The sequence below is a fragment of the Virgibacillus indicus genome (assembly GCF_002266285.1).
GTDB classification, from domain to species: domain Bacteria; phylum Bacillota; class Bacilli; order Bacillales; family Amphibacillaceae; genus Virgibacillus_K; species Virgibacillus_K indicus.
The window spans coordinates 1-57,671 of record NZ_NPMS01000006.1 but is presented as its reverse complement, the minus strand read 5'-3'; the positions used below and the strand labels follow the sequence as shown (position 1 = coordinate 57,671).

The window sequence follows — 57,671 nt, the reverse complement described above, 5'->3', positions numbered from 1 at the left end:
TCCTTCCTGCACCCATCAGCCCGGAAAAACCTAAGATTTCTCCTTTTCGCAAATCAAAGCTGACATCTTTCACGTGAGGGCTTCGCAGGTTTTTAACGGAAAGAACTACTTCAGCGTTTTCATCTACTTCTGCTTCCTGCTTCGGATCCTCATAAACGACACGTCCGACCATCATGTTAATCAATTCATCTTTTGTAGTTTCGTTTGTATTTACCTGGCCGATATACTCACCGTCACGCATGATTGTGATTTTGTCCGTTATTTTAAAAATCTCATCCATTCGGTGTGATATGTAGACAATGGCAATCCCCTTGCTTCTCAGGTCTTCAATAATTTTAAACAGCTCATCAATCTCTTTTTCAGTTAAGGAAGCTGTCGGTTCATCAAAAATTACAACCTTCGCATCCATGGAAACAGCTTTTATGATTTCCACCATCTGCTGTTTTCCTACAGTCAAATTCCCTACCTTTTCTCTGGGATTCACATCCATATTGAACATTTTAAATAGCTCAATGGTTTTAGCATTGATTGCACGATCATCCGTGAAAACTTTTGCTTTAACACTTTCTCTTCCAATAAATATATTTTGCGCTACTGTTAAGTGGTTCATCATGTTCAGTTCCTGATGGACCACGGAAATTCCAGCGTCCTGAGATTCCTTTGGTGTTTTATACTCCACTTCTTTGCCGTCATAAATGACCTGACCGGAGTCTTTTCTATGGATACCGGTAAGCACTTTCACCAGTGTCGACTTACCTGCACCATTTTCCCCCATCAGGGCATGCACTTCGCCTTTTGCTAATTCCAGTTTTACTTCTTTCAATGCTTTTACAACACCAAAGGACTTCGAAATATCCTTCATTTCCAGGATGGTTTCTCTCTCCACTTTTTTTCACCCCTCTTTTTATGAAATAACTCCTTTTTTCAAAATGATATTGGCATATAATGACTTTTCACTCGTTGTCACAATTGCATAGGCTTTTTTACTTCTTTCATAAAAAGCAAAACGTTCCAGCTGCTCAATTTTTGTATTTTCTTCCCCGGAATTAATTAAAATTTCTTTATATGTATCCCATATCTCCGGCTTATAGCTGTCCCCTTTGACAACTTCCATCAAAGTAACGGGACACTCCGTATATGTGTCAAGCGGAAGCAGCTCTAGTATCGATTCCAGCAATTCAGGAATCATCAGGCCGTCACAGCGGACAAGGTTGTCAGCGTGGGAGGCACCGGGGAAATTCCCGTCACCAATTACGATTTCATCACTGTGCCCCATTTCCATCAATACTTTTACTAGTTCCGGTGATAAAGACTGCGGTATTTTTTTCAGCATCTTATAATCTCCCTTTTGAATCGCCCAGCAGTATGTTTTTAAAGTCATCGTAATGGGCATTCCATTTCTCATGCTGCTGCGGTTGATACGATTTCATATCAAAAGATCGTTTTATAACATCTCTTGCTTCCGATACACTGCCAATAGCATTCTGTGAAATCAGCTGAACTGCACTATTGCCAATGACAGTTGCTTCAACAGGCCCTGCCAGTACTTCTATATTGCTGGCATTCGCAACCATTTGGCATAAAATTTCTGCCTGAGACCCACCGCCAACAATGTGGACCTGTTTATACTGCTTGCTGGTGCATTCCATGATTTCTTCAAATACATATCGGTATTTCAGCGCCAGGCTTTCATAAATCGTCCGAAAGATTTCCCCATCTGTTTCCGGGATTTGCTGATTTGTCTTCTCGGCATATTCTTTTATCTTTGAGGGCATGTCCCCCGGCAATTGAAAATCAGGATGGTCCGTATCGATAAAACAGCCGAAAGCATTAGCATTCTCCGCAAGATTGGTAATCTCATCATACGAATAGTTTCTGCCTTCCTTTTCAAATTGCTTTTTGGTCTCCTGAAGCACCCATAGTCCGGTAACATTTTTCAGAAATCGCGTTGTACCATTGATTCCGCTTTCATTTGTAATATTATAAGCAGCAGATTTCTTTGAAATAATAGGTTGTTCCAATTCCGTTCCAATCAGCGACCATGTCCCGCATGAAACAAACAGGAAATCTTCATCTGCTGCAGGAACACTGACTACAGCACTAGCTGTATCATGGGATGTTGTTGCAACAACCGGGATTTGCGGAATCCCCAGCTCTTCAGCCAATTCCCTGGAAATGGTGCCGATTTCCTCACCTGGTTTCACTAATTGCTGAAAAATGCTCTTCGGTAAGTCAAGCTTGCTGATAATTTCTTCATTCCATGTTTTTTTGTAAGGGTCAAAAAGCTGTGTCGTCGAGGCAATTGTCTCTTCCGCCCGTTTTACACCTGTTAACAGATAATTGAATAAATCAGGCATCAATAGAAGTGACTCAGCCTTGTTTAATTCTTCTTCTTTGTATTTTTTCAAATATGCCAGCTGGAAGATCGTATTGAAAAAGATAATCTGGTTCCCAGTCAATTCGTATAATTTTTCCTGCGAGAACGATTCCTCTACTTCCTCCAGCAGCCCCTCTGTCCTTGGATCACGATAATGCACCGGGTTATGTGTCAGCTTGCCATCCTTATCAAGCAGGCCGAAGTCGACTCCCCATGTATCGATGCCAATACTGTCAATTGCTGTTGTTTTACCGATTTCCTTTAGCACTTTTTTCACTTCACCAAAAAGTTTATCAATATCCCAGCAAAGCGTATCATTAAGAGTTATTGGCTCATTTTTGAATCGATGAACTTCTTTTAATTGGAGAGCATTTCCATCATATATTCCCAATATCGCTCGCCCGCTCGATGCTCCAAAATCAAAAGACAAAACATTTTTCACCAATGAATTTCACCTCAGTTTGTAGGCATTTTTCTATTAATCTATTGTTGTTTTTTCAGAAGACTGGAACGATAGGTTTCAGCCGATAGATTCCGCAGATCGTCACACTCTTCTTCTGTCAGAGTTCTAGGAGTACCTACTGCAGAAGAGATTGCGTATACTTTTGCAGCTTCTTCTGTCAATTGCATATAGAAATACGCTTCTTTTACTGTCGATCCAACTGTTAAAACACCATGGTTCCGCATCACAACGGACTGGCTGTCAGCAATAACTTCGCCTACTGCTTCTGCAATAAGGTTTGTTGTCGGAATTACATAATCAATATAGGAAACTCGTTTCACCATCGCCGGGTAATCCGGAAACATTGGAGGAATTTCTTTTCCAGCTGATGATACTGCAACTGAATATGTCGGGTGCGCATGCAGCACTGCCTTAATATTTGAATCTTTTCTGAAACATTCCAAATGCATTTCCAGCTCAGATGAAGGCTTTAAGTCACTTAGTATTTTTCCAGATTCAATTTCAACTTTAACCCATCTTTCTCCAGTAACTTCTTTCAAATCAAAGCCGCTTGGTGAAATATACATATATTCCCCGTCACGGGCACTTAAATTACCGCCTGCACCCACAACTAATCCGCTGTCAACTAGTTTTTCTGCGTATTTTGATAGTTCCTGTAAAACTTGTGCCATATGTAACTCTCTCCTTACCTTGATTGTATATGTTGCAATTTGTCGAACGATTCGTTTAAACGCTTTCAAATCTTTTGTCTAATACACTTGAATAATCCTCAAGTTCAACTATCGATCAAAAAGCTGCTGTATTAGAGAGTCTGATTAAAAAGACTTTCCTTTTTGTTTTGCTTTTTTTATCTTTGTTTTATTCTGATATTTCACAGTATATCAAATGAAAACAAGAAATGGAAGAGTAACATCAAAAATTTTTCATAAACATTATTGAATAATAGGATAATAAAGCAAAAAAGCAGAGAGACAACACGAGGAAGTCTCTCTACTTCATAAGGTTATCTCTCAAGATCGCACTCTGGTAAACCGGGACAAGGAAACTTCCCCCTCGGCCCATTACTTCACAATATTCAACAATTTATCCCCCAAAACAACATGCCTTGACTCTGCAGGTATAACATCCAAATACTCGTCTGTATTTGTAATAATAACCGGTGTTGTTACACGGTAGCCTTCATCTTTGATTCCCTGCACATCAAATGTAATTAGTTTATCGCCTTTTTTCACTGCAGCATCTGCTTCTATATGCACGTTAAAGTATTTCCCTTCTAATTGGACTGTATCAATTCCAATATGGATCAGTACTTCCACACCATCATCACTGACTAATCCAATCGCATGTTTAGTCGGGAACATTGTCGCCACTTTCCCATCAAATGGAGCAACTATTTCACCAATGGTTGGCTCCACGCATATTCCTTTGCCCATTGCACCGCTTGAAAACACAGGATCATCGATAGCTTCCAAAGGAATCATTTCCCCTTCCAGTGGAGTTGTCATTTCAAACACTTCTTTTAACTTAGTTTCATCATTCTTTGCAATAGCTTCTGTTGCCGCTTCTCCTGCCTCAAACACTGCATCCTTTTTCAATCCAAAGAAATGCATAAGAATTACTGCAACTACAAAACTTACGAGACATGCAATGATTGTTGCATAAACTGAAAAGTCTGCGCCAGTATCTGGATTAATAACGTTAAGGAATCCAAAAATTCCATTTGCACCGAAGGCATATTGCTTAGCACCAGCAAAGCCCATAATCGCCCCGCCAATACCTGTAGCAATACAACCGATAATAAATGGACGCTTCAGCTTTAGCGTGACCCCGTATATTGCAGGTTCTGTTATTCCAAATAAAGATGAAATAAATGCCGGGTAACCTATAGCTTTTATTTTATCACTGTTAAGCTGCTTGATAGCCATCAGAACTGCACCAGCCTGGCCAAAGCCAGCTGTCAATCCGGTAATTGTGACGGGGTCAAATCCAAGTGTAGAAATATTATTGATTGAAATTGCCACAAATCCCCAATGCAGCCCGAACATTACAAAAACTTGAATCAATGCTCCATAAAGGAATCCAAATATAGTAGCGTTCAGATTATATATTTCTGAAGCTGCCAAACCAAGAAGCTGGCTCAGCCATGTAGAGATTGGCCCGATTACAAGGAACGTCAATGGTATTATAACCAGCAGAACGAGCATCGGAAGACCAAACGCCTTGATAAGACTGGAAATTCTTTTATCCAGGAATTTCTCCAATTTTGCTGCAAAATAAGATGAAATAATGATTGGTATAACGGATGATACATAACTTACGAGAATAACAGGTATTCCAAAGAATTCTATAAATACTTCTGATTCAAATACGGTTCCGGAAAACAACGTATACAACGGTTCTCCTGAAGTCAAACCAAGTAAATTCGGATGGATTATTGCCGCTCCTATTGCCATTCCAATGAAAGGGGTACCGCCGAATTTCTTCATTGCAGTATATCCTAAGAAAACAGGGAAGAAATAAAAGAAACAGTCTCCGACAATGGTCAGGATTTGAACAGTGCCAGATTCCGGTGGCAGCCAGCCAAACGTGTTGATCAATGCGAGTAATCCTTTAATGACACCCGTTGCTGTCAATATACCCAGTAAAGGGGTGAATACACCCGAAATTACGTCGATAAAATTATTCAGCATTCCGTTCTTTTCATTACTATCCTCAGGTCCATCTGGTATCTTTTTATTTTGCAGACTTGTTGTGGCCATTATATCCTTATAGACATCCCCAACATGCTGGCCAATTACCACCTGCACCTGACCACCGCTTTTTACTGTTGTCACTACCCCTTCCATATCATTCATCTTATCCATATTAACTTTATCTTCATCTTTCAACTTGAACCGTAAGCGGGTTGCACAATGGTACAGGCTGTCGACATTATTTTCCCCGCCAATATTTTTAATAATTTCATTTGATAATTTCTCATATTTCATCATGATCACTCCATTCTATCTATTAAAACTCCAGTGTATGATAGTCATTTTCATGTATAGCAATCTTTTTATTTATGTCTTCCTTATCCAAAGTAACGCTTGATGGGATATGGATATTTAAATTTCCTTTTCTCGTTCCTTGAATATTGATCTTTGTAAGCTTCAAATTTTCCCAAAAAATATCAATAACTGCTCCTTCTTTCGTATGCAGTCCTTTCACACTTCCCGTTGCCAGCTGCTGTGGCAAAGCAGGCAAAATATAAATGGTCTCATCGTAATTTTGCATTAAAAAGTTGAAAATGGACGCTGCGCCACCAAAATTACCATCAATTTGAAATGGCGGATGGTTGTCAAGCAGGTTGTCCAATGTCGAATCAGTCAACAGCTCGTTCATGTTTTTCCAGGCTTCCTCGGTTTCCTCCAATTTTGCCCAAAAGTTAATGATCCAGGCTTTGCTCCAGCCTGTATGTCCTCCCCCATTTTGCAGCCTGCGCTTCAGCGTCGCTTTTGCGGCCTCTGCCAATTCAGGGGTCTTGTTCAAGCTGATCTGATTTCCGGGATACAGGGCAAATAGCTGGGATATGTGACGATGACCGATCTCCAGTTCATCGTAATCCTCGGCCCATTCCCGGATTTGACCATGTTTTCCTATTTTGATTTCCGGTAATCCCGATAATCTTTCCCTGACTTCGCTTTCAATTTCATCATCCACATGAAGTTCTTCCAAAATGTTTAAATAATCCTGGAACAGCTCTCTCAATATTTGAGAATCCATGGATGGCCCCATACAAAGACTTCCTTTTTGTCCAGATTCGTTCATATAAATATTCTCTGGAGAAACAGATGGTCCTGTTACCCACTCACCGCTGGGATTCTTTACAAGGTAATCAATGAAAAACAATACCGAATCACGGATAACCGGGTAGTATTCATTCAGAAAATCCCGATCCTTTGTATATTGATAGTGCTGCCAGATATGCAGACACAGCCAGGCTCCACCCATCGGCCAGATGGTTCCAGGCATATGACTGTCCTGTGGTGCACAATCTCCCCAAATATCTGTATTGTGGTGACAAACAAAGCCTCTCGCGTCATACATTTCCCTGGCCACCCTTTTTCCTTTCTCCTGCATCTTTTTCAGATGCTCGAATAATGGAAGGTGACAATCAGATAATCCAGCCAGTTCTGCCAGCCAGTAATTCATTTGAATATTGATGTTGATGGTGTACTTCGATCCCCATGCTGGAGCGAAATCCTGATTCCAGATCCCCTGCAGATTTGCCGGAAGACTTCCCTTTCGGCTGGAAGAAATAAGCAGGTATCTGCCAAAATCAGCATATAATCCAATCAGCCCGATGTCCTGGCCACCCTTTTTCAAACGATCCAGTCTCTTGTTGATAGGTAGATTATCCAGACTGGCATCGCCTTCAAAATCTAATTGCATTTTCCTGAAGTAGTTCTGATAGTCCTCTAAATGATCATCCAGCAATTTGTCAAATCCTTTTGAGGATGCGTTTTCCAAAGTTTCCAGACACCATTTGAAAGGATCTCTGCTTCTGAAACTTGTCCTTCCCGTAATGAAAATACATGCCTCCGTTGCATCTTCAACAATGATATGGCTTCCCATCTGCCTGACACTTCCATCCACGGTTTCCACTTTCAAAACCGTGCTGAAATCTAATCCGTTATGAACAGCACCTTGATGCCCCTGCATTTTGATAAATCGATTATCAAACGCATCCAGTTCGTCCAGGTAGGAAGCGCCTCTTCCGGATCGTAAATCCTTCCTTGTCAGGCTTACTTCAAAATTCAATTTCCGGCCCTGTTCAGATTTCAATTTGTAGACGATTAACTGATCAAGGTGAGAAGCAAAAACTTTTCTCTCATAATGATTTCCGCCAAGGTCATAGGATACATCGATAGTGGCCGTTTCCAGGTCCAGCTCTCTCCGGTAGTTACCGGTTTCTTGATCATTCTTTACAACCCGCAGAAGACCAGCTTCATCTTTTACAATCTCTTCCGTGCCACCATCCTCAAAAAAATCAATCCAGACGTCGCCCATTGTCTGATAATGCTGCATATGCGGGTGCTTCGCGAACATGGACTGGGCAGCCAGTTTTTCGGCTTTCTCTATCTGGCCTTCAAATAACAAATCACGAACCTGAGCGAGATATGCTGAACTATCCGGATTGGTCCGATTGATAAATCCGCCAGACCAAAGGGAATCCTCATTCAGCTGGATCCGCTCTTTATTCAGCTGGCCGAATACCATCGCACCGAGAAAGCCATTTCCGATTGGCAATGCCTCATTCCAATCGGAAGCAGGCTTGTCAAAAAACATTTTTTTCATTTCCTCCACCTCTTTCAATAGAATCAGTCAAGTCATTTTAGAAAATAAAAAAACCTGAAAAGAACACAAATAGATAAATATCTATCTCGTATTCTCCCAGGTTTTGCCTGCCTAACAGTAACAATCCTTGAAAAATGATATTAATTTGTTTCCCTGTTTGAAACCCGATGAACATGAATCATGAAATAGGTCATTTCATCCTTGGTCATTTCCATTTGATATTGCCTGCTCAAATACTCCTGAACTTTCCTTGTGCATTCGTAAGCTTCCGGATATTGTATCCTGACTTGCTTGAATAAGGATTCATTGTCATCGTCGTTTCTTTCTCTGCGCAGCATACGGTAAGCAAAATACCTAAGATGTGTAATAAAACGACTATAATTCATGGAATCTTCATCAAATTCAATGCCGAAATGATACTTCACTATAGTTGTGACTTCATTGACAATGTTCGTCATTCTCATGGTCTCTTCCATTTTGGAACCATCTTGTCTGGCATTGAATAAATGGAGCGCAATAGATGCTGCTTCATCACTGGGTAATCTGTCCCCAGTTCTTTTCTCAATCAGATTCAGCGCTTTACAGGCAGCCTGATATTCCTCTTTATAGAATTTTTTCACTTCCCATGTGAGCGCATTCGTAACGGGCAATCCATCCTTTGATCTCCTGATTGTAAAATAGATATGGTCTGCCAATGACAAATATAAGGAATCATTAAATTCTGTATGTAAATCGGAAGCTGCCATATCAATGATATCTTTGGAAATAACCATGATTTCATAGGGAATCTCATTCATTAGCTCAGACAGCTTGTTAGCAAAATGGACAGAAGGCGCCATAAATGTTTTTTCAATTTTGTTCGCATCAATCTGGTCGCCCTTCTTTTTCTGAAAAGCAATACCTTTACCCATCACTACCATTTCTGTATGCTGGAGATCTTCTGTCAAAGCAACATTATTGTTGAATATTTTTTTGATTTCCATGTTTATCACATTTCCTTTATAATATAAAAAACCTGAATCAATAAAATTATAGATAGGTTTCCCCACTACAAATTTATTGATCCAGGTTTTGCCTGCTGACCAGTAACAATCCTGTGATAATTTATATCATATATGATTACGCTTACTTTTGCAATCTTTTCTTTTAAAAATTTTTTTATCACAGAGAGATGTGTCATATGCAATGTTATTTCGACTGTATCCAAGATTCCATCATAGATGTCATCATTAAGAACCGTTATAGAAAGCCAATCTGGCAGCCCATAGGACCTAAATCTATTACTCTATCATGATGAATCGAATTAATTTGCTCAAGTGAATGAAGTGCAGGCATTTCCATATGGAAGGCCATCCCAATATCATATTATTCACTATCCCTTACTTCCTCTTTTAACCGAAACAATTCTTTCTTCAAATTCTCAATAGTCTTTTCATAAGCTGAATCATGATAAACATTCGTCATCTCATGCGGGTCTTTTTCCAAGTCATACAGTTCCCATTCTGGCTCTCTGTATTCGTCCACCGCATCAGCTGCTCCAAGAGCTTTGCCATAGTAGTAGATAAGTTTATATTTATGTGTTCGGATACCGTAATGGGCACCCACTTTATGCTCTTTGCTTAGATGCTCCCAGTAACGATAATACATGGATGTCTGCCAATCCTCTGGTGTATTCTCCTCCAATACGGGACGGAGGCTTCTTCCCTGCATGGAATCCGGAATATCAATTCCCGCATAGTCGAGGAAAGTCTCCGCGAAATCTACATTCAGAGCAAAATCCTTCGTGACAGACCCCGCACGTATTCCTTTTGGATAACGGATGATAAACGGCATTCTAAGTGACTCTTCATACATAAAACGCTTGTCATACCAGCCGTGGTCTCCAAGGAAGAAACCCTGATCCGAAGTATAGATCACGATAGTATTATCAGCAAGTCCTTCTTCTTCCAAATAATCCAGCATTCTGCCAACATTATCATCAATAGATGCGACACAGCGTAAATAATCTTTGATATATCTCTGGTAATACCAGCTCTTCAACTCTTTATCAGAAAGACCTTCCGGCGGATCTGCTTTGACATCCCGCTTGATCAGGTCACGGTCAATACGCATTGTTGCTTCTTTTGCAGCCTCAGATTTCCCTTCATAATCATCGTGAAAGCTGTATGGCTCGGGAATATCTACATCTTCATACATATGTGCATGCTTTTCATCCGGATCCCATGGACGATGTGATGCCTTATGATGGTACATCAGCATAAATGGTTTCTCTTTATCTCTATTTTTCAGCCAGTCCAGTGAATAGTCAGTGATGATATCAGTAACATAGCCTTTTGCCTGCTTTTCCTCTCCCATTTCAATCATTTGAGGATCATGGTAATCACCCTGTCCCGGAAGTACGTTCCAGTAATCGAAATCAGCCGGATCATGATGCCCCCCATGTCCAAGATGCCATTTTCCAATTAATGCGGTCTGATACCCATTTTTCCGCAGCAGACGCTGTACTGTTGTTTGCCGGCTGTCAAATTTATCACCAAGTGTCTTTACGCCATTCACATGGTTATACTGTCCTGTCAAAATGGCAGCACGACTAGGTGCACAGATGGAATTCGTACAGAAACAATTGTCAAAACGCATGCCTTCATTTGCAATTCTATCCAGGTTCGGTGTCTCATTGATCTTACTTCCATAACAGCTCATAGCATGGGATGCATGATCATCACTCATCATAAAAATGATGTTCGGCTGTTCATTACTCATTTTCCATTCCCCTTTTCTCTATTAAAATAAATGCGTCAGATTCAGGTTTCTGATCGTTTTTGTTATTTCTTTTGTTCTTGAAGATCCCAGCTTTTTCAGCAGCGTGTTAATCTGGGATTTGATTGTTACAACTTCGACTCCTCTAACTTCTGCAATCTTTTTCACTTTATTATTTTCCAGTAGCAGCCGAATCAGTTCTCTTTCTGTTTTCGTTAAATTTGATAAATTATTAACAAAGAAGAGCAGACTTTTCTCTGACTCCTGAAGACGCTTGTACTCCTGCATTACCAGATCCTTTACTCTGCCCTCGAGAGTGGTTCTCCCTTCATAGGCGTCCCTTATACTGTGAATTAATTTTTCTTCAGCAGCTCCTTTTACAATATAGTCGACTGCGCCGGTTCCCATAGCTGTGAGGATCATTTCCTCCGTTTCATGAGCGGTTAAATAAATGATTTTTTCATCTTTGTTCTTATCACGAATGGATTCAGCAGCTCTTATACCTGCATAAACACTTTCCATTTCAATGTCCATTAGAATGATGTCATGTTCCACACTGCCAGCAAGTTCTATTATTTCTGTCCCATTAGCGGCTGTTCCGATAACCTTCATATCATCTTGCTGAGAGATGATTTCCGCAAGGTCCTCTCTCAAAAGATTGAAATCCTCGGCAATGATAACTTTTATCATCTGTTTCAATTGCAACACTTCCAATTACTTAAATTTCGGCAGAAACAAAAAGAATGTTGTACCTTTCCCCTCTTTACTTTCAAAACGGAGGAGCCCAAAATGATCTTTGACGATGGTATGTACATAATGCAATCCCATCCCCCAATTAAAGTTTGAGTTTTTTGTTGAATAAAATGGTTCCATTATTTTCTTCAGATTCTTTTTTTCAATCCCCGTGCCTATATCCCGTACTTCAATAACGGCATATTGCCTAGTCTTATAACTTCTGATAAATACCCCAATATCCTCATCCAGACCTTTGTTGTCAACTGCTTCCTGCGCATTTGTCAGGATATTATAAATTGCCTCACTCAGGCGCGGAGCATCTGCAAGAATTTCTGCTTGGTCTGCTATATCTGCCTGCACTTTTTTATTAGGATATTTATTGTGAAATTTCTCAATGGAGTTGGAAATGATTTCCTCCATTGAAACTGGGACAAGATGCACAGTCTTTGCCTTTACAGCCTGATACAAGTCTTCTATTCTTTCAAGTATTAATTCATTCCGTTCAGTCAGCTGATCTGTGTATGCTTTCACCTTCACCAGATCTGGCTCATTCCCCATCTCACTGTTCAACCTTTTAAAAATCACTCTATTGGCAAGGAGCTGATTCTTTATGCTGTGGACGAATACCGAGGTCCCTGTGCTGACCATTTTATAATTTCGCTGGATTGTTATTTCTTCTTTATCCGTATCAAACATATCTTTTGTATATTTCAAAAGACCTGTAAACCCGACGATTGCCAGCACAATATTCACAATAACAAGTTTTAGGTATGCAGGAACGGATAATACAGCATCCATGTAGTAAATTCCATTTCCCCAATAATAAAACTGATAGATTTGAATTGGGTTCTGTCCGAAATAAAGCAGATAGAGGAACGTGATGGAAAAGATAAAAAAGATAATAATCATAAATCTGCTCTGAAAAATTCTTATCTGTATGGAGAATGCTTCTACAATGAGCAAAATAAAAGAGACTATGACATATAACAGCACCCAGATTAAAGAAAAATTACTCACAATCAGGTTATAATTCCCAGCTGGGTCCGAAAAATAATGAAAAACTTCTGGATGATACAATACCAGTGAAATGACTGGTGGAATAAAAACAAGTTTTGATATGAATTTATTTCTTTTTAACCATGCTATCTCGGAATAATGGATTGCCAGTACCAGCAAAAAAAGCGGGAATATGTAGCGGCCGATAGCAACCATATAACCAAGTGCATCAAGTGTAATGTAAAAATATTGAGCATAGGATTTGATTACCGGATTAAAAAAGTAGAAATCCTGCAATTTCTCGGAAATCCCACCCTTTTTAGCAATGTAAAGCATGATGCCTGTAATCAATACAGCAAGGCTTGAGCACATGCCAAAAATATAAAATGTTTCTTTGTTTCTTTTCACAAGCAAAACAAGAATAGATGAAACTATCAGAAACAGCATCAGTATAATGAGCATTCAAATCACCTGTAATCAATGTATGCAGACCCATTTTCTAAAATTGAGTCTGCATAACTGGAATATATCAATTTTAACTCATTATTTAAGAATTTTGTGTATTATTCAGCAGCTTTTTCCATATTTTCTAACATGAGATACTCGCTTACATCGACTTTATCATCTTCTGTCAGACGTTCTGATTCAATGAAGTTTTCCTGCTGCTTCTCATAATATTGCTCTATTGTTCCATCGTTAAGCATCTCAAGGATTTCTTCAGATTTTTTCCAGTCTCCATCGCCAGTTTGTGCAAGAACTGCATCCTCTTCAACTGCACTCTGCTTTGCTACCCATTTTGCAACTTCTTCTGGATTTTCCACGTGATAATCCATTCCTTCATATAATCCACGAGTGAACTTTTCTATTGTTTCAGCGTTTTCTTCCGCATAAGATGGAGACACTACCCATGATGCAATCGATGGGAACACATCCGCATATCTTGCATTATTGGTCAGCATTACAGCCTTATCTCCCATTTCTTCTTTAATTGTATTCGTATTTGGAGACCATGTAGCAACCGCATCTACACCACCGGAAATCATAGCTGTTACAATTGCAGAAGCATCCATATCCACAAGTGTGACATCATCTTCGGAGATTCCTGCTTCCTGAAGCGTCAAATCAAGGATTGTTTCACTTGATGTTCCCGTAGCGACGCCAATTTTTTTGCCTTTAAGATCTTCAATGCTTTCAATACCCATTTCTGTGTTTCCAATCACTTCATCCGCGTTTCCAAGGTGAGAAAATGCGAATATTTTGGCCTGCCCCTGGATTGGAAGAACATGAGCCCCTGGTCCAATATAGCCTGCATCGATACTTCCAGATTCCAGCGCAGCTATTATTGTCGGACCATCTGCAAATTCAACGAGTTCCACTTCCAGGCCCTGCTCTTCAAAACTGCCTGTTTCTATTCCTGCAACTACCGAATTCATACTGGCATAGTTCGGCATATACCCTACCTTGAATGTTTCTGTTTCCTTATCTCCTGATTCCCCTTGTGCTGAATCGGCATCTGAATCACTGCTGCATCCAATTAATACAACTGCTAGAAATGCAACCACTAAAAAACTGTAAAATTTCTTCATTTTGTTCTCCCCTTTTTATATAATTTATTTCCTTACTGCCAAATACTCCTGGTATACCTGTCCCCAAATATAATTCTTTTTTTCAAGAAATTCTTGTGTCATTCTTGTTTCCTGATTTCTCGGATATGGTATATCTATATCCACTGTTTCTTTAATTCTGCCTGGCCTTGCACTCATAATTACGACTTTTTGTCCAAGCAGAATGGCTTCTTCCACATCATGCGTAATAAAAAAGCATGTTTTCTGTTCACTATCCCATGTATGGAGCAATTCTTCCTGAAGCTGTGTCCTTGTTTGTGCGTCCAAGGCGCCAAACGGTTCATCCATCAATAATACACTTGGATTTGCAGCGTAGGCTCTTGCAATAGCCACCCGCTGTTTCATTCCACCTGAAAGCTCTTTCGGATAGTGATTGATAAAATCCTGAAGGTCAACCAGTTTTATATACTTTCTTGCTATTTCCTCTGCTTCTTTTCCTTTAATCCCTTGCAATTTCAAACCAAATTCCACATTCCCTTTTACAGTAAGCCAGGGAAAAAGCGCATATTGCTGAAAAACGACTCCTCTTTCTGTACCTGTACCAGTAATTTCTTTCCCATCACAGGAAACAGTTCCGCTTGTCGGCTTTTCTAATCCAGCGATAATATTTAACAAAGTAGACTTTCCACAGCCTGAAGGACCAACAACTGTCACAAATTCATTCTCATGGATATCAAGGTCTATTCCGTTTAACGCCACTACTTCCCCATTGCGGGAATCAAATATTTTCTTTACTTGATTAATTTTTACTTTTACACGTCCCGTTTTTCCTGCCATCCTGTCAACCTCCTTTCCAGTAATTTGACTAGCCTTTCAAAAATAAGACCAATAATACCAATGATGATGATATATAACAGCATTGGTGATGACTCAAACGTGTTGCTCAATGCCCGGATTCTCATCCCCAGCCCCGCTTGAGCCCCTGTTGACTCTGCAGCAATCAGGGAAGTTAAACCCACCGCAGTACCGAGACGAATAGCAGTTATAATAAATGGCAATGAAGCTGGTGCAATTACTCTCATGAATATATCCCTATCTTTCGCACCCAGTACTCGTGCTGCTTTGATCAGTGTCGGATCTATATTTTTAATCCCCTGGTAAATTGTAATGGACATAACTAAAAAAGTAGCAATCGTGATAACAATAATCTGAGGAGTACGTCCTACACCTGCCGAAATTACTACTAGCGGCACATATGCCAACGGTGGAATATTCCTGATAAATTGAATCCACGGTTCAATTATAAAGCGAATCGGTTTATACCAGGCCATAACGATAGCAACTGGCAGAGACAGGATGAAACCAATCGAGAAACCGGATGTAACCGAGATCAGACTGCTCCCAATATCCTTCCAGAATACCCCTCGCTGCATCATAGTCCCTATTGATTCCACAACAAGGAAAACATTTGGGAAACTTCGTGAGGTCGAAGGGATCAATGAAAGAATTGTCCAAAAGAGTAATGCTGCAATTAAGGATATTGCCAGCCAGCCTCCATTCGGTATCCTTTCTGCTAAATTTCGCTTCACCTTTTTCTTTTTGGCAGTTCCATCCACTAATGTATGCGCTTCCATACGTGACCCCCATTTGCTGATTTATTGTATCGATAATATCATGGGGGTTAATTTCTGATAAGTATGATTTTTTTTACAACCTTTTTTTAATGGCTCTTTTCGTAAACTTTGCTTCTTTTTAAACTTCTTAGTTTCTATAGACTGCGACGTAACTGCTCTGTTGATTTCAACTTCGGACGGATGTTTCGCGGGTTGAACGGATTATCAGGATTTGGGGTACTTCTCTAAGCCCCAACAGCCAGAAACAAGTAGCTACCGGTCACATAGCGCGCCTCTCTGAGCCCATACAGCCAGAAAGAAGTAAGCCACCAGTCACATAGAGGATATTTCGTTGGATGGCTGATATGATGGTTGAAGTGTGGTTATATTTCCTGAGCGGCCGATGGAATTATCATCGCTGATTTTACGTCACAGTTTATATCGACTGCAGGGCAGATAACCAAAATCACTTCGGTGGGACGACAGTGCGCAGTCCCAATTTATGCAAAATCAGCACAACAAATAGAAAAAAACCAGAAAGGCCAAATTGACCTTCCTGGTTTTATTATGCATCCCGCACACAGCGAAAACTCAAATTCCCCGTGGAACTATCCATCGTATTGGAGCTCCTCGCCGCCACCCGGTAACGATTGCAATACGTATAGTGGCACAAATAGGAGCCGCCGCGCATGGTTTTAGGAGTCTGAGAATCTACGTTAGCTAATAGATTCACAGATTTATCAAACCAATCGGAACACCATTCCCATACATTCCCGGCCATATTATACAACCCATATCCATTTGGCGGGAATGATTCTGCAGGGGCTGTTCCAAGATAGCCGTCCTCTTCCGAATTGGTCCTCGGGAAATCACCTTGCCAGATATTGCAATAGTGTTCACCGTTCGGATGAAGTTCATCACCCCAAGCATATTTTTTCTGTTCCAGTCCCCCTCTTGCTGCAAACTCCCATTCCTTCTCTGTTGGAAGTCTTTTCCCAGCCCATTTACAGTAAGCTTTAGCATCATTCCAGGATACATGAATGACTGGATGGTCCATTCGTTCTTCTATCCCCGATCCTTTACCTTCAGGCTGATACCAATACGCTTCCTTTACAGCAAACCACCAAGGAGTTCCCTGAGGCTGCTGGGCGTTTTTCATCTGCTCTTCAGATAAAAATTTATAAAACACAAACGACCAGCCATATTTTTCTGAGTCTGTTACGTAATTAGTCTCATCGGCAAATTGTTTAAACTCTCTATTGCTTACAGCTGTTCGGTCTATATAAAAGGGTTTGACATGAACCTTCCTGACTGGACCTTCCTTATCCGCAGGAAAACCATCCCTGTCTTCTGTCCCCATTAAAAATTCCCCGCCAGACAAATAAACCATTTTCTCCTTAAATTTAACTTCTTCTTTTTCAGCAGTCTGGATCTTATAGCTTTCAGGAATGTCTCTTGAAATACTGTCTCTGCTGACTGAACAGCAGGAAGGTTTCGATGTATGATGTTCGTACATATAATAACAGCTCCTTTATTTTAATATTTCAGTTTTTTCAATTTGCATTAATTATAGGGGGGTTAACAGAATTTGTAAATGATCCTTAAAGCTGTTATCTTCTATCAAAAGTGATTTCCGCTACCCCATCAAAAATGCCTCAAAAGACGTTTCTGCTTCTTTCCTAAATCGCCGCTCTTTTTGCACCATCCAAAAATCTCTCATCAAATGGAAATCTTTCATTGGAATCTCACGCAATATATTATATTTCAACTCTTTTTGGACGGTTAATCTTGGCAGGATACCTGCTCCAAGATCTGCTTCCACTGCACTTTTTATTGCTTGCATGCTACCAAGCTCCATAGCATTTTCAATGTTGTCGAGAACGTCATGTTCCTTCAGAGCTTCCTCCACAATCAGTCTCGTTCCAGATTCTTTCTCTCTCCAAATCATCTTTTCATCGGAGAGCTCCGTCACATTTATTTCTTTTCTTTTGCCCCACGGGTGGTCATAGGAAGTGACCAAAATTAACTCATCATCTGCAAATTTTTGTTTTTTGAACTGGTCATCATGGGAGATTCCCTCAATGAGCGCAATATCTATTTCATTTTCCTCCAACCTTTTAAGCATAAGAGGAGTGTTGCCAATCGATAAACTGAATTTTATATCTGGATGCTGTTTTTTAAACCGGCCAATTAAACCCGGCAATAAATATTCTCCAATAGTAAGACTTGCACCGACATGTAATATTTTCTCCCTTTCCCCCAGATGTTCCTGAATACCTTCATATGAAGCTTTGTTTAAAGCAAGTATCTCCTTGGCGTATGGATAAAGTAATTTCCCCGTCTCGCTTAGTTTCAGCTTTCCTTCATCCCTGTCAAAAAGAGAAGTTCCATAGCTGTTTTCCAGCTGGCGTATCTGTTTCGTGACAGCTGGCTGTGACACAAAACCCAGCCTGGCAGCTTTTGATATACTTCCTTCTTCAACTACCCGGCAAAACATTTGTAGGTTCCCAATATTCAATGCTGCTCACCCCTGTCTCTCTCTATTCTACCTTTTATTTTATCATAATGAGGAACAATACCTATTCGTTTCTGTTATAGCTTATGAAATATATTGATTTTCTTTATTTCGATTCTCATGAGAAAATGATATATGGAAAAGGAGATGGAAACAGATGGATTTATGGTCAGGACTCCTGCTTTTAGTTATCGGAATTATTGCCGGCGGCTATGGCACGATTGTTGGTGCAGGCGGCGGTTTCATTTTTGTTCCGGCATTGTTGATACTTTTGGATATGGACCCGGTCATCGCTGCCGCTTCCGGATTGGTAATTGTTTTGATTAATTCATTCACTGGTGTGCTTGGCTATGCCAGACAAAAAAAGATCAATTATAAAATAGCACTGACCATTGGAATAAGTGCACTCCCAGGTGCATTGCTTGGTGTATGGCTGCTTGAAGTATATTCTTCTCAATACTTCTATGTTATCTTTGCAACCATATTAGTTGCACTTGGAATCTTTTTATTCAGCAAGAATTCACCGCTTGAATTAAAAAAGAAAAAGCCAATGCCAGAGAAGAACACACCTATGGAAAGCAAAGAATTAAGTGATAAATGGTTCATACCGCTTGGGCTTCTTATGGGAGTCCTGTCAAGCTATCTCGGGATCGGAGGCGGCTGGCTTTTAGTTCCAATCTTAATTTATCTTTTTAAAGTACCTACGCACCGAGCAGCTGCTACATCAATTCTTTCATTATGCCTGTACTCCACAGTAGGCGTCGTTGCCCAGCTCTACTACGGAAACATTGACTGGACAACCGTTGTTTTTGGCGGAGCTGGTGTCATTATTGGTGCAAATATCGGTGTGATTTTATCACAAAAATTGCCAGGTAAAGTTATACTGCAGATGCTGTCTGTTATATTGGTTATTATTGGGGTGAGGATGTATTTTCAGTAAACGTAAAAATTTCGTGTTTAAAACAAAAACCGCAAACTGCTAATGCAATTTATGCATTAGCAGTTTAAAGTCCTTAATCTCTATCCAGCTATTACACCTGCCACAACTCTTTAGTCGAGGTTGACACTGCAGCTGCTCCTGCTTTAAGAGCCAACTCTATATCTTCATCAGTGGTTATTAAACCACTGGCAATAATCGGAATTTCTGTCTGCTCTCTAATCGTTTCAATAACTTCTGGAATTTTCCCTGGCAATAGCTCAATACTATCCGGCTGATACCGGTTCCCGATTCTAATATTATTTTCCAAAGATAAGCTATCCAAAAGAAATACCCTTTGAATAGCAAGTATATTGCGCTTTTTCACAAGCTCTACAACACTTGCCCTTGTAGTAACAATACCATCTGGTTTTATCTCATGTGCTAAATATTCCACTCCATATTCATCTGCTTTCAAACCCTTTATCAAATCAATATGCAGAAGTACTTTCTTCTTCGCCTTTTTAACATATTTTACAAGCCCATTTAATTGACCTAGTCTTGATTCCAATATAACAATCCATTCATGTCGTGATTCTAATGCCTTTTCTAAGTCTTTCATCCTTCGAACAGCAGGAATTATTCCTGTTGGTGTATTCATGATTTTCTCCTTTTTAATTAATTACAAACTGTAAAATTCATCTAAATACTCGTGTGGCCTCTACTGCTTTTTTCCAGCCTTCATATAATTCCTGTTGCTTACCAGCATTTAATTTAGTTTTAAAGGTTTTATCATGCTGCCAATAGCTGCCTATCTCTTCTTTACTTTTCCAAAAACCAACCGCCAGTCCCGCAAGATATGCCGCTCCTAATGCGGTTGTTTCCTGAACAACTGGGCGTTCAACAGGCACTTCCAGCATATCGCTTTGAAACTGCATAAGGAAGTTATTTTTTACCGCTCCTCCATCTACCCGCAGCGATTTTAATTCAATCCCGCTATCATGGATCATTGCCTCCAGCACATCTTTCGTTTGATAAGCGAGTGATTCCAGTACTGCACGGATAAAATGTTCCTTCGATGTGCCGCGAGTTAATCCGAATACTGCTCCCCTTGCATCACTGTCCCAATATGGAGTTCCTAAACCGACAAATGCAGGTACAAAATAGACTCCTCCTGTTGATTCAACATTGCCCGCAAAGACTTCACTTTCCGGCGTTGTTCTAATAAGCTCCAAACCATCTCTGAGCCATTGAATGGCAGATCCCGCCACAAAAATACTTCCCTCGAGCGCATACTCTACCTTACCATCCACACTCCAAGCAAGCGTCGTCAACAAACCGTTTTCAGAGGCTACAGGTTTTTCACCAGTATTCATCAGCATAAAACAGCCAGTACCATACGTATTTTTTGCCATACCCTCTTCAAAACATGCCTGGCCAAACAGTGCTGCCTGCTGGTCTCCAGCAATTCCTGCAATTGGTACCTCATGCCCGAAGAAATGATAATCAACAGTATGTGCATATATTTCCGAAGACTGACGTACTTCTGGCAGCATACTCTTTGGAACGGATAAAATTTCTAATAATTCTTCATCCCATTTCAAGTCGTAAATATTAAACATTAATGTACGGGATGCATTTGAAAAATCTGTCACATGAACTTTCTGTCCCGATAACTTATATACCAGCCATGTATCAATTGTTCCGAATAAAAGATCTCCACGCTCGGCTTTTTCTCGGGCTCCTTTCACGTTGTCCAAAATCCATTTTACTTTTGTTCCTGAAAAGTAAGGGTCCAATAACAAGCCAGTTTTTTCTCTAAATAATTTTTCATGCCCTTGTTCCTTTAGTTCTTTACAAATATCATCTGTCTGTCTTGACTGCCAAACGATAGCTTTATAGATTGGCTTTCCTGTAGTTTTATCCCATACAACGGTGGTTTCCCGCTGGTTTGTGATGCCGATTCCAGCTATTTGTGCAGGAGTGACATTCGCTTTCCGAAGTACACCAGCAATACATGCCAGAACTGAAGTCCAAATTTCATTGGCGTCATGTTCCACCCAGCCAGGCTGAGGGAAAAACTGCTCAAACTCTTGTTGTGCAGTCTCAACGATTCTCCCTCTTTGATTGAATAAAATTGCCCGTGAGCTTGTCGTGCCCTGGTCCAGTGATAAAATATAATCTTCAGCCATAAACTATTTCACCTTCAAACCATTATAATAAAATTTTTTCATATAAGAAGTCTTCTAGAATCCAAAGAGTCTTGGAACCCACATATATATAGGCGGGAATAAAGTCATCATTAACAATACAATAAACATTGCTATCAAATAAGGAATAGAAACCACAAAAACCCTTTGAACAGGTACTTTGGCTATTGTACTTGCCACAAACAGACATAACCCGACTGGTGGTGTAACGAGTCCAAAACCAAGCGCCATAACAGTAAATAGTCCAAAATGAATTGGATCGATACCATAGCTGACAGCCATAGGTGCAAATATTGGCACCAGCATAATCATTGCAGCAGCCTGTTCTATAAATAAACCTACGAACAAATATAAAGCAAGCATTAACAATAAGAATACGACAGCACTGCTTGTCATTGACTGGAATAACGAACTGACCATGGTTGGGATACCTTCAATAGAAATCCACCATGTCATTACATTTCCAATAGAAATCAGAATCATTACAATTGATGTGACAATTACGGTTCTTAATAATGCGTCATACAGTGACTTCATCGTTAGCTCTTTCGTGACAAAAAAGCCAATTACCAGTGCGTAAATAATTCCTAAACAACCAGCTTCAGTTGGGGTTACAATTCCGGCTGTAATACCTACTACAATAATAACAGGCAAAATTACCGCTATGGAAAACCTTCTTAAAATTATAAGCACATCTTTAAATGTATATTTTGTTTTATCTTGAGGATAGTCTTTTTTTCTAAGCAATATATAGGTTACGACTATCAGGGAAAGACCTAAAATAATCCCCGGCACAATCCCAGCCAAAAACAAACCAGCTACAGAAACATTCGCTGCTGCAAATGCATAAATCAGCATAGGCAAACTAGGCGGAATTATCGGCCCGACCACAGAACTTGTTGCAGTTACAGCAGCTACTATCTCTCCATCTTTATATTCCTTTTTTGTTCCCGGAATAAGCATCGAACCAACAGCACTTGTATCTGCGATTGCCGAACCGTTGATACCACCAAACAACATACTGACGAATATATTGATATATAATAATGAGCCTTTAATACGACCTAATAATAGTTTTGCAAAGTCGAGTAATCTCTGTAAAATACCGGATCCGCCCATTAATTCACCTGCCAGTATAAAAAAAGGAATAGCAATTAATGAAAATGAATCTAATCCTGTCCAAAGACGTTGAGCGAATAAATCAAGCGGGCCATCTGTTGCAACAAAGCCTACAAGCGTTGCAATTCCTAAAGCAAATCCAATAGGGACACTTACAGCAATAAGAATTAAAAACAATATAGTAAATGAAATCAATACCGCCAAAATAACAACCTCCTTTTCAACCATTGCTAAAACTGAATACTAGTTGAATTTACTCTTTCGAGAGCAATGATAATGCAGTAGTAATGTTTAATTGTATCAACATGTATATGAATCCAATTGGTACTGATAAATAGGGGATTATCATACTAATGCCAAATACAAATGGATCATGGGAACCCAGTCCGCTGAATGCAAATATAAACCCATTATAAATAACAATTATCAGAAAAACAGATACAACTATATCGATAAATACAATTAATTTCTTTCTTCCTTTTTCAGTTAAACTATCTCTGAACATCTCCACAACAATATGTTCACCAGCCCTTATTGCCAACCCGGATCCCAAAAAACACATCCAGATCATTAAATATTTTGCCAATGCATCTGCAAAATTCAGAGGGTTAAAAAATACAAACCTGGTAGTGATAGAAATGGAGATTGTAAGAACAATGATTGCCAGTAAAGCGACACATAAGATTTGGACAGTTTTTCCCAGCACGTTATCTACTTTTTTCAAATACAAGCCAAAACCACTTTGTGGAACCATATCAAGAAGCACCTCCAATTACTGGGAAACATAATACTGATACTCATCATGTCTCCCAGTAATATTAGTTTTATAATCTCTTAATCTATTTCGTAACCCCAGCCGCCATCACCGACAGGGCCCATTTCTTCAATAATAAGATCCAGTTTTTCCTGGGACATTCCTTCCTGGCCTACAAACTCTTCCCAGACTTTCTCTTTTGTCACTTCTTTAACCTTTTCATATTCATCCTCAGGCAAGGAGTAAATTTCCACACCTTCCGCTTTCATTTCCTGAATATTTTCTGTTATATACTCACTCATAAAATCAACATGCCATTCTTTCGCTTCTTTTTCAGCTTCAATCAGGGTATTCCGAATATCTTCAGGCAAACCCTCCCAAAGCTCTTTATCCACTACGACTACAGAAGTATAATTTTGAAAATTAAGATCCAGCATATATTTGATTAATCCGCCTTCATGGAATTTGGCAGAGTAGAAACTCCCATACGGCACTGTCAATCCGTCTACCATGCCAAGCCTTACTGCTTCAGGAGTTTCCGGCCAATCTACCGTAACACCTTTTGCTCCCCATGCTTCCTGACTCGCAATTTCCAGTGGGGATCTTGAAGCACGGAATTTCATACCTTGAAAATCATCCATTGATTCAATTTTCTTCTTGGAAGTCCCTACTTGCCTTGGTCCGCCCATTTCGATTGTTGAAATCCATTCCAAATTAATATCGGCTATTTCTTCATTGACCAATTCTCTAATTTTTTCACTTTGAGTAGCATTCAACAGCTGTTGTCTGGACTCAAATAAAAATGGCAAATGGAATATTTCAAAAGCTGGAGTTATGGAGGCCAGGTTAGCAAATGAATCTGCCGCCATATCTAAATTCCCATTTTTCACAGCCTCAAATGTTTCTACGCCAGAACCAAGCTGCCCGCCATGCAGCACATCGATTTGAATTCTGCCATCCGATTTCTCGTTAGCTAATTCAGCAAATTTGTTTAGCAAATAACTGGAAATGTCTTCCTCAGCAAGCACATTCGCCATTTTAAAAGCATATTCCGCTTCGCCTGTATTCGATTCTGTTTCGCTTTCAGCTTCACCAGTGTCAGTATCAGTATTTGTGTCATTATTATTACCATCATCTTCCGTTATACCACAAGCAGCCAAAAAGCTGATTAAGGCTATTATAAATAAGCAGCCTAATGTTTTTTTCAACATTTTAATTTCTCCCCTTTAATTTAAATTTCTGCCCTCAGATTAGTTAACTTCTAACCCATCTGTGCATTTAATACTCTCAGGTGGGTCAGAGCTTCATACCTCAGCATGATTGCTGTCACAATTTACCATTATGCAGACCATTAAAAGTCCCTTCGTGCTGTACGTAGCGAGATATCTAGAGGCCGTAGTTTGTTTCTTCCATCCGATTTGTAATTTCATCTAAGTTTCATTCCGATTTGCGCTGCAGCTAGTGATTCGTTGTGTAATAAAAATCACCACCTTTTTAATTATGAATAAGCTTTATTCATCTTCCCAAAAAGCCTTGTTCGAACCTTCCATCAATTCAAGGATTTTCTTTCTTGGTACAACGCCGCATCTTTCTGCCCATTCCTCATACATCGCAGCCATTTCTTTCACTTTTTCAGGGTACTTTTCTTTTAAGTCATTCATTTCTGTACGATCGTTTTTCATATCAAACAGTTCCCAGTCTTCCGGGTATTTTCTTACCAGCTTCCATTTGCCGATCCGGACTGCTGCATTCCCTTCATGCTCAAAGTAAAGTGGCGTTTGATCATCATAATCATTTTCAAAACTGTCACTTAAACTTTTACCTTCTAAAGGCAAAATCTGTTTTTCATTGTAAGACTCTGGATATTTTGCTCCGGTGATATCTACTATCGTTGCCATGATATCCGGCAGCTGGCCGGGGATATGTCGTAATTCACCTTTATTTTTAATTCCTTCCGGCCAGTGAATGATTAATGGTGTAGAGATTCCACCTTCATGCACCCAATGCTTATACAGTCTAAATGGAGTATTGGACAAATTAGCCCAGGCTGTTCCATAGCTCTGGTACGTATTTTCAGGTCCTGGCATGATTGAAGGATTATTGCCGAACTGTACTTCTTCACCATCTCGAGTATGTGATTTAGCAATCATTAAATTATTAACCAGTTCATCAACCTCAACACCTTCAGGGATATCCTCTGCACAAGCACCGTTGTCTGACAGGAAGATGATAATTGTATTATCAAGCTGGTCTGTTTCTTCCAGCGAATCCAAAATCCGGCCAATTCCCTGATCCATGCTATCAATTTGTGCCGCGTAAACCTCCATACATCTTAAAAGCCATTCTTTATACTCCGCATCATTCCATTCTGGCTGTGTCGGGTCTCGATCTGTCAATTTCCAGGAAGGATCGATTATTCCCTTTTCAACCAATCTTTCTAACCTTTCTTCTCTCAATTTATCCCAGCCTGCATCAAATCTTCCGCGATATTTTTCTATATCTTTTTCCTTTGCATGCAATGGCCAATGTGGGGCGGTATAAGCGACATACTGAAAAAATGGCTCGTCTGGGTTTTCTTTTTTATGTTTTTTAATGTAATCAACTGCCTGATCACTAATCGCATCCGTATAATAAAAGTCTTCATTCTCTTTTGGTTCGTGCTCAATATTTTCATTTCCGCGAGTCAAAGTATTCGGATCATAAAAGCCTCCTGCTCCAATTATTGTCCCGTAAAATTCGTCAAAGCCGCGCTGCAGCGGCCAATTTCCAGAAGGCTCGCGCAAGCTTTTTGCTATATGCCATTTTCCTGACATATATGTTTTGTAACCGCTGTCTTTTAAAACCTCAGGAATTGTGACACATTTATTATTCAAATCTCCTGGATAGCCTTCAGGGCCGCTGTCATAAGTTAAAATGCCAATCCCAGTCTGGTGCGGATGCAGCCCGGTTAATAAAGATGCTCTTGAAGGGCTGCAGCGGGCTGTATTATAAAATTGTGTATAGCTCAGTCCATCATTGGCGATTTTATCTAAATTAGGTGTTTCTATTTCCCCGCCAAAACATCCTATATCGGAATACCCCATATCATCATTAAGAATTAATAATACATTTGGTTTTTTCTGCATTGCTGATCCTCCTAGTTTTGTATGTAGCCTGCTTAAATGTTTATTTTAGTTTCTTCTGGATAATTTAATTAAATATTGAAAATATTCCGGCTGGTAAACTGCCTTTAAAAATTCCACAGGCTTGTTATTTTCTGTATAAGTTGTTCTTTCTAAATATAAAAGCGCATCATTTTCTTTTATTTTCAGCATTCCAGCTTCTTCTTTATCTGCATTAATGGCACTGATTAACTGCCTTGCATCCTGCAGATAGATGCCCTTATTCTCTTCTAAATATTTGTAGACAGCCAGCGATGCCAGGTTTTCTGTCTCAAAATAATTTTGATATTCCGTTGGAAAAAATGCATGCTCGATTGCAATAGGTATGTTGCCGCTTGTACGCAATCGCTTTAGCTGCCAGGCTTCAGTAACGTTTAACTTATCCCTTATGTGTACATCCAGCCCTTTTGTATTGCCTTTCAATAAAACCTCCGCACCAGGTTCCATTCCCGATTCTTTTTGTGTTTCACTAAATCCCATTAATCTGCCAACCCAATTTTCAGGGTGATTTGTCCTTAGAAAGGTTCCACTTCCTCTTCTTCTTACAATCACTCCTTCATCAACTAACATTTGCAAGGCACTGCGCACTGTCACCCTGCTCACATTGAACTGTTCCATCAATTCATGTTCAGTTGCGAGTTTTCCGTGTTCATCTACCAGCTCATTAGCAGTTACTTTATTGCGAATAATGTCCCGCAGTTGAATTTTAAGAGGAATGCCACTATCGAAATCGATAGGGTTCATTATGACTTCTTTAACTTTTTCATTCATTTAGCCACCTTTCCTTTCTCTTTCTGAATCATTCAAAGGTTTGTATGAAAAGTTGTATTATGAATTGTCCTATAATTATAACAACTATTATCAATAATTCAATAATTATTATTAACTTTTAATCGTTATAGGGTATGACAAATAGTTATGCGTGGCAATTTGGATAGCAGTTTCTTCGGAGGGAGTTCAGGTGGGATTCCAATAAGCTGAGAATCATAAGTAACCTTAATGAAGCAGCTGGAATTTAAAAAAAGAGCCAACCAGTTATCTCTCAATCTCCTGGGCGGCTCTCTCAAGTAGTATTCAAGTTGTATTGTACCGATACAAATTCTTCATATATTTTTCATAACAAATCGTTTAATTCTTCTTGCAGCTTCCTCCAATAAATCCAGCGAAGTTGCATACGATAAACGTACATTGTCCGGTGATCCGAAAGCTGAACCTGGGACAAGTGCAACTTTTTCTTCTTCCAGCAAAGCAGTGACCCAGTCATCAACAGACTCTAATCCATTCATATTGGCTGCCTCTTTTACGTTCAGAAATAAATAAAAAGCTCCTTTTGGTTTCACACAAGTAATACCAGGTATATCAACTAATAGGTCATACATTGTATTTAATCGTTCTTTAAAAACTTCATTCATTTTAGAAATGATATCCTTTTGTCCATCCTCGTATGCCCTTATCGCTGCATATTGAGAAATGGATGCTGGATTTGAAGTTGCATGTGACGCAAGGTTTGTCATCGCTTTAATGATTTTTTGAGGTCCTGCAGCATATCCAATACGCCAACCTGTCATCGCATGTGATTTACTTACTCCATTAATTATTACAGTTTGATTTTTTAATTGATCTGACAACTGAGCAACAGATATATGTAAATCATCAGTATAAATAAGCTTTTCATATATTTCATCCGAAATGATTAATACATTATGCTCTAGGCAGACCTGCCCCAGTTGTGCTAATTCATGTTTGGTATACATCATTCCTGTTGGATTGCTGGGAGAGTTGATAATTAACGCTTTTGTTTTAGAGGTGATTACTTTTTCCAGCTGTTCCTTTGTTATTTTAAAGTCGTTCTTTTCTAGACCAGTTATATAAACAGGGATTCCACTAGCAAGGGTCACCTGATCCGGATAGCTTACCCAATATGGGGTTGGTATAATAACTTCATCACCTTCATTTAAAAGAACTTGAAATAAGGCATAAAGTGCATATTTTGCACCGGTAGTAACAATTACTTCATCAAAATCGTACTCCAGATTTTGGTCATTTTTGAATTTATTCATAATTGCCTTTTTTAGTTCGATTACTCCCCCAGCCGGAGTGTATTTAGTCAATCCAGCCTCCATCGCTTCCTTCGCAGCCTCAATAATATGCTCTGGAGTATTAAAGTCAGGTTCCCCAAAACCCAAACCAATGACATCGTGTCCTGCATCTTTTAACTTTTTAGCTTTAGAAGATATCGCTATAGTTGATGATTGAGTTAAAGCCTGTACTCTGTTCGCTAATTCCATAAAAATCCGCCTTTCCATTTTTTAGGTAAATTTTATATAACGATTAAGTGGCCAAAGAGTGATACCAGAGTTAAACTAACCAAACCAACAGATACCGCCGCAATCAATCCAATATAAAATGGCTTCATCCCAAGGCCTTTGAAAATTTTGAAGTCTGTTGACAATCCTACACCTGCCATAGCTAAACCCAACATATAGGTAGAGCCAAATGAACTCCAAAAACTATAAAAGCCTTCCCAGGTTGAGGAATTAAGAAATCCATAAGCTGCACCTGTATTTGTTAATGTCATATCTCCAACAGTTCTTATAAGAGAAAGAAATAAAAACCCTATCACAAATAATGGCACTAATTTATACCATTTAGGAATTACATTTTCACTTTCTTTACTTCTCGTGCCTTTATAGAAAAGGTAAGAGACAAATGGTATGACGGCAATAATAAACAGATTTCGGGTCAGCTTCGTAACAGTAGCTACATCAACCACCTTTTCCAGATCATACATTTGGCTGTAAATAAGTGCCGCACCAGTTACCTGTGCAGTGTCATGAATAGCTGTACCTAAAAATAAACCAGCCTTAATTGGCTCTTCGCTAAAGAAAGCATTTGCTAAATATGGATAGAACAGCATACCGATTAAGCCAAATATCGTAATATTTGCCACTGCATATGAAATTTCATTATCCTTTGCTTTAATAACTGGGGATATGGCCATAATTGCAGTCACCCCGCAAATTCCTGTCCCTCCAGCAATTAATGTTCCGAGCCGCTTCGACTGATTCATTTTATTAGTAAAAAATAACGTCACAAATAGTCCACATGATATACATGCAACAATAAGCGGCAGTCCCCAGGCTCCCAGCTTCAAGGCTTCAGCAAGACTCAGCCTTAATCCTAATAAAATAATTCCTGCCCGCAAAGCATATTTTAAGGAGAATTTAACCCCTTTCAGAAATATATCGTGCAGGCCAATTGAATTTCGAATGATAATACCTATTAAAATAGCAACGAATATCCCTGACACTGGGCTGGCACTTCCAGCTGGCAGTAGATTAACTTTTACTAATAAAACTCCAATTAAATCTGCCAGATAGACACCCAGCATCGTAACGACAAAACAAATTAAAAGTCCTGGTATGATATTATTTAAAGTTCCTGATTTTCCCCAGATACCCTTTTTCTTCATATATTTTCCCCTCAATAAATATAATGATTTAACCATAATTTCAACCAAATAAAAATGCCATACCTTAAAAGGAAATTTAGTTATAAATACCTTCTAAGGAAATGGCGTTTTTTCCATTGATCACATTCCGCAAACCCAGTTACTAATACCACGCAGAAATGTGTAAATAAATTAATTATTTTATCGCTGCTGGTTTTAGCCTTTCATTTGGTTCGAGTGTTGGAACATCAACGCTTACCGTGTTCGGATATTTAATACCTGCACCTGTGTTAAGTACAACTACTTTTTCATCCTCCTTGATCCATCCATCATTGCGCAATTGACGTGCCGCATTGAATGCCGCTGCTCCCTCAGGGCATACAAAAAGGCCCTCTTTTTGAGATATTAATTTCTGTTCTTCCAGCAGAGCCTCATCACTTACTGATACTGCACAGCCTTCTGTTTCATAAATAGCATTTAATACTAAAAAGTCTCCCAGTGCCTTAGGTACATTTATGCCAAACGCTAGTGTTTCCGAATCATTCCAAAACTCTGATTCTGTTTTTCCTTCTTCCCATGCCTTAACAATCGGTGCGCAGCCTTCTGATTGAACCGCTACCAGCCGCGGTATTTTATCTTTCTTAATCCACCCTAATTCCTGTAATTCTTTTAATGCCTTATAAATTCCAATTAATCCGACACCGCCGCCAGTAGGATAGAGGATAACATCTGGAACCTCCCAATTGAATTGCTCGGCTATTTCAAGTCCCATTGTTTTCTTTCCTTCAATGCGATATGGCTCTTTTAAAGTAGAAACATCGTATAAATTATGTTCTTTCACAGCTTCTCCAACTATTTTTCCAGCATCACTAATCAGGCCATTCACTAAGTATAAATTGGAACCAGAAATTGCACATTCATTTCTGGTAATCTTAGGAGCGTCGACAGGCATAACGATTGTAGAGGAAATTCCGGCTCTTGCTGCATACAGCGACCATGCTGCACCAGCGTTTCCATTTGTCGGCATTGCCAATTCTTTAACACCTAACTCTTTTGCTTTAGATACACCAACAGCTGCACCACGGGCTTTAAAAGTTCCTGTAGGGATAATCCCTTCATCTTTCATATATAAATTGTTTATCCCCATGTGGGTATTGAGTGAATCCATCTCAATCAAAGGTGTCATTCCTTCGCCCATAGACACAATATTCGAATCATCCGTTAACGGCAATAATTCATGATACCGCCAAAGATTGTTGCTCCGTCCTTCCAAATCTTTTGGCTTCCAATTATCAGCTAATGTATTTAAATCATATTTAACGAGTAATGGTGCACCACATTCACATAAATTCTGAACCGTATCAGATTCGTATTCATTTGAACACTTCGGACAATACAGATGAGATATATAACTAAACTTCATTTTTCTCCTCCTAGTAAATTATATCTTAACTTTTGTTGATCCATCTATATTTCATATCGTTAGCAGTTAATAAATGAATTGCTGGATTACTCAATATCTATAGATAAGAACTTCTCCTCTAAAAATCCTTCTATCCCTTGATGTCCGCCTTCCCGTCCCGATCCGCTCTCTTTCATACCCCCAAACGGAGCCTGCACCGTGGTAGGGACAGCATCATTAACACCAATAATTCCATATTCAAGTTTTTCACCTACACGCATTGCTTTTCCAAGATCCTTGGTATAGTAATACGCCGCAAGTCCGTATATCGTATCATTGGCTTTTTGAATGGCTTCTTCTTCCGTATCGAATTCATAGATTGGACAAACTGGACCAAAGGTTTCTTCTTCCGTTATAGCCATTTCTTCTGTTACATTTGAAAGCAGGGTCGGCTTATAAAATAATGTTCCTTCTTTTGCAGATTCCCCGCCAGTAATTAAAGTTGCTCCTTTATCCAGAGCATCTTTAACATGACTTTCTACTTTTTTATATGCCTTTTGATCCACTAGCGGCCCAACCTCTGAAGTTTCATCCATTCCATTTCCAACTTTTAATTGTTTTACCTTTTCTTTTAAAATTTTCTCGAATCTTTCTTTCACAGAACTGTGTACGTATAAACGGTTTAAGCAAATACAGGTCTGGCCAGAGTTACGATATTTACTGATCATCACTCCATTTGCAGCTTTTTCTAAATCAGCATCTTCAAATACAATAAACGGTGCATGTCCACCCAGTTCCATTGAAACCCGCTTCACCTGTTTGCTGGCCGCTTCCATTAACTTTTTCCCTACAGCTGTTGAACCAGTGAAAGTAATTTTTCTGATTAACTTATTATTTGTAAACTCATCACCAATTCTACCTGATTTTCCTATCACCAGATTTACTACACCTTTCGGGAATCCAGCCTTTTCTATGCATTCAAACAGCTTTATGGCACTGTTTGGCGTATAGCTAGCCGGCTTCAATACTGCAGTACAGCCAGCAGCCAATGCAGGCGCTAATTTCCTGGTTAACATCGAAATTGGAAAGTTCCATGGTGTGATTGCCGCAACAGGACCGACAGGCTGTTTGATTACATGAAGACGTTTATTGGTTGTAGATGCGGGAACGATTTCTCCGTATACTCGTTTGGCTTCTTCCGCATACCATAAAACATATTCAGCAGCTATATTTACTTCACCGCGTGATTCGTTAATCGGTTTTCCCATTTCAAGCGTGATCGCCTTAGCCAAACTCTCTTTTTCTTCCATCAAGATATTGTAAAGTTTATACAAATAAAGAGAGCGTTCTTTCACACTGCTTGTGGACCAGAATCCAAAAGCTAAGTTTGCAGCCTCGATCGCTTTCTTTGCATCCCTTTCATCCCCATATGCTACCTCAGAAACTACTTCCCCCGTTGCGGGGTTGGTAACTTCATAGGTTTCACCTGAGACTGCGTCTATCCATTCTCCATTTATATACAACTGCTTAATCCCCATGTTGCAAACCTCTCCTTTTTAATCAATTTTGATTCGTTTTATATGCAGTTACTGGAATCCTGCGACAGATACTTAAACCCACCACATATCCGCAGGCTGTTCTTTAATCAAAACAGACTTTAAGTTAGTCACAGCTCGCATAAATCCTTCTTCTACAGACATTAGCGGATCTTCATGTTCTATGCTTACTACATGATCATACCCATATGTTCTTAAGGCACTCATAATATCTGACCACTCTTGAACACTATGTCCACAGCCGACAGATCGAAATGTCCATGCCCTGGTTTTTATTTCACCATAAGACTGCATATCAGTTAAACCATACATATTTACATTATCCTGATTGATATATGTATCCTTCGCATGGAAATGATGGATCGCATTTTCTTCGCCTAAAATTCTGATTGCTGCTACTGGATCTATTCCCTGCCACCATAAATGACTTGGATCCAGATTAGCACCAATAACCTGATTCGTAGCATCTCTTAATTTGAGCATCGTGTAAGGCGTATGGACTGAAAAACCGCCATGAAGTTCCAGACCAATTTTCACACCATGACTCTCCGCAAAATCACCTTGTTCTTTCCAATAAGGAATAATCTTTTTCTCCCATTGCCAGTTATAAATATCTGTATACTCCGTTGGCCATGGTGTTACAGGCCAATTAGAATACGTTGACCCATCATGAGCTCCTGGCGTACCAGAAAATGTATTAACGACAGGCACATCAAGCAGCTGCGCCAGTTTTACAGTTTTAATAAACGTATCATGGACATGTTCCGCAACTTTCTTATTGGGCGCTAGCGGGTTCCCGTGACAACTGAGTGCACTGATGGTCAACCCTCTGGCGTTGATTTCCTCCATATATTCTTTACGCTTGTCTTCATTCTCAAGCAGTTCATCTAAATTACAGTGGGGATTATCGATATCTCTGCGTGTCCTGATTTCGACTGATTCCAGGCCTGAGTCTTTTACGATATCCAACATATCCTCAAAAGTTTTTTTGGCGAATAAAACTGTGAATACGCCGAGTTTCATCTATCTTACCTCCAGTATGAACATACTTTTTTGAGAGACTACCTATGCAAATCCACATTATATTGATAAAGATCTGAACGGAATTTCGTCTGAGTGAACTCAATAGGCTTATCTTCTACTCCATAGCTTAACCGGTTCATTTCAAGCAAGGCGGTACCGGGACTTACTCCCAGCAAGTCTGCTTCATATGGAGTCGCGTTTACAGCCGAGATTGTTTCACCAGCACGTTTAAGAAAAATATTATTGTCCTCTAGAATCTGATAAAACTTCGCACTGTCCAGGTCATGTTTCATTAAAACTTCTCCAATGTGCTTCGGCCAGCTTGTTTTCTCCAATGCAATCGGTTCATCATTTGCGAATCTGATGCGCCGGATGCACAAAATCTCTTCATCATCCGGGATCTGCAGTTTCTTTTTTTGAACGAAAAGGTCGTCTCTAAATTCTGCTTTGATCAATTTTGATTTTGGAACAAAACCTCTTTCCATGATTTCTTCAGCAAACCCTGTAAGTCTTCCCAGTGAACCGGTAAGTTTCAATGATTTTATTGTTGTGCCTTTTCCCTGCTGTTTTTCCAGCAGCCCTTCCTGGACCAGGACAGTAATTGCCTGCCTGATGGTGGTCCGGCTGACATCGAACTCTTTCATCAGTTCTGTCTCTGTTGGTATCAGGTCGCCAGGTTTCCAAATCCCTTCCGATATTCTTGCAATCAGTATGTCTTTTACCTGATGGTAAAGTGGTGCAGGACTCCCATGTTTTAATTTTGTATGATTCATAGTTACGTTCGTTCCTTCCCAAAATAAGTAAGTAGGTGCAGCACAAGATTGCATTGCTATAGTATTATTCCATTATTGACTAAATGCTCTTCTATATTTATCACTTTTCCTTCTCTTAATGACGCTTCCGCAGCTGAGCCCACAACGATAGACCAGAAACCTTCGTCAGCTGTAACCGTTTGAACTTCTGTTCCTTCAATACTATTTATGAAGTGAACCTGTTCATAATAGCTGGAGCCACCATGTCCACTCGCCTCTATTTCTGCAGAATAGGCAGGGGTCATCGTCTTGGAAGGTGCTCCATCCACCCGTATTAATTCAAGGTGATTCCTGTTGGCTGGGAGGGAAGAAAAATTCTCACTTTCAGAAGCCTTCAGCCGTCCCTCATCTCCGCACAGGATTAATTCCTCATAAAACATTGGTGAAAACATACAAAGATTGAAATTAGCCCGTACCCCATTTTCGTAGGTTATATTTACAAATGCATTATCAATGATATCGCTTGGATTGCCCTCATATTCAAATTCTGTGAAATTTACAGCCGCTCCTCCTGTGGCATATACTTCAACAGGTTTTGACTGGGCAAACAGGTTGAATAAATCAAAATAATGACAGCATTTTTCAATAAACGTGCCACCTGAATACTTCGAAAATTTATTCCATTGTCCAACTTTATCCAAAAAAGGTATTCTATGCTCTAAGATACTTATCGTTTTCAAATCCCCAACTGATTTTCTTTCCAAAGCTTCATGAACAGCTTCTACATAGATGGGTTTATATCTGTATTGCAAACCTATTTGCAGTACACTGCCGTAGGATTCAGCCATCTCTTTGATCGCGTATGCATCCGCTACCGTTGTTGCCATCGGCTTTTCAAGTAAAATATGTTTTCCTGTCTTTAGCGCTTCCTTTAAGATGTCAATATGAGTAAAGTTCGGGGTGCAGATGATCAGTCCATCCACCTCTGTGTCGCTGCATGCTTCTTCCAGCGTTTTATATACGACAAGACCATGTCCCGGATAGTATTCTTGGAACATCTCCTTTGTGACTGAAGCACTTTTTTCACTCGTATCGTATATCCCGTGGACGGTACCTCTCCCTTCCATCATAGTCACATTTATATGTTCTTTTCCAATATTACCTGCTCCGATGATATTGAATTTATATTTCGGCTTTTCATTCTTCGACAAATATCTGTCTTTCTCAGATAAATAATCACCTAAGTTTTTCGCCCCTGCATAAAAACCTTTTACATTATTTTTGGACTTCAGCATTATTCTATCTCTCCCTTTTCAAGGTAATTTACATGTACGTTTTCTCCTGTCAATCCTGGATATGCCCCATTTTCCACTAACTGCTTTCTATCAGGATGACAGATCAGCCACTTATTTCTCATAAACAGCAGATCATCTTCTTCATCAATTCGATTGACTCGATAAGTTAACGGTTCATTCGTGCCAGCTGGTAAAATGACGATACATTTAAAACCAGCTTCATTCACTTTACATGGAGAGAAATGAAGTGTAGTCTGATACATTTCCACTGCTGTTCCAGCTGGAAGATAGAATACCTCAACCTTGCTCGTATCGTAGGTGTTGTTTTCTATGTCGGTTACACTTCCAAGAATTAGTATCAGATCTGTAATTGCAATGTTTATTTCGCTGCCTTTATGGTACTCAAGACCATTAAGGTGACTGTTTTTTCCATTACAATAACCTATTTGGATATTCATTCCCCCATAAACATGTTTTTCAAGGATCTCTTTTACCGGATAGCTTTCCATGTTTTCTTCTGAAGCTATATAAACATTCCCATTTTGAGGTATATCAATTTTATTCATGTAATCCGTCAATTCGTGAACGTCAAAACCTTTCAGCACTTTACCATATTTACTAAATTCTTTATCCGCAACTTCCAATAAAGAAATATGCTCATTAACACTTCTCATCGCTTCCAGCATATTTACCAAGGTTAGTAACCCCCTTCAACTGCCTTAACTTTTAGCAACCTCTGAAGTAAAAGGATTAAAGCCTAATTCCTTCTTGTAAAAATCATCCATTACAATTGTCTCTCCTGTTTCATTAGAAGCGTTTGCTGCCAGAGTCACTGCCAATGTTTTCATTGCTTCTTCAATTGGAGATTTAATTAAATCCGCATTATTTTCACGGCAAGCTTTTATAAATTCATCATTTATTTCACCAGTATAATCTTCAAAAATATCCATCTTACCATCTGTATACATTGTTAATTTACTGGGAGTAAATCTCCCAAATAAATCCTTTGCAAAAACATCCAATACGACATTATCAAGCATCGACTGTTCTCCCAGCGCTTCAAATAATGATAATGTCCCAGAAAGCGAGGCAACCGCACCACTCTCGAACTCTAGGTTCAATACATATCCATCCCAGTTATTGAAAGACTCATTTTTTCTTGTATTTAAGGTATAGCGTGCATTTACTGATTTAACTTCTCCAGCAAACAGCCTGCATAAATCAATAATATGTGTTAATTGGTCTACAACAGGGCCACCACCGATATCCTTGTCTTTTATATGACTAACAGGCGGGACTGTCCAATACCAATAGCCGTTTAAAAGTGAAATTGGTTTGTTATTGAACATTTTTTCCATTTTATTAACAATATTTCTATATCTGTACATATACCCTATTGTACAGATGATGTCCGTTTGCTTGACTCTTGTCACAAGATCCCAGGCATCTATTAAATTCATTGTTAAAGGTTTTTCCAAAAATAAATTTAACCTTTTATCGATTATCTTTTTTGCAATTTCCGCATGGCTCATAGTTGGTGTGCAAATGTAAACAATATCCAGCTCTTCATTTTCCAGCATGTCATCACAATCATGATACAATTTTGGTTCTTGCTGATTTAATAATGGCACGTTTTGAACAGGTGATGTACAAGTGGCAGTAATTTCCACATCATCTATCCCATTTAGCTTTTGTCCATGATGATTTCCCATTCTTCCCATACCGATCATTCCGACTTTTAACAATGCATTCACCCTTTCCATATTCTGTAAAGTGTAATTTCATATCTGAATATTAGCCTTTATTTGCACCTGCCGTCATTCCTTCAATAAAGTAACGCTGCAGGAAAATGTATAAAATGATCATTGGGAGAGACGCAATCAGCACACCTGAGAAAATCATCGGATAGTTCGTGAAATATTCCCCCTGGAAATCCAGTAAAGACAGCGGAAGGGTCTTCTTATCCGGAGATGCTACAAATAATAATGGATATAATAAATCGTTCCAGACCATCACACCAATGAATATCGCGGCTGTCGCCATAGCCGGTGCAGATAATGGCAGGGCAACTTTCCGGTATATCTGCCACTCTGATGCTCCATCCATCGTGCTTGCTTCAATCATACTGCTCGGAATTGTTTTCATGAATCCCGCCACAATAAACACAACAATCGGCATAAAGCTGGTAGTCGAGACTAAAATAAGACCGATTAAACTGTTCAGCAGACCAAGAGCATCAACAACACCATATAATGGAATCATGTTCACTTGTGCAGGAAGCATCATACCGACAATGAACACACCATACAACAATGCGCTTTTCCAGCCTTTCAAACGCATAATGACAAAAGACACCATGCTCGCAACAAACAGGCATAAAAAGATAGTAGATATGGTTACAATCAAACTGTTTAAAAAGTGGACGTGCAGATTATTTTCTTTTACGATGTCAACGAAGTTTTGAAATGTCACTGCATCAGGCAGTCCGGTTGGATTTAAATAGAAGTAATCACTTGTTTTCAATGTAGTGATGACAACCATCGAGACCGGGATAATGATTAATAAAGAAAATAAAATGACGAGCGTCCTTTTTGATAGAGAAGAAAACATCAGCATACCTCCATGTACATAGTAGTAACACGTATTATTCTGCAGTTATCCAGACCAGACATTAATGTTCAACCTTATTTCGATTGATAAGGCGAAACTGTATCATTGTGATTCCAGCAACAATAATCATCAAAATAACAGATGCAGCTGATGCATAGCCAAATTGATAATGACTGAATGCAGAATTATAAATGAACGTCACCAGGATTTCTGTAGAGAAGGCAGGGCCTCCGCCGGTCATCGCATATACTAAGTCAAACGCTTTAAAGGATTGGATGATTGTATACCCCACAACCATCGTAGTTGAAGGTGCAATCAGCGGCCAGGTGATCTTAGAGAAACGCTGCCACTTGCCCGCCCCATCAACGGTAGCAGCTTCATAAAGCTCCTTCGGCACATTTTGCAATCCGGCAATGAATATAATCATAACCTGCCCGGTATGGAACCAAATCTGTACAAAGGCTAAAGAAAATATGGCAATGTCGGGGTTTCCTAACCAGCTCTGTGTTATCCCCCCTAATCCCACCGTTTCTAAAAATGGATTCAATATACCAATGGATGGCGCATAGATAAATGACCAGATAAAAGCAACGGAAACCGATGACAGAATGGTAGGAAAGAAAAATAACGCCCGGAAGAAAATATTCGTCTTGGTATTTTTTATTAGAATCAATGCGAAAATCAATGAGAATATGGTCTGAAAAATAACAACAGCCAATAAGAACTTTAAGTTGTTCCCCAATGATTTCATGAAAACAATATCATTCGTGATCAAATCGATGTAATTTGCCAGTCCAACAAAATTGAAGTTCTGGTTTGCTCCATCCCAGTCAGTGATGGAATAGAAAAATGCACCCAGGGTCGGCAAAATAAAAAAGGTAAAGTAAAGAAGAGCTCCTGGAATCAGAAAAAGATAAAGCCGTTTACTAAATCTCATGATATCCCCCTCAGTGTCAGTAGTTTAATAGACTAACTGTTGAATGAGATGGAGCAAGAAAAATCTTACCCCACCATTTTTTTCTGCTATGTAAGTTTTCATTGCCTGATAAATCAGAAGTCCCTGCAGTCAGTATGCTGCTGATTGTTCCTAACAATAGATTATACGCGGAGAGTAAGCATCTTTTTTTCAATCCATTGCCAGAACCAAATTTTCGATATATTCTTTTGCGGACTTTGAATAACGATACGGATTTGCTTTTTCAGGATGCTGTTCCGCTTCAATCAGCGCCCAACCATCATATTTTCTCATTACTAGCATTTCTAATATTGGTGCAAAGTCGATATCTCCGTCACCAGGAACGGTAAACATCCCATTCATGACACCTTCTTTAAATTTCTCTTTGTTTCTTAAGCAATTCTCGATTTTACCTTTTCTAACATCTTTTAAATGAACATACTTTATTCTGTCAAAATATTTCATAAGCAACGCGTAAGGATCAGCACCTCCGTAATAAGCATGGCCAGTATCAAATAACATACTGACTGATCGATGATCTGTCATGTCCATCAACCTGCCAATTTCTCCCTCTGTTTCTATTGCAGTAGCTGCATGGTGATGATAAACCAGATCCATCCCAAGCGAATTACAATATTCACCAGCCAGCTCCAGTCCTTTCACCAGGCTATCCCATTGTTCCTCATTAAGAGGCTCAACAAAATTCCTTTGTGGAATTGACAGATCTGATCCGCCCATTTCACAGACAATCACTGCTTTACAGCCCATTTTATTCAAAAAATCAGCATGCTGCTTGAAACCTGTCAATTCAGAGTCTCTCAAACTGGCATCTGAAAAAGTTACTGATTTCCACTGTGAAGCTATCTCCATCCCGTAATTTTCCAGTATAGACTCGAAGTTATCCTCTTCCATGAACTTTGGATTCATTTCAGTACCAGAAAAACCTAAAGAAGCCATTTCACGAATGATCTCTTCACTTGAATAGAGATCAGGGAATTCTGGAATTCCCTGATTTATCCAAGCAATTGGCTGTATCCCCAGTTTGAAAGGGATATTTTCTAATTGCATACAGATATCCTCCTCGTATACGAAACACTCATCATAATGATTGATCAATTATCTGCTGTGCCTGTTCCGCTGCTTCTGCTGGTTCAACCCCAGTCAGTACGGAATCAATGGAGCCTAAGACAGCATCTTGGACCTGGCCGTTTGTAATCGTATATCTAGGCTGAAAACGTGTATTTTTTTGCGTCCATGGTTCCTGTGCTTTCAATACTTCACTTTCGTAGTTGACATCCTCCAATGTAAGCATCTGTCCGGTGTCATTTGCATAAATCGAAGCACTCTCAGGACGTGTCAGGAATTCAATGAACTTTTTGGCTTCCTCTTTCTTATCAGATTCTTCATTCACAGAAAGCATGAAAGTTGTCGTATGGATCCCTTCAAAGACCATATCCTCTTCGGATGTTGTAATTGGAGCAAGCAGCCCCATTTCCATATCCGGATTCTGATCATGTACCTGCGCCATCATATAGGAACCCATTGCGAGCATCCCAGCCTTTTCCTGTGCAAAGATTGTACCGGAAGCATCCTGGGTGATGCCCAATGCGTCCTGACCAAAGTAGCCATTATCATTCAGTTCTTTGATCTGCTCTAATGTCTTGACCCACCAGTCCTCCGTTACTTTCCTCTCACCTTCCTGGACCTTCACCCAAATCTCTTCGTCAAGTTCATTGTTCATCATCATCGGGTTCATGAACTGCCCCTGGCCATTATCTGCGGCTGGAAATACAATCGGATATTCCACACCATTTTCTTTTAGTGTTTTGTTGACTTCAAGGAAACCTTCCCAGTCTTTTGGCGGTTCCAGTCCATATTCATCAAACATCGTTTTGTTATATACAGGGATATTAAAAACTAACTGCAGCGGCAGGCCATACTGTGCGCCGTCAGCTTCACCAACACTTATATACTGATCAATAAATCTTGAAACAAATTCTTCACCTGAAATATCTGCAGCAAGACCTGCGCCTGTAATTGTTTCAAATTGAACTCCCGGGAACATTGCGAACACATCACCAGATGCTCCATTTTTCAATTTCGTCTGTAATGTCGATTCATACTGATCACTTGGAAAAGCACTCATATTCACATTGATATCCGGATATTCCGCTTCGAAATTTTCAATGATTTTATTGAATGAATCGGTGTCCTCACCGCGCCAGTGGATAAAGCTGATTGTCGTTTCTCCCTCTTCTCCTCCGCCAGTTTCGCTGCTCGCCTCTTCAGAATCATCACTGCAGGCTGCAAGAACTGCACCCAGCATCAGGATAAAAAGTACGCTAAAACTGAATCTCTTTAACAAAATTATCTCCCCCATTACTATTTTTAATAATGCAGCTAAGTACTTCCTGTCCAATAAGTCATTCTGTAATATCTTTACGTTGAGTCAATTCTCTTCCAATTATCCAGCAGCAATATAATACAAAAATTGACAGATTTAACATAAGCATTCCTCCTGCAGCAGGGCTGAGAGATTTTAATGAAAGTCCAATTCAGGAATTTTTATCAGCTCCCTTCATTTTCATCATCATGATAGCGCATTTCATCGCAACATCATTACCTTTAAGAGAAAGAATATAACTTTATAGTCAGCGCTTTCATTTATGAAATTATAGCACCCTCTAAACCAGAAAATCAATGATAATTTTATATATTCTGATTATTGGTACTAGTATTAATTATTATATAAGCTCTAACTTCTTTATTCCAAATCTTTCATGAAATAATTACTTCCCGCTCATGACTGATGCTCTGGAGTAATTTACGTGCTTTTCCCGAGCTGCCAAACACTTTCATTTTTTCCTGAACCTTTAATTTCATCTGTTTCTTTCCTGCTCCTAATGTATCTGCAAGCACGTAATTATCAGGATCCTCTTTAAATGCTTCCTGGACACCTCTGGTAAATGCCTGACGCAATTCTGTATCCACATTTATTTTAGCAACACCCAGGGAGATAGCTGATTTCACCTGTTCATCCGGAATATCTGAACCGCCATGCAGAACAATTGGTTTAGCGACAGCCCCAGAGATTTCTTTCAATCGTTCAAACCTCAGGTCAGGTTTTTCCTTATACATTCCATGGGCTGTTCCAATAGATACAGCTAAATAATCAACATTTGTTTGTTCTGCAAATGAAATTGCCTCTTCAGCAGTTGTTATCAACGCATCTTTTTCATCAACTGTGATATCATCTTCCGTTCCGCCAATCTTTCCAATTTCACCTTCACTGCCGATTCCAAGTGCTTTTGAAATTTCAGCAACCTTTTTAGTTATCGCCGCATTTTCTTCAAACGGCAATGCTGACCCGTCGAACATGACGGATTGAAAGCCTAATTGAATCGCCTCTAAAGTCTGAGTGTATTGTCTGCTGTGATCCAGATGGATTGCTATAGGAATAGTGCAGTCTTTTGCCAGGGAATCTATTAAAACTTTCATAGGCTCCAAGCCAATGCTTTGAATCACCTTTTGACCGATTTGAATCATAATTGGCGATTGTTTTTCCTCAGCTGCTTCCAGAATTGCCTGAATGGATTCTGCATTATGTGCACTGAAAGCACCAATTCCATATCGATTTGCTAAAGCGTGTTCCAGCATTAATTTTCCATTAATGAACGGCATACATTTTCCCCTTTCACTTTGAGTTCACGGTATTCGTTATATTCTATAATACTAATTATTACGAAGCTTTTTCTTCTCTCCACCATTTTTTGGGGAAAGATTTGGATAAGTTATTCCCGATCCATCAATAATTGGTGACAACCACTTGTAATATTTCTTTGGATTGTCGATAAAATAATCCGGCATAAGTCTTTCACCTGAAACAGCGACATCTTTTAAAGCAATAGGTTTCATTTGAATTTTGTAATCAGCCTCATCAGAACGCTGTATAGTAACCACTACGCTGGAAAATTCCTGCTTAATCCACCTGCCGCCAGTAGCACCAGTTAAATATGCCTCTTTCTTATCTGCTTCTGAAACGAGTGATGAAAAACATCGTTGGTTCATACCTAATATATCTGATCTAACTTCTACATTTAACTGCTCACTCAGGAACTTTTCAACTTCGGTTGAGATTCCGCCGAGAACCGGACGATTATTTATGATAGTTTTCCCGACCTGATGTCCTTCATCCCATAACACACCTTCACTTACGACAGCTATTGCGTAACCATGGCGGCTGACTGCAGATTCAACAGCATCCAGAAGTTTCTCCTTGCTTAATTGACGCTCTGGCAGAGCAATAAAGTGAGGTCCCTCTTCCTCATGTTTTTTTAAAAAACCGGACGCAGCAGTCAACCAGCCAGCATTTCTTCCCATCGTCTCTATAATTCTTACTTGCTCAAAATTTTTCATGGAACGTAAATCGTAACTTAGATCCCGAGTTGTATGTGCTACATATTTTGCTGCACTTCCAAATCCAGGTGCATGATCTGTGTAGTTTATATCATTATCTACTGTTTTCGGAAGCCCGATCACCTGCAATTCATACCCTTGCCGGGTGGCTTCTAGATCAACTTTATGCAATGCCTCCATGGTCCCATTTCCGCCAATAAAAACAAGAACATTGATATTTTCCCGTTTTAAAAAATTTACAATGCCAGTTATTTCATTTTCTGACATAAGATATCTCCCTGATCCGAGACAGGCCCCTGGAATGTGTTCATGCTGAACTACCCATTTTATGATTTCATTCGTGCCTTCCATTATGTCTTCATGAACTAAACCATCATACCCATTCAAAATAAAAGAGATTTTATAATCATTCATTAATTCTTTTACAAGCCCGACTAATGTGGCATTAATAACTGAGGTAGGTCCACCTGCTTGCCCAATAGCAACTCTTTTCACCCATAGGTCCCTCCTTATCAAGAATAATTCATTTGATATTCATCCGGCTATCTATTCAAAACACGCGATTACATACCCTTCATACAAGGATGGACCTGATTTACGTGATATTAATTAACATATACAACCGTCTCTACATCTAATTGGCGGCCAAGTTCTATTACCTCATCCACTACATCAGCGTAAACTAAAGCATAATGGGGCTCAAAACCCTCTTCCATTAAACTGTACAGTGTTTCGTTTATGTCTGTCTCCAACTCAACCTCTACAGATGTACCATTAAAAGGCTGTGGTGTATTAAGTGCTTTACCACGCATTATAAGCAGCCGATACCCATCTGTCTTCGTATAGCTCAGTCTGAGCAGCGTCACTGCGCCAGGTTTCAGGCCAAACTCCAATGTGAAACCCATTTTCCGATTCGGATGAACTCCTGCCTGCGCCCCTGTTTCAGGATGGGCCAATGAATATGCTCCTGCTCCGCAATGCCAGAATACCGCTGAATTACTTGCTTCGTTAATATGTACCATATCACCGAGGTAAGGAGCTTCACCGTCAGCTAATTCCCGCAAAATAAACATTGATATTGATCCATGAATATCCGATTCACAAGCTGAAACAACACCTTCTTCTGTGAATTGAGACAGTGTAGAACATGCTGCGGCTCCCAATTTATTAAAAAAGTCCGGCCAGCATCTGATGGCAAGTGCAGATATCTCTTCTTCCTGAATTTTATCTTCCATATACGTTGAAAATTGGGCAAAACGCTTTATCGTTTCATCCTTTCTATTTATTCCAATTACTTGTTTCTCTGCACGACTGATCATATTTTCATATTTACTCTCAGGCAGCTTTACACTTTCTTCAAAAGCTTCATATAAATCAACAGACTCTATTTTGGGACCAATCTTCTTTTCCAAAAGCTCTTCGTTTGTATCCGAAAAGAAAAATCCAGGCGGATATTCTCCAACAACACCTATTTTCAACTTTTGCAATCTCTGAATAACCCTTAGTACAGACAGTTGAGTCCGTAATTTCCCCTGTACTTGTGATTCATCTATATTTCCAAACACAAAACTGTATGGGTGTTTTTCCGAACGCAGGAAATGACATGTACTGTTTCCTCCTGTTAAAGAATTAAGACGCAGCCTTCCACCAACACTTGGCTCTCTTACAGACCAAACAATAACCGGAGCTTTCATCCTGTTAATTGTTTGTTGTATAAACTCGGCATCAGCAAAAGTAACACTTTGATAGACAGTTGCTAAAACTGATTCATTGCTGACGGTCCCTAAAAATTCTTCCAATTCATCAGGTGAAGTAATAATACTTTCTGGTTCAATTACATTGTCACTAACTTGTTTAAGATATGTTGACGTTTTTTTCCATTGAATTTCAGCTGCCTCTAAATCAAATGTTTTTCTTCCGATTGGCAAATATAAAACTCCTGATTTCAACAAAAGACCTCCTTTGACAAGGTTATTAATCATTTCTGGTTTCTGGGAAGGAATAGTATCTTTAAAAAGCAAAACACGGAAACCGCTTTTATTTCGAGGTAACTAATTCTTTACAGTTAGTGTGAATAACAATAACTCTATATTTATTCATATTCCTTTCCATAAATAATATAACTACCTTTTAACTAAACATCACTACCTTATTAGAATTATATAACCGAATATAGTGAATTTCAAGTCTTTTTTGAAAAATCTTTATTCTATATCAATATTTTATCTGCATGGAGATAATGATAAGCTGCTAATAAAACAGCAGGAAGGGAAGGAAGCTATGACTATCTTCATCCGGACAGAACTGGGGTAGATACGAAGGTTTAGTAACAGCTCAACAAAGCCATAGACAAAAACCGGAAAAACAGGCACCTCCCCAAACTGCCTCCAACTCAATCTCCATATACATCCGTGCTAGAGGATTTAAGCATTTCAGCGATTGTTAGAGGAATATAGCTCTGAATGTTAGCGCTTATCTTCACTATTTCGGCTATATTCACCCGACATGTTCTAAAACCCTTGAAGTATAAAACGTACATGTTAAGCTAAATAATGGTTTAAGTAAACATAATAGGAGCGTATACTTTTGATTAATAAACGAGTTGCCTTTTTAGGTGCAGGTAATATGGCAGAAGCAATTATTTCAGGTTTTATCCAATCAGAAAAATTGGCAAAGGAACAAATCATCACTGCAAATCAATGCAATCAAGAGCGATTGAGCGAGTTAAAAAATAAATATGGCATAGAAGCAGTAACGAAGGACCAGTTGGATTATACAACGATAGATGTCTTTATTTTAGCAATGAAACCGAAAGATATAGATGGAGTATTGGAAGATTTACGCGACAAAATAACTGCTGATCAGCTGCTCATTTCTGTGTTGGCTGGTATTTCTACCTCTTATATGGAAGAAAATCTAAATGACGGTCAGCAAGTAATTCGGGTAATGCCGAATACTTCCAGTATGATTCAAGAATCTGCAACTGCCATTTCTCCTGGCAGACATGTAAGTATGGATCAAGTTCTGCTAGCTAAGGAAATGATGAAATGCATCGGGGAAGCCTATCTCATCGATGAAGATAAAATGGATATTTACACAGGTATCGCAGGTAGTGGTCCAGCCTACTTTTATAACCTGATGGAACATGTAGAAAATGTCGGCCACCAAGCAGGACTTGATCGAGAACTGGTACGAGAAATCGGGGCACAGACGCTTTTCGGTGCCGCAAAAATGATACTCGAACAAGAAGAAACTCCGAAAGAACTTAGAGAAAAAATAACGTCTCCAAATGGAACAACAGCTGCCGGACTGGATGCCCTAAATGCATATGGCGGTGGATTGGCAATTATCGAGGCAGTCAAAAGCGCAGCTTCCCGTTCAAAGGAATTAAGCAAAGAGTCTGAGAAACAATTGGTGTTTCAGAAATAAGTTATTATCAGATTCAAAGTAATAAAATAAGCTCCTATTACAGAAGTCAGGCTAACCTTTTTGTCAAGACTTCTAAATAGGAGCTTTTGATTTGTCAGATAGTGGTTTTATTAACAGAGCGGTTATTCCCCTCACTTCCACCTATCAGCGTTTACTTTTCAAAAAAAGCAGCCACCCAAACAAAATCTATCTCACACCACCGCACAAATAGACTTCCCACCATTCAGCACTCGATCAATTTCCTGCGCAATCAGCATTGCTGTCCTTGACTGAGCTTCAACCGTCAAGCCAGCAATGTGCGGGGAAAGCCGGATGGAATCAACCTTGGTAAGTAATGAATCCTTTTGAACTGGTTCTTTTTCGAGCACATCCAGATACGCACCAGCAATTTGCTTCAATTGAACAGCTTCGATGAGATCCTCCTCATGGATGATTCCACCCCTGGCTGAATTAATCACATAAGCATGCGGCTTCATCAGGGGGAAATTTTCCCGGTTGAGCAAATACCTGGTAGAGTTGGTCAGCGGCACATGAATGGAAACGAAGTCCGACTCGCTGAGCAATTCATCAAGTGTTTCTACAGGGCGGACACCCGATTCCTGAACCACATTGTCAAATGGAGCAACAAACGGGTCATAACCGATAACATTCATTCCAAAAACATTTGCTCTTCTCGCGACGCGGTTTGCTATCTCCCCCATCCCAATTAAGCCGAGTGTCCGGTTATTCAGCTCAAGTCCTGTAAAAAATTTCCTGTCCCAATTTCCTCTGCGCACATCGGCATCAGCAGCCGACAAAGGCCGGGATGCATCAAGCATCGCTGCCATCACATATTCAGCTACGGAGGTAGCATTCGCATTTCTCGCAGGAATCACCGGTATATCGCGTTCCTTGCAAGCTTTTAGATCGATATTATCAAGCCCGACCCCGAGACGGCCGATAACTCTTGTATTTTTTGCTGCATCAAGCAATTCAGGGTCAACCCGTGTTTCATTGCGAACGATCAGCGCATCATAGCCCGGTACCAATTCAAGCAATTCTTCCCGCTTCCGGCTCAACTCCATATCGTAATCAACCGTATACCCTTTTTGTCTCAATTCTTCCATTCCGTCTTCCCACATTAATTCCGTCACAAGAATTTTCATTTGCGCCATCTCCCTTTTTCTTAAAATAGTATGCAAAAGTATGTATTTTTCTAATTATTTCAATTATACTGCATATAAACAATTTTACAATATACTAATGAAAAATCAGAAAGGAGATTGGCAGGTATGATCGGTGTGAAGAAGATTGTGGTGAAGGATGAGGATATTGATGGATTGAACCATGTAAATAACAGTGTATATTTAAACTATCTGGAAACAGCGAGAGAAAACTGGTACATTAATGCGGCTGGATATTCCTATGAAGATTTTCATAAGGAAAATTTAGGCACCGCCGTGCTGAGAATAGATATATTATATAAGAAGGAAGCTGTCCTTCATGACGTTCTAAGCGTGACCACAACCCCGAAGAAGCTTGGCAATACAAGTTTTGTATTTGAACAGAAGATACGTAATGAAAAAGATGAGGTAGTCTGTGAAGCGGTGGTAACTAAAGTTATGATTGATCTTACAACCAGAAAAAGTGTTCCCGTTATTGATAGTATTGCTCGTAACTTTTAGCAGGAATTGACCCCTGAATTGATTTCAGAATTAAAAGCCCGCAGCTGATTGAGCAATAATCCAGCAAAACCACGCCACAATCAGATAAAGTTGAGCGGCAGCATAGTGATGCCAGGCTATCTAATGCTGCCGCTCTCCCGCCCTATCACTTATCCTTTTTATACTGCATATAAACAACCTGCGTTACAAGAAAATCCTCTACACCATGCTTTCCGTCCGTACCACCAAGGCCGGATTTGCGCATGCCCGCATGATAGCCTTGCACCGCTTCGAAATTCTCACGATTTACATAGGTTTCACCGAATTTCAGCTCATTGACCACACGCATTGCCTCGTTCATATCATCCGTATAAACGGAAGAGGACAGGCCATAGACAGTGTCGTTCCCCTTCTCAATCGCTTCATCCAGCGTTTTGAAGGTATCAATCGGAATGACTGGCCCGAAGATTTCTTCCTGCATTATATCTGATTCATGTGTGACATTGGTCAGGATTGTCGGCTTGTAAAAATAGCCATTTTCATTCGCAGCACGTTCACCGCCCGTGACCACTTCTGCTCCGTTTTCTTTTGCCTTCTTCACCATCTCCTCGACAGCTTCTAGCCGCTCGCTGCTGATGAGCGGACCGATGTCGGCATTCTTATTTTTCCGCGGATCATCAATAGTTTTGCTTTCAAAGCTTTCCTTCAGCCTTTCTATAAACCGATCAGCAATAGCTTCATGAACATAGATGCGTTCTGCATTCGTGCACGCCTGTCCATTGTTGGCGAGGCGTGAAGTGACAATATTCTCAACAGCCACGTCCATGTCGGCATTTCTTGTCACTATTGCGGGTGCTTTACCTCCAAGTTCCAGATTCACTTTTGTAATGTTCTGTGCGGCAGCTTCCATAATTTTCGTACCTGCAGCTATGCTTCCAGTCATTGAAATCATGGCAACTTTCTCATGATTTGTCAGTGCATTCCCGACTTCTGAGCCAGTGCCGGTCACTACATTATAAACACCCTTTGGGATTTCTTCCAAATCATCAATAATCTCAGTAAATGCCATCGTGGTGTTAGGTGTCTTCTGACTTGGTTTCAATACAATCGTGCAACCTGTCACAAGTGCGGTGGCAACTTTTCTGGCGAGAATGAACACCGGAAAATTCCACGGGACAATCCCTGCTACAACTCCAATAGGCTTCTTGTAAATAAATATATTCTCATTTCCCCGGTCACTTGGAACAATGTCACCTTCTATTCTGCGGGCCCATTCTGACATATAATGAAAATAATCAATCGCCAGGTCCACTTCTCCCTGTGCGAGTTCGTAGTCTTTACCCTGTTCTTCCTGAAGCAAATCGATAAACGTTTCCCGTCTATCCTGGATTGCATCCCCCAGCTTACGGACAATTTTACCGCGCTCATTATTTACTGTGAGCTCCCATTCCTTTTGAGCGAAGAACGCTGCCTCAACAGCCCGGTTTACATCTTCATCCGTTCCTCTTTGCGCTTGGGAAATTACTTCTTCCGTCGCTGGATTGACAATATCCAGCCAATCGCTGCCTGTGGAATTGGTATATTCACCATTGATATAAAGCTGATGTCTCTTCATGAGGACAGTCCTCCTTATCGCTTTTTGAGATGATTTTTCATCTGTTAATGATGTTCCACTTGCCACTGGCAGTTAAACAAACGCCTCAAATAAATGGATTAAATTCCATGTTTTTAAACTGTAAATAACGGGTAAGCCTAACATTCTCGGTATTCGGCAAAATCGAAAAGTAAGAGCACTCAAAATTAAAAATGAGCTTGTGCAAAAGTAATATTTGCTCAAGCTCATCCTAATTGTCAAATTTTCACATTAAAAAACAAATATTCGTTTTAAAAAGACCGAGAGTACTTATCCAGTTCCTAAACAAATTCCTGCCAATGATACCAGCCTTAATATAGCAGGGAATTAACCACAATATTTTCAGTATCCAACAATTTCGGGACGCCCCTGTTATCAAACTTCTGTGCTAAAACTTTTGTTCAATTTTATTAGTCTTTCTCTTTACTCCTTCAACCTCTTTAAACAAAAGATCAATATCTGAGCGAGTATCTTGTATATTTATACGTAAATCCCTGCGAATATCGGTAAAGTTTTCCCTCATTAATGTAGCATTGTGTCTCACAATATCTTTAAGTTCTTGCTGGCCATCTTCCAAACGATCAAAGCGACTATCTGCTTTTTCCTGCCAGGTTTCCATTTGATCAAAGCGACTATCTGCTTTTTCCTGCCAGGTTTCCATTTGGTCAAAGCGTGTGTCTGCTTTTTCTTGCCAGGTTTCTATTTGATCAAAGCGAGTGTCTGCTTTTTCCTGCCAGGATTCTATTTGATCAAAGCGACTATCCGCTTTTTCCTGCCAGGTTTCCATTTGGTCAAAGCGACTATCCGCTTTCTCCTGCCAGGTTTCCATTTGGTCGAAGCGAGTGTCCGCTTTTTCCTGCCAGGTTTCTATTTGATCAAAGCGACTATCCGTTTTTTCCTGCCAGGTTTCCATTCGGTCAAAGCGTGCATTCGTTTCCTTCCTAAATCCGCTTAATTCAGTAATGAGTTGCTCAAATAGCTTTTCCATACACCTCACCCCATTTATATTATTCTACCATATGCCCTTTTTAATTCACATGGAAATAATGCTGTTACGATCTTATATATAAGGTAGCTTATTCCATAGTCAAAATCAAAAGGCTAAAAATGAACTTTGAAAGAAGTGTATGCTATAAAAATTCAGCTTTCTATTAGGATAAAATTGTGAATTCAGCAGGAGTAAGCAGGTTATAAATGGATTTTAGGTTAATTTTACAAAACTGCCATATGCTAGTAAATCATCTTTCCAAACCCCGGAAGAGTAAGACTGATACTAGTGTACTCCACATCCGCCCCCAGTATCTTCCTATATACTCCCTGCCATTTGTCCATACTAAATATGATTGTTAAAATAATCATATATAAACCTTCATGACTGGGTGTGATTCCATGCGAAAGTTAAGGAACATCATTATTATATTGTTTATTGCTTTTGCCTTTTGGCATTTTTACGGAGATACATTTCAGCGTTCCGGTGTTCAGGGTGTTGTCCAGGACATGGAATCCACTGTGAATGACATAAAAGAGAATCCAAACGTAGCTGCTGCAATAGATACGTTAAATCAGGAGATCCAATTATTATTTGGAAAGTTAAAAGACTTCGGGTCCGATAGCGATGAGCCGAATCATCCTGTCGCAGAGAAACCGGAACTGGATGAGCCTGCTGAGCAGTCTTTTTCCGTCCATAATGTGGAAATTGGCGATGAACGTTCAGATGTGGGAGATCAGGCCGGCGAGCCTATGCATACTACTTTAAATGAGTACGGGGTGGATTGGGTTACTTATCACGAAAATTATCAAAACTTCTTCATGGCTGCATACGATGAGAAAGATCAGGTCGTAGGGTTGTACACCAATCAGGACCTGCTCACCTCGACAAAAGGGATTTCTTTTGCAGATACAAGGGATTCCGTTTTGTCCGCGTTGAATGAAGAGCCACTCGAAGCCATCCGGAAAGGGTTTGTCAATTATCAAATTCAAAGCAATCAAGAATATGATGTGTTTCTGATTGATAATAATTATGTGACAATCTTCTACGATAAGCATGAAAACAATACCATCACTGCAATACAAATGATCAGCGGAGAACTGGAACAGGAAAAGAAGAATTATTTTTCTGAGCCTAGCGAGGAATTAAAAGAAGGCTTCGAACATCAATTATTCGACTTGACGAATGCTGCCAGGGTCGAACATGGTCTTTCTGTTTTATCCTGGGAGGAAAATTTGAGAAAAACAGTTCGTGATCATAGTGCGGACATGGCTGAAAACAACTTTTTCAGTCACACAAATCAGGAGGGGCAATCTCCATTCGACCGTATGAAAGAGGATGACATTGTCTCCCGAATGGCAGGAGAAAATCTTGCAGCGAGCCAATTAAGCAGCATTTTTGCTCATGAAGGTCTCATGAACTCACTGGGCCACAGGGAAAATATATTGAAAGAAGAATATGAGGCGCTTGCGGTTGGAGTTGCTTTTAATTCGGATTCACAGCCGTTTTACACCGTTAATTTTTTGACAAAATAGGATGGCCTGCAGTGGCCGAAAATTGGGTATCAAGAAGTATAGAAATTCATAAAGAGGAAATTGCAGGGTGATTTGATATCTGCACATTGTTGACCAATCTTTCGAAGTAGATTTCCAGCGCTAGTATAATTTTATAAAATGTGGATCCTCACCTTATGTTATTTCCTCAGCAGGTGAGGATCCTTCAATAAGAAATTTCCAGTCTGTATTAACCTACGTTTTTCTTCTCAATCTTGGTGAACTCAAAAACAGGCCTTATGAGTTCTTCCCTCCATTTGTCGACTTTCTGTAAAAAACAAGGCAATTACCCAGCACAAAATTTTTATATTAAATTATCTATCTGTTAATGGAATATCATCATAATCCTCAACATCCAAATCATAGACCTCACCTGTTGCGAGACTATTTAATATTCCGTATAATCCTGATTCAACCGCTCTAGTCAATTGCCCCATTTTCTTTTGACCAAAGCTTTGTGTCTGGCCAGTAACTTCAAATATAACAGCACCACTGCCATTTAAAGCAAAAGATCCTAGAGCTGTACCCGGCAGATCCAAGTCTTGTGGGTACAGTGAAATATTCCCGAATGGTGAATTACCCATTTGCTGCAGTGCATCATAAGCTGCAACATTTAATTGCTTCGAAAAATCCACATTATAATTGTCTGCATATTCCTGGTATTTTTCTCCCTCTGGTGTATCAGGGTGTGGCACAAATACTCCGGATAAAGATAATGTAACCGGATCATCCGTTCCTTCAATGACATATTCACCTTGGTGGTGTAAATCTATAAATACATCAACTGTACCAAATTGGTTTTGCAAATCTTTATAAACATCCCGAACAGTTTGTGCCTCAGGTGTTATAAACCACCCCGGCTCTGAAGAATTATTAGGGAAATCCTCTGGCTGTAAAACATAATTCAGATCAGGATTAAAGTCACGATTCACATCAAAGCCTGGATTAGATGCATAATCCCAATACTGATTGGTATACGTATAATAATTCCAGGATGGTGCTGCTCCTTCCAGCTGAGGAAATTGATCTTCCACTTCCTCCCAAGTCATTTCATTCCCACGTCGATTTAATTCGGTTGCATCAGGATTAATCATTGGCATCGCCACAATCGTAAGTTCCTCTCTCAGCTGCCTCATCTCAGGGGAGTTATTTTTGCCAATTTTTTTAATCATATCTAATAATGCTTTTGTTCCAACTTTTTCATTTCCATGAATTTCGCTTTGGATTAACACAACTTGATCCCCTGAGCCGATCGTTGCTTTATATATTTCACGATCTTGATTGGAATATCCCGCCACATCCACCTGAACATTGCCTTTACTTGTCCGTTCGATCTGATTAAGTGTCCGGCTCAATTCATCATGACTGATAAAACCTGAAACAGGCGGCTTTTTGATTTCTGATGCTTCTGATACAACTGTTGAATCAGCTATTGGAGTTAGCATTCCTGCCCCTAATAATATCGCTCCGCTCAGCAGTGCAATTTTTCCTTTTCCTTTCATCTAAAACGCCTCCATTTTTATTTTTATGGTAGAACTTAAGAAGCTATTCTTTTAAGATAGCTCGATTTCCTTCAAGAAATGTAAAAATGAATCAAACGAACGCTGCAGTTTTTGACAAACTAAACCTTATTCCCTGATAATTCTGCATTTATTAGGTGGATGGAACCTATTTGAAAGTACTAGTTATTATTTCATCTGCATCGCAGTTTAATAGGAAGTTTTCTTGCATTATTCTGCTGCCTAAGACAAAATACTCCAGGCATACACATTCTTCAGACCATGAATAAAGAAATTATGTTGCATTAAAATCCTGATCAATGTAAAAACGATACGTTCGGTCTATTGCTTGAATAATTTGGAGTAGTATAATAATTCATAACAATATTCTTAGGAGGAAACGTTATGCAGAAGAAGTTTTTCTATCTAGCAATCACTATACTGGTTCTATCGTTCACAACTGATTCGGTCCTGGCACAGCCTGCACAAATGCAGGATGCTGAGTCGATCCACTTCAACTCAACGGTTGTCGATGGTCATGTTGATACGATGATGAATGTGGTAGATTCGGAAACATGGCTGCCTGATACGGACATCGGCGAGGATACATCCTTTCATTTAGACATACCAAAGGCTAAAGCAGGCGGCATCGATGCACCTTTCTTTGCTGCCTATACATCCGGTTATTACGACAACAACCCTCGTTCAATAAGCAGGACTTTAGCTTTGATCAATGCTTTATACTGGACGGAAGAACAAAACCCAGATGAATTCAAAATCTCATCAACAACGAAAGAAATCAGACAAACTGTCAAAGATAACAAAATTGCGGCTATCCCCACAATTGAAGGTGCCTATTCTTTGCAGGAACACAATGCACTCGGGCTTCTGCATCAATATCACGACCTTGGTGTGAAGGTTCTCGGTTTCAATTGGAATTATTCAAATGCCCTGGGTGAAGGCGCTGACAGAGTATATGGGGATCCTGATAGAACACCCTCAGAAGGCGGATTGACAGCTTTGGGTGCTGAGGTCGCACGAGAAATGAATAAAATTGGGATGGCCATCGATGTTTCACATATGTCCAGAAATACATTCTGGGAAGTGCTGGAAGTCTCTGAAGCTCCTGTCATAGCATCACATTCAGGTGTAGCTGGGATGAAAGAGCACCAACGGAATCTTACGGATGAACAATTGCTGGCGCTGAAAGACAATGGCGGTGTCATCAACATCGTATTCTATCCTGCATTTCTGACAGACAACCCGATCGGTTATGTTGAAGATGTTGCAGATCATATCGATTATGCTGTTAATTTGATGGGCATTGACCATGTCGGTCTCGGTTCTGACTTTGACGGTGCTTCCATGCCTGCAGATCTGCAAAACGCATCAGAAATGCCTAAACTTACCAAAGAATTAGTAATGAGGGGATATTCAAAACAAGAAATTGAAAAACTGCTTGGAGGGAATACACTGCGTGTACTCAAAGAAGTCGAAAAAGCAGCAGAGCATGACTCTTCTAAACGCGGCAAGGGGCCAGTTATAAAGCCAGAATATGAAATGGGTGAAATCATCGACAGCAGACAACCTCTTCTAAAGGCAGAAGTTGAAACGAAAAGAGGGGCGCCTCTAGATGAAGTCAGCCTTAAAATTATTGTAGACGGCATCTCCTACGAACCAGATTATAATAAAGATACAGCCACAATATCATTGCAGCTGACTGAGGACTTGCAGGAACGTTTCCATGTGGTAACTTTTGAAGCGGAGAATAAAGCTGGGAAAGTTAGTAGGGAGACTGTTATATTTTATATAGGAGATTGATATTGTAAAACATAAGGTGCAGGATGAATGAAGGCGTCCTGCACTTTTTGGAGTGCCTGTCACTCCCCGAAATTAGTCATATTTTGTCGATAGAATAGGAAAAATAAATCAAGAAGTAATAGGCACCCTCCTCAACAAACTCCCAATACTTCCTCCGTTTCTCTGACTCACTTCCAGAAAAACAATCTAAAATAACCTCCATATTTAACACTGGATTACTGGTCGTATGGAGATAATACCGATAACTGTTCAACCTTATCCATTTACCGGGGAGTGACAGGCACCACACCTTTTTCCACTTCCATGCATATTTTAGCATTATAGATGACTAAGAAGGAGTGGGTATTTTGGGTGCAAATAAAGGGAAATTTCCTGATGGATTCGATATTGATATGCGGCCTCTTCATGATTTTATGAAAAAAATGGATTCTTTTTTCAATGAATCATTTAAGCAAATTAATTCCCATTTTCATTTAAAATCCATTTGGACCGATGTAGAGGAAACAGATTCAGATATTATTGTTAAAGTGGAATTGCCTGGCTATAAACGTGATCAGATTCATATTGAAATCATTGGAAACAGATTACGGATTAGTGTGGAGGGAATGGAAAAGCTGGAAGCAAAGAATAATGAGAAAGATTATTATAGTAAAAGTCAGTCCGTTGAGCGGAAGGAAAAGATTGTAACTGTACCATTTATCATCCCGGAAAAAGAAACAAGCGCTTCGTTTAAAGATGGTTTATTGAAAATTATCATTCCGAAGAAAAATTCCAATAGGAAGTATATTAATCTTGAGGAATAACCACTGATAAAGCCGGAATCATCATCTGATGATTCCGGCTTTGACTAGTGGGACTTTATAATAATTGCTTATTTAAATCGGGAAGTGACAGGCACCCTCATGCGAATTGTCGAAAATTGTTTAGAAATTATCCACTAAAAACTCCTCGTTTAAAGGTAGAATAAAAGTAGATACTTTTAATTGTATTCGACAAAAACCGGGAAGTGACAGTGAACAACCCCCTTATAATGGACAATAGGATATAATAAAAATACGTCATAACAGACTTTTATAGGGGGATTATTTAATGGGGAAAAATCAAAGAAATACACATAAAAGTGTCGA

At 39.6% G+C, this 57,671-nt stretch carries 48 protein-coding genes (1 of these 48 running past the window's edge); 6 read left to right on the top strand and 42 right to left on the bottom strand.

Annotated elements, in window-relative coordinates; genetic code table 11:
- From CIL03_RS12975 to CIL03_RS12905, 15 genes are all read right to left on the bottom strand, one after another.
- Positions 1–862, bottom strand: partial view of a sugar ABC transporter ATP-binding protein gene (locus tag CIL03_RS12975; RefSeq protein ID WP_206207704.1) — the 5' portion only. It extends 629 nt beyond the left edge of the window; the window shows 862 of its 1,491 coding nt (coding positions 1–862); the start codon lies at positions 860–862; its stop codon lies beyond the left edge, outside the window.
- 42 nt (positions 863–904) lie between these two features.
- Complete coding sequence (locus tag CIL03_RS12970; RefSeq protein ID WP_094886297.1) at positions 905–1,333, bottom strand: RbsD/FucU family protein; 429 nt, start codon at positions 1,331–1,333, stop codon at positions 905–907.
- A gap of 1 nt (position 1,334) precedes the next feature.
- Complete coding sequence (locus tag CIL03_RS12965) at positions 1,335–2,819, bottom strand: rhamnulokinase (RefSeq protein ID WP_240508075.1); 1,485 nt, start codon at positions 2,817–2,819, stop codon at positions 1,335–1,337.
- A 41-nt stretch (positions 2,820–2,860) separates the two neighbouring features.
- Positions 2,861–3,511 (bottom strand): class II aldolase/adducin family protein, encoded by a 651-nt coding sequence (locus tag CIL03_RS12960; RefSeq protein ID WP_094886295.1) that lies wholly within the window; start codon positions 3,509–3,511, stop codon positions 2,861–2,863.
- A gap of 390 nt (positions 3,512–3,901) precedes the next feature.
- Complete coding sequence (locus tag CIL03_RS12955) at positions 3,902–5,827, bottom strand: beta-glucoside-specific PTS transporter subunit IIABC (protein ID WP_094886294.1); 1,926 nt, start codon at positions 5,825–5,827, stop codon at positions 3,902–3,904.
- A 22-nt stretch (positions 5,828–5,849) separates the two neighbouring features.
- Positions 5,850–8,177 carry a glycoside hydrolase family 95 protein gene (locus CIL03_RS12950; protein WP_094886293.1) on the bottom strand — a complete coding sequence of 776 codons (2,328 nt, stop codon included), beginning with the start codon at positions 8,175–8,177 and terminating at the stop codon, positions 5,850–5,852.
- A gap of 140 nt (positions 8,178–8,317) precedes the next feature.
- Positions 8,318–9,160, bottom strand: a complete 843-nt coding sequence (gene licT / locus CIL03_RS12945) for a BglG family transcription antiterminator LicT (RefSeq protein ID WP_094886459.1) — start codon at positions 9,158–9,160, stop codon at positions 8,318–8,320.
- Positions 9,161–9,542: 382 nt separating this feature from the next.
- Positions 9,543–10,937: a sulfatase family protein gene (locus CIL03_RS12940; RefSeq protein ID WP_094886292.1), complete on the bottom strand. Its 1,395-nt coding sequence runs from the start codon at positions 10,935–10,937 to the stop codon at positions 9,543–9,545.
- A 21-nt stretch (positions 10,938–10,958) separates the two neighbouring features.
- The gene (locus CIL03_RS12935) at positions 10,959–11,624 is read right to left on the bottom strand and encodes a response regulator transcription factor (RefSeq protein WP_240508083.1); all 666 of its coding nucleotides are present in this window, start codon (positions 11,622–11,624) and stop codon (positions 10,959–10,961) included.
- A gap of 24 nt (positions 11,625–11,648) precedes the next feature.
- Entirely contained in the window at positions 11,649–13,127 is a 1,479-nt protein-coding gene (locus CIL03_RS12930; protein ID WP_094886290.1) for a sensor histidine kinase, read from the bottom strand.
- Positions 13,128–13,228: 101 nt separating this feature from the next.
- The gene (locus tag CIL03_RS12925) at positions 13,229–14,251 is read right to left on the bottom strand and encodes an ABC transporter substrate-binding protein (protein ID WP_094886289.1); all 1,023 of its coding nucleotides are present in this window, start codon (positions 14,249–14,251) and stop codon (positions 13,229–13,231) included.
- A gap of 24 nt (positions 14,252–14,275) precedes the next feature.
- Positions 14,276–15,067: an ABC transporter ATP-binding protein gene (locus tag CIL03_RS12920; protein ID WP_094886288.1), complete on the bottom strand. Its 792-nt coding sequence runs from the start codon at positions 15,065–15,067 to the stop codon at positions 14,276–14,278.
- Positions 15,043–15,864: an ABC transporter permease gene (locus tag CIL03_RS12915; RefSeq protein ID WP_094886287.1), complete on the bottom strand. Its 822-nt coding sequence runs from the start codon at positions 15,862–15,864 to the stop codon at positions 15,043–15,045. Before CIL03_RS12915 ends, CIL03_RS12920 begins: the two co-directional genes overlap by 25 nt.
- 544 nt (positions 15,865–16,408) lie before the next feature.
- Positions 16,409–17,359, bottom strand: coding sequence for a formylglycine-generating enzyme family protein (locus CIL03_RS12910; protein ID WP_094886286.1), 951 nt, complete (start codon positions 17,357–17,359; stop codon positions 16,409–16,411).
- Between the two features lie 120 nt (positions 17,360–17,479).
- A complete protein-coding gene (locus tag CIL03_RS12905; protein WP_240508074.1) occupies positions 17,480–18,361 on the bottom strand; it encodes a LysR substrate-binding domain-containing protein in 882 nt (293 codons plus the stop codon).
- A 154-nt stretch (positions 18,362–18,515) separates the two neighbouring features.
- On the opposite strand from CIL03_RS12905, the gene CIL03_RS12900 reads away from it, so the two are divergent.
- Entirely contained in the window at positions 18,516–19,298 is a 783-nt protein-coding gene (locus CIL03_RS12900) for a sulfite exporter TauE/SafE family protein (protein ID WP_094886285.1), read from the top strand.
- A 91-nt stretch (positions 19,299–19,389) separates the two neighbouring features.
- Here the strand turns inward: CIL03_RS12900 and CIL03_RS12895 are convergent, their stop codons facing one another.
- From CIL03_RS12895 to sftI, 23 genes are all read right to left on the bottom strand, one after another.
- Entirely contained in the window at positions 19,390–19,935 is a 546-nt protein-coding gene (locus CIL03_RS12895; protein ID WP_094886284.1) for a glycerol-3-phosphate responsive antiterminator, read from the bottom strand.
- A 37-nt stretch (positions 19,936–19,972) separates the two neighbouring features.
- Positions 19,973–21,466, bottom strand: coding sequence for a glycerol kinase GlpK (glpK, locus tag CIL03_RS12890; RefSeq protein WP_094886283.1), 1,494 nt, complete (start codon positions 21,464–21,466; stop codon positions 19,973–19,975).
- Positions 21,467–21,520: 54 nt separating this feature from the next.
- The gene (locus tag CIL03_RS12885; RefSeq protein ID WP_165767958.1) at positions 21,521–22,807 is read right to left on the bottom strand and encodes a TRAP transporter large permease; all 1,287 of its coding nucleotides are present in this window, start codon (positions 22,805–22,807) and stop codon (positions 21,521–21,523) included.
- A 49-nt stretch (positions 22,808–22,856) separates the two neighbouring features.
- Positions 22,857–23,357: a TRAP transporter small permease gene (locus tag CIL03_RS12880; protein ID WP_094886281.1), complete on the bottom strand. Its 501-nt coding sequence runs from the start codon at positions 23,355–23,357 to the stop codon at positions 22,857–22,859.
- An 80-nt stretch (positions 23,358–23,437) separates the two neighbouring features.
- Positions 23,438–24,568, bottom strand: a complete 1,131-nt coding sequence (locus CIL03_RS12875; protein ID WP_094886280.1) for a TRAP transporter substrate-binding protein — start codon at positions 24,566–24,568, stop codon at positions 23,438–23,440.
- A gap of 300 nt (positions 24,569–24,868) precedes the next feature.
- Positions 24,869–26,482 (bottom strand): arylsulfatase, encoded by a 1,614-nt coding sequence (locus CIL03_RS12870; protein ID WP_094886279.1) that lies wholly within the window; start codon positions 26,480–26,482, stop codon positions 24,869–24,871.
- A 45-nt stretch (positions 26,483–26,527) separates the two neighbouring features.
- On the bottom strand, positions 26,528–27,289 hold the full coding sequence (locus tag CIL03_RS12865; RefSeq protein ID WP_094886278.1) for a GntR family transcriptional regulator: 762 nt from the start codon (positions 27,287–27,289) through the stop codon (positions 26,528–26,530).
- A gap of 332 nt (positions 27,290–27,621) precedes the next feature.
- On the bottom strand, positions 27,622–28,806 hold the full coding sequence (locus CIL03_RS12860; RefSeq protein ID WP_094886277.1) for a pyridoxal phosphate-dependent aminotransferase: 1,185 nt from the start codon (positions 28,804–28,806) through the stop codon (positions 27,622–27,624).
- 32 nt (positions 28,807–28,838) lie between these two features.
- Entirely contained in the window at positions 28,839–29,990 is a 1,152-nt protein-coding gene (locus tag CIL03_RS12855) for a YeiH family protein (RefSeq protein WP_094886276.1), read from the bottom strand.
- Between the two features lie 175 nt (positions 29,991–30,165).
- On the bottom strand, positions 30,166–31,392 hold the full coding sequence (locus CIL03_RS12850; RefSeq protein ID WP_094886275.1) for a threonine synthase: 1,227 nt from the start codon (positions 31,390–31,392) through the stop codon (positions 30,166–30,168).
- Between the two features lie 86 nt (positions 31,393–31,478).
- A complete protein-coding gene (locus CIL03_RS12845; protein ID WP_094886274.1) occupies positions 31,479–32,909 on the bottom strand; it encodes an NAD-dependent succinate-semialdehyde dehydrogenase in 1,431 nt (476 codons plus the stop codon).
- Positions 32,910–32,981: 72 nt separating this feature from the next.
- Entirely contained in the window at positions 32,982–33,950 is a 969-nt protein-coding gene (locus CIL03_RS12840; RefSeq protein WP_094886273.1) for a sugar phosphate isomerase/epimerase family protein, read from the bottom strand.
- A gap of 38 nt (positions 33,951–33,988) precedes the next feature.
- A complete protein-coding gene (locus CIL03_RS12835; protein WP_094886272.1) occupies positions 33,989–34,723 on the bottom strand; it encodes a GntR family transcriptional regulator in 735 nt (244 codons plus the stop codon).
- A 56-nt stretch (positions 34,724–34,779) separates the two neighbouring features.
- A complete protein-coding gene (locus CIL03_RS12830) occupies positions 34,780–35,997 on the bottom strand; it encodes a Gfo/Idh/MocA family protein (RefSeq protein ID WP_094886271.1) in 1,218 nt (405 codons plus the stop codon).
- Complete coding sequence (locus CIL03_RS12825) at positions 35,997–36,683, bottom strand: DUF4867 family protein (RefSeq protein ID WP_094886457.1); 687 nt, start codon at positions 36,681–36,683, stop codon at positions 35,997–35,999. Before CIL03_RS12825 ends, CIL03_RS12830 begins: the two co-directional genes overlap by 1 nt.
- Positions 36,684–36,716: 33 nt before the next feature.
- Positions 36,717–37,742, bottom strand: coding sequence for a Gfo/Idh/MocA family protein (locus CIL03_RS12820; RefSeq protein WP_165767957.1), 1,026 nt, complete (start codon positions 37,740–37,742; stop codon positions 36,717–36,719).
- A gap of 49 nt (positions 37,743–37,791) precedes the next feature.
- Positions 37,792–38,607, bottom strand: coding sequence for a carbohydrate ABC transporter permease (locus tag CIL03_RS12815; RefSeq protein ID WP_094886269.1), 816 nt, complete (start codon positions 38,605–38,607; stop codon positions 37,792–37,794).
- A gap of 61 nt (positions 38,608–38,668) precedes the next feature.
- Complete coding sequence (locus CIL03_RS12810) at positions 38,669–39,544, bottom strand: carbohydrate ABC transporter permease (protein WP_094886268.1); 876 nt, start codon at positions 39,542–39,544, stop codon at positions 38,669–38,671.
- A 189-nt stretch (positions 39,545–39,733) separates the two neighbouring features.
- Positions 39,734–40,630 (bottom strand): myo-inosose-2 dehydratase, encoded by an 897-nt coding sequence (gene iolE / locus CIL03_RS12805; RefSeq protein WP_094886267.1) that lies wholly within the window; start codon positions 40,628–40,630, stop codon positions 39,734–39,736.
- A 31-nt stretch (positions 40,631–40,661) separates the two neighbouring features.
- The gene (locus tag CIL03_RS12800; RefSeq protein ID WP_240508073.1) at positions 40,662–41,927 is read right to left on the bottom strand and encodes an ABC transporter substrate-binding protein; all 1,266 of its coding nucleotides are present in this window, start codon (positions 41,925–41,927) and stop codon (positions 40,662–40,664) included.
- 413 nt (positions 41,928–42,340) lie between these two features.
- The gene (locus tag CIL03_RS12795; protein ID WP_094886265.1) at positions 42,341–43,243 is read right to left on the bottom strand and encodes a class II fructose-bisphosphate aldolase; all 903 of its coding nucleotides are present in this window, start codon (positions 43,241–43,243) and stop codon (positions 42,341–42,343) included.
- A gap of 51 nt (positions 43,244–43,294) precedes the next feature.
- Positions 43,295–44,473 carry a diphosphate--fructose-6-phosphate 1-phosphotransferase gene (locus CIL03_RS12790; RefSeq protein WP_165767956.1) on the bottom strand — a complete coding sequence of 393 codons (1,179 nt, stop codon included), beginning with the start codon at positions 44,471–44,473 and terminating at the stop codon, positions 43,295–43,297.
- 110 nt (positions 44,474–44,583) lie between these two features.
- Positions 44,584–45,927, bottom strand: a complete 1,344-nt coding sequence (sftI, locus tag CIL03_RS12785; RefSeq protein ID WP_338061889.1) for a sulfoquinovose isomerase — start codon at positions 45,925–45,927, stop codon at positions 44,584–44,586.
- A gap of 637 nt (positions 45,928–46,564) precedes the next feature.
- Between sftI and proC the strand changes: the two genes are divergently transcribed.
- Positions 46,565–47,407, top strand: coding sequence for a pyrroline-5-carboxylate reductase (proC, locus tag CIL03_RS12780; protein ID WP_165767955.1), 843 nt, complete (start codon positions 46,565–46,567; stop codon positions 47,405–47,407).
- Between the two features lie 191 nt (positions 47,408–47,598).
- Here proC and CIL03_RS12775 read toward each other — a convergent pair whose 3' ends face one another.
- Positions 47,599–48,552: a hydroxyacid dehydrogenase gene (locus tag CIL03_RS12775; RefSeq protein WP_094886262.1), complete on the bottom strand. Its 954-nt coding sequence runs from the start codon at positions 48,550–48,552 to the stop codon at positions 47,599–47,601.
- A gap of 126 nt (positions 48,553–48,678) precedes the next feature.
- On the opposite strand from CIL03_RS12775, the gene CIL03_RS12770 reads away from it, so the two are divergent.
- A complete protein-coding gene (locus CIL03_RS12770) occupies positions 48,679–49,071 on the top strand; it encodes an acyl-CoA thioesterase (protein WP_094886261.1) in 393 nt (130 codons plus the stop codon).
- Between the two features lie 145 nt (positions 49,072–49,216).
- On the opposite strand, the gene aldA is transcribed toward CIL03_RS12770, so the two are convergent.
- Positions 49,217–50,665, bottom strand: coding sequence for an aldehyde dehydrogenase (gene aldA / locus CIL03_RS12765; protein WP_094886260.1), 1,449 nt, complete (start codon positions 50,663–50,665; stop codon positions 49,217–49,219).
- A 406-nt stretch (positions 50,666–51,071) separates the two neighbouring features.
- A complete protein-coding gene (locus tag CIL03_RS12760; RefSeq protein WP_094886259.1) occupies positions 51,072–51,671 on the bottom strand; it encodes a hypothetical protein in 600 nt (199 codons plus the stop codon).
- A 401-nt stretch (positions 51,672–52,072) separates the two neighbouring features.
- Here CIL03_RS12760 and CIL03_RS12755 point away from each other — a divergent pair, with 401 nt between their 5' ends.
- Positions 52,073–53,206: a CAP domain-containing protein gene (locus tag CIL03_RS12755; RefSeq protein WP_094886258.1), complete on the top strand. Its 1,134-nt coding sequence runs from the start codon at positions 52,073–52,075 to the stop codon at positions 53,204–53,206.
- A gap of 332 nt (positions 53,207–53,538) precedes the next feature.
- Here the strand turns inward: CIL03_RS12755 and CIL03_RS12750 are convergent, their stop codons facing one another.
- Positions 53,539–54,726: a M14 family zinc carboxypeptidase gene (locus CIL03_RS12750; protein ID WP_094886257.1), complete on the bottom strand. Its 1,188-nt coding sequence runs from the start codon at positions 54,724–54,726 to the stop codon at positions 53,539–53,541.
- 402 nt (positions 54,727–55,128) lie between these two features.
- On the opposite strand from CIL03_RS12750, the gene CIL03_RS12745 reads away from it, so the two are divergent.
- Together CIL03_RS12745 and CIL03_RS12740 are read left to right on the top strand one after the other, a co-directional pair.
- Positions 55,129–56,544, top strand: a complete 1,416-nt coding sequence (locus tag CIL03_RS12745) for a dipeptidase (RefSeq protein ID WP_094886256.1) — start codon at positions 55,129–55,131, stop codon at positions 56,542–56,544.
- A 347-nt stretch (positions 56,545–56,891) separates the two neighbouring features.
- Positions 56,892–57,347 carry an Hsp20/alpha crystallin family protein gene (locus CIL03_RS12740; RefSeq protein ID WP_240508072.1) on the top strand — a complete coding sequence of 152 codons (456 nt, stop codon included), beginning with the start codon at positions 56,892–56,894 and terminating at the stop codon, positions 57,345–57,347.
- The last annotated feature ends 324 nt before the right edge of the window (positions 57,348–57,671 follow it).

Coding starts and splice junctions, on each gene's coding strand:
- iolE (WP_094886267.1), bottom strand. CDS start 40,630: ATGCAATTAGAAAATATCCCTTTCAAACTGGGGATACAGCCAATTGCT.
- CIL03_RS12880 (WP_094886281.1), bottom strand. CDS start 23,357: ATGGTTCCACAAAGTGGTTTTGGCTTGTATTTGAAAAAAGTAGATAAC.
- CIL03_RS12855 (WP_094886276.1), bottom strand. CDS start 29,990: ATGAAGAAAAAGGGTATCTGGGGAAAATCAGGAACTTTAAATAATATC.
- CIL03_RS12955 (WP_094886294.1), bottom strand. CDS start 5,827: ATGAAATATGAGAAATTATCAAATGAAATTATTAAAAATATTGGCGGG.
- CIL03_RS12860 (WP_094886277.1), bottom strand. CDS start 28,806: ATGGAATTAGCGAACAGAGTACAGGCTTTAACTCAATCATCAACTATA.
- CIL03_RS12950 (WP_094886293.1), bottom strand. CDS start 8,177: ATGAAAAAAATGTTTTTTGACAAGCCTGCTTCCGATTGGAATGAGGCA.
- CIL03_RS12830 (WP_094886271.1), bottom strand. CDS start 35,997: ATGCTGAAGTCCAAAAATAATGTAAAAGGTTTTTATGCAGGGGCGAAA.
- CIL03_RS12825 (WP_094886457.1), bottom strand. CDS start 36,683: ATGCTGGAAGCGATGAGAAGTGTTAATGAGCATATTTCTTTATTGGAA.
- CIL03_RS12915 (WP_094886287.1), bottom strand. CDS start 15,864: ATGGAAGCGCATACATTAGTGGATGGAACTGCCAAAAAGAAAAAGGTG.
- CIL03_RS12795 (WP_094886265.1), bottom strand. CDS start 43,243: ATGCCGTTCATTAATGGAAAATTAATGCTGGAACACGCTTTAGCAAAT.
- CIL03_RS12840 (WP_094886273.1), bottom strand. CDS start 33,950: ATGAAACTCGGCGTATTCACAGTTTTATTCGCCAAAAAAACTTTTGAG.
- CIL03_RS12910 (WP_094886286.1), bottom strand. CDS start 17,359: ATGTACGAACATCATACATCGAAACCTTCCTGCTGTTCAGTCAGCAGA.
- CIL03_RS12960 (WP_094886295.1), bottom strand. CDS start 3,511: ATGGCACAAGTTTTACAGGAACTATCAAAATACGCAGAAAAACTAGTT.
- CIL03_RS12815 (WP_094886269.1), bottom strand. CDS start 38,607: ATGTTTTCTTCTCTATCAAAAAGGACGCTCGTCATTTTATTTTCTTTA.
- CIL03_RS12920 (WP_094886288.1), bottom strand. CDS start 15,067: ATGGCAGGAAAAACGGGACGTGTAAAAGTAAAAATTAATCAAGTAAAG.
- CIL03_RS12875 (WP_094886280.1), bottom strand. CDS start 24,568: ATGTTGAAAAAAACATTAGGCTGCTTATTTATAATAGCCTTAATCAGC.
- CIL03_RS12760 (WP_094886259.1), bottom strand. CDS start 51,671: ATGGAAAAGCTATTTGAGCAACTCATTACTGAATTAAGCGGATTTAGG.
- CIL03_RS12850 (WP_094886275.1), bottom strand. CDS start 31,392: ATGAAGTTTAGTTATATATCTCATCTGTATTGTCCGAAGTGTTCAAAT.
- CIL03_RS12865 (WP_094886278.1), bottom strand. CDS start 27,289: ATGAATGAAAAAGTTAAAGAAGTCATAATGAACCCTATCGATTTCGAT.
- CIL03_RS12745 (WP_094886256.1), top strand. CDS start 55,129: ATGCAGAAGAAGTTTTTCTATCTAGCAATCACTATACTGGTTCTATCG.
- CIL03_RS12895 (WP_094886284.1), bottom strand. CDS start 19,935: ATGAATACACCAACAGGAATAATTCCTGCTGTTCGAAGGATGAAAGAC.
- aldA (WP_094886260.1), bottom strand. CDS start 50,665: ATGAAGAGACATCAGCTTTATATCAATGGTGAATATACCAATTCCACA.
- CIL03_RS12940 (WP_094886292.1), bottom strand. CDS start 10,937: ATGAGTAATGAACAGCCGAACATCATTTTTATGATGAGTGATGATCAT.
- CIL03_RS12775 (WP_094886262.1), bottom strand. CDS start 48,552: ATGAAAATTCTTGTGACGGAATTAATGTGGGAAGACGGAATGGAAGAA.
- CIL03_RS12900 (WP_094886285.1), top strand. CDS start 18,516: ATGGATTTATGGTCAGGACTCCTGCTTTTAGTTATCGGAATTATTGCC.
- licT (WP_094886459.1), bottom strand. CDS start 9,160: ATGGAAATCAAAAAAATATTCAACAATAATGTTGCTTTGACAGAAGAT.
- CIL03_RS12810 (WP_094886268.1), bottom strand. CDS start 39,544: ATGAGATTTAGTAAACGGCTTTATCTTTTTCTGATTCCAGGAGCTCTT.
- CIL03_RS12835 (WP_094886272.1), bottom strand. CDS start 34,723: ATGAATCATACAAAATTAAAACATGGGAGTCCTGCACCACTTTACCAT.
- CIL03_RS12750 (WP_094886257.1), bottom strand. CDS start 54,726: ATGAAAGGAAAAGGAAAAATTGCACTGCTGAGCGGAGCGATATTATTA.
- CIL03_RS12925 (WP_094886289.1), bottom strand. CDS start 14,251: ATGAAGAAATTTTACAGTTTTTTAGTGGTTGCATTTCTAGCAGTTGTA.
- glpK (WP_094886283.1), bottom strand. CDS start 21,466: ATGGCTGAAGATTATATTTTATCACTGGACCAGGGCACGACAAGCTCA.
- CIL03_RS12935 (WP_240508083.1), bottom strand. CDS start 11,624: ATGATAAAAGTTATCATTGCCGAGGATTTCAATCTTTTGAGAGAGGAC.
- CIL03_RS12870 (WP_094886279.1), bottom strand. CDS start 26,482: ATGCAGAAAAAACCAAATGTATTATTAATTCTTAATGATGATATGGGG.
- CIL03_RS12770 (WP_094886261.1), top strand. CDS start 48,679: ATGATCGGTGTGAAGAAGATTGTGGTGAAGGATGAGGATATTGATGGA.
- CIL03_RS12845 (WP_094886274.1), bottom strand. CDS start 32,909: ATGGGGATTAAGCAGTTGTATATAAATGGAGAATGGATAGACGCAGTC.
- CIL03_RS12930 (WP_094886290.1), bottom strand. CDS start 13,127: ATGCTCATTATACTGATGCTGTTTCTGATAGTTTCATCTATTCTTGTT.
- CIL03_RS12970 (WP_094886297.1), bottom strand. CDS start 1,333: ATGCTGAAAAAAATACCGCAGTCTTTATCACCGGAACTAGTAAAAGTA.
- CIL03_RS12755 (WP_094886258.1), top strand. CDS start 52,073: ATGCGAAAGTTAAGGAACATCATTATTATATTGTTTATTGCTTTTGCC.